This is a genomic window from Nocardia halotolerans, assembly GCF_042650145.1.
Lineage (GTDB): Bacteria > Actinomycetota > Actinomycetes > Mycobacteriales > Mycobacteriaceae > Nocardia > Nocardia halotolerans.
The window spans coordinates 168,242-225,329 of record NZ_JBHSDL010000030.1 but is presented as its reverse complement, the minus strand read 5'-3'; the positions used below and the strand labels follow the sequence as shown (position 1 = coordinate 225,329).

General features: G+C 69.2%; 49 protein-coding genes and 5 tRNA genes. 27 read left to right on the top strand and 27 right to left on the bottom strand.

Going from position 1 to position 57,088, the window contains the following annotated elements; all coding sequences use genetic code 11:
• Positions 1-241: 241 nt before the first annotated feature.
• Entirely contained in the window at positions 242-1,879 is a 1,638-nt protein-coding gene (locus ACFO5K_RS24455) for an MFS transporter (RefSeq protein WP_378567566.1), read from the top strand.
• Positions 1,876-2,394: a DUF2771 family protein gene (locus tag ACFO5K_RS24450; RefSeq protein WP_378567563.1), complete on the top strand. Its 519-nt coding sequence runs from the start codon at positions 1,876-1,878 to the stop codon at positions 2,392-2,394. Before ACFO5K_RS24455 ends, ACFO5K_RS24450 begins: the two co-directional genes overlap by 4 nt.
• A 70-nt stretch (positions 2,395-2,464) precedes the next feature.
• Here the strand turns inward: ACFO5K_RS24450 and ACFO5K_RS24445 are convergent, their stop codons facing one another.
• Positions 2,465-2,887, bottom strand: coding sequence for a cold-shock protein (locus ACFO5K_RS24445; protein ID WP_378568311.1), 423 nt, complete (start codon positions 2,885-2,887; stop codon positions 2,465-2,467).
• 162 nt (positions 2,888-3,049) lie between these two features.
• On the opposite strand from ACFO5K_RS24445, the gene ACFO5K_RS24440 reads away from it, so the two are divergent.
• Both ACFO5K_RS24440 and ACFO5K_RS24435 read left to right on the top strand, forming a co-directional pair.
• A complete protein-coding gene (locus tag ACFO5K_RS24440) occupies positions 3,050-3,286 on the top strand; it encodes a hypothetical protein (protein WP_378567560.1) in 237 nt (78 codons plus the stop codon).
• A gap of 375 nt (positions 3,287-3,661) precedes the next feature.
• Positions 3,662-4,267 carry a transglycosylase family protein gene (locus tag ACFO5K_RS24435; RefSeq protein WP_378567558.1) on the top strand — a complete coding sequence of 202 codons (606 nt, stop codon included), beginning with the start codon at positions 3,662-3,664 and terminating at the stop codon, positions 4,265-4,267.
• Between the two features lie 68 nt (positions 4,268-4,335).
• Here the strand turns inward: ACFO5K_RS24435 and ACFO5K_RS24430 are convergent, their stop codons facing one another.
• A complete protein-coding gene (locus ACFO5K_RS24430) occupies positions 4,336-4,527 on the bottom strand; it encodes a hypothetical protein (protein ID WP_378567555.1) in 192 nt (63 codons plus the stop codon).
• A gap of 105 nt (positions 4,528-4,632) precedes the next feature.
• Here ACFO5K_RS24430 and ACFO5K_RS24425 point away from each other — a divergent pair, with 105 nt between their 5' ends.
• Complete coding sequence (locus ACFO5K_RS24425; protein WP_378567552.1) at positions 4,633-6,933, top strand: helicase-associated domain-containing protein; 2,301 nt, start codon at positions 4,633-4,635, stop codon at positions 6,931-6,933.
• Between the two features lie 79 nt (positions 6,934-7,012).
• Here the strand turns inward: ACFO5K_RS24425 and ACFO5K_RS24420 are convergent, their stop codons facing one another.
• Positions 7,013-7,471: an LppU/SCO3897 family protein gene (locus ACFO5K_RS24420; RefSeq protein WP_378567549.1), complete on the bottom strand. Its 459-nt coding sequence runs from the start codon at positions 7,469-7,471 to the stop codon at positions 7,013-7,015.
• Positions 7,472-7,627: 156 nt separating this feature from the next.
• On the opposite strand from ACFO5K_RS24420, the gene ACFO5K_RS24415 reads away from it, so the two are divergent.
• Positions 7,628-8,488: a hypothetical protein gene (locus ACFO5K_RS24415; RefSeq protein WP_378567546.1), complete on the top strand. Its 861-nt coding sequence runs from the start codon at positions 7,628-7,630 to the stop codon at positions 8,486-8,488.
• Positions 8,489-8,580: 92 nt separating this feature from the next.
• Here ACFO5K_RS24415 and ACFO5K_RS24410 read toward each other — a convergent pair whose 3' ends face one another.
• Both ACFO5K_RS24410 and ACFO5K_RS24405 read right to left on the bottom strand, forming a co-directional pair.
• Positions 8,581-9,246 carry a DUF3239 domain-containing protein gene (locus ACFO5K_RS24410; protein ID WP_378567543.1) on the bottom strand — a complete coding sequence of 222 codons (666 nt, stop codon included), beginning with the start codon at positions 9,244-9,246 and terminating at the stop codon, positions 8,581-8,583.
• A 111-nt stretch (positions 9,247-9,357) separates the two neighbouring features.
• Positions 9,358-11,025 carry a DNA repair helicase XPB gene (locus ACFO5K_RS24405; protein WP_378567540.1) on the bottom strand — a complete coding sequence of 556 codons (1,668 nt, stop codon included), beginning with the start codon at positions 11,023-11,025 and terminating at the stop codon, positions 9,358-9,360.
• Between the two features lie 354 nt (positions 11,026-11,379).
• Between ACFO5K_RS24405 and ACFO5K_RS24400 the strand changes: the two genes are divergently transcribed.
• Both ACFO5K_RS24400 and ACFO5K_RS24395 read left to right on the top strand, forming a co-directional pair.
• Complete coding sequence (locus ACFO5K_RS24400; RefSeq protein ID WP_378567537.1) at positions 11,380-12,024, top strand: LysE family translocator; 645 nt, start codon at positions 11,380-11,382, stop codon at positions 12,022-12,024.
• A 111-nt stretch (positions 12,025-12,135) separates the two neighbouring features.
• Positions 12,136-12,783 (top strand): trimeric intracellular cation channel family protein, encoded by a 648-nt coding sequence (locus tag ACFO5K_RS24395; protein WP_378568309.1) that lies wholly within the window; start codon positions 12,136-12,138, stop codon positions 12,781-12,783.
• A 168-nt stretch (positions 12,784-12,951) separates the two neighbouring features.
• Here ACFO5K_RS24395 and ACFO5K_RS24390 read toward each other — a convergent pair whose 3' ends face one another.
• Positions 12,952-14,130, bottom strand: coding sequence for a pyridoxal phosphate-dependent aminotransferase (locus tag ACFO5K_RS24390; protein ID WP_378567534.1), 1,179 nt, complete (start codon positions 14,128-14,130; stop codon positions 12,952-12,954).
• A 174-nt stretch (positions 14,131-14,304) separates the two neighbouring features.
• Between ACFO5K_RS24390 and ACFO5K_RS24385 the strand changes: the two genes are divergently transcribed.
• A complete protein-coding gene (locus tag ACFO5K_RS24385; protein WP_378567531.1) occupies positions 14,305-14,520 on the top strand; it encodes a hypothetical protein in 216 nt (71 codons plus the stop codon).
• Between the two features lie 46 nt (positions 14,521-14,566).
• Here ACFO5K_RS24385 and sigJ read toward each other — a convergent pair whose 3' ends face one another.
• The gene (gene sigJ / locus ACFO5K_RS24380; RefSeq protein ID WP_378567528.1) at positions 14,567-15,466 is read right to left on the bottom strand and encodes an RNA polymerase sigma factor SigJ; all 900 of its coding nucleotides are present in this window, start codon (positions 15,464-15,466) and stop codon (positions 14,567-14,569) included.
• Between the two features lie 117 nt (positions 15,467-15,583).
• On the opposite strand from sigJ, the gene ACFO5K_RS24375 reads away from it, so the two are divergent.
• A complete protein-coding gene (locus ACFO5K_RS24375) occupies positions 15,584-16,153 on the top strand; it encodes a GNAT family N-acetyltransferase (protein ID WP_378567525.1) in 570 nt (189 codons plus the stop codon).
• A 61-nt stretch (positions 16,154-16,214) separates the two neighbouring features.
• Here ACFO5K_RS24375 and hrpB read toward each other — a convergent pair whose 3' ends face one another.
• Both hrpB and ACFO5K_RS24365 read right to left on the bottom strand, forming a co-directional pair.
• A complete protein-coding gene (hrpB, locus tag ACFO5K_RS24370) occupies positions 16,215-18,758 on the bottom strand; it encodes an ATP-dependent helicase HrpB (protein WP_378568307.1) in 2,544 nt (847 codons plus the stop codon).
• Positions 18,759-19,005: 247 nt separating this feature from the next.
• Complete coding sequence (locus ACFO5K_RS24365) at positions 19,006-20,094, bottom strand: 3-deoxy-7-phosphoheptulonate synthase (RefSeq protein ID WP_378567522.1); 1,089 nt, start codon at positions 20,092-20,094, stop codon at positions 19,006-19,008.
• A gap of 309 nt (positions 20,095-20,403) precedes the next feature.
• Between ACFO5K_RS24365 and ACFO5K_RS24360 the strand changes: the two genes are divergently transcribed.
• A complete protein-coding gene (locus tag ACFO5K_RS24360) occupies positions 20,404-21,213 on the top strand; it encodes an NmrA family NAD(P)-binding protein (protein ID WP_378567519.1) in 810 nt (269 codons plus the stop codon).
• Between the two features lie 71 nt (positions 21,214-21,284).
• On the opposite strand, the gene ACFO5K_RS24355 is transcribed toward ACFO5K_RS24360, so the two are convergent.
• From ACFO5K_RS24355 to ACFO5K_RS24345, 3 genes are all read right to left on the bottom strand, one after another.
• Positions 21,285-21,755, bottom strand: coding sequence for a carboxymuconolactone decarboxylase family protein (locus ACFO5K_RS24355; RefSeq protein ID WP_378567516.1), 471 nt, complete (start codon positions 21,753-21,755; stop codon positions 21,285-21,287).
• A 69-nt stretch (positions 21,756-21,824) separates the two neighbouring features.
• Positions 21,825-22,688 (bottom strand): oxidoreductase, encoded by an 864-nt coding sequence (locus tag ACFO5K_RS24350; protein WP_378567513.1) that lies wholly within the window; start codon positions 22,686-22,688, stop codon positions 21,825-21,827.
• A gap of 68 nt (positions 22,689-22,756) precedes the next feature.
• A complete protein-coding gene (locus ACFO5K_RS24345) occupies positions 22,757-26,476 on the bottom strand; it encodes a non-ribosomal peptide synthetase (RefSeq protein ID WP_378567510.1) in 3,720 nt (1,239 codons plus the stop codon).
• 254 nt (positions 26,477-26,730) lie between these two features.
• Between ACFO5K_RS24345 and ACFO5K_RS24340 the strand changes: the two genes are divergently transcribed.
• Positions 26,731-28,347 carry a (2,3-dihydroxybenzoyl)adenylate synthase gene (locus ACFO5K_RS24340; protein WP_378567507.1) on the top strand — a complete coding sequence of 539 codons (1,617 nt, stop codon included), beginning with the start codon at positions 26,731-26,733 and terminating at the stop codon, positions 28,345-28,347.
• A gap of 53 nt (positions 28,348-28,400) precedes the next feature.
• Here ACFO5K_RS24340 and ACFO5K_RS24335 read toward each other — a convergent pair whose 3' ends face one another.
• Positions 28,401-29,687: a salicylate synthase gene (locus ACFO5K_RS24335; protein WP_378567504.1), complete on the bottom strand. Its 1,287-nt coding sequence runs from the start codon at positions 29,685-29,687 to the stop codon at positions 28,401-28,403.
• 237 nt (positions 29,688-29,924) lie between these two features.
• Here ACFO5K_RS24335 and ACFO5K_RS24330 point away from each other — a divergent pair, with 237 nt between their 5' ends.
• The 3 genes from ACFO5K_RS24330 to ACFO5K_RS24320 are packed head-to-tail and all read left to right on the top strand — an operon-like array spanning position 29,925 to position 34,282.
• Positions 29,925-32,354, top strand: coding sequence for a glycerol-3-phosphate 1-O-acyltransferase (locus ACFO5K_RS24330; RefSeq protein ID WP_378567501.1), 2,430 nt, complete (start codon positions 29,925-29,927; stop codon positions 32,352-32,354).
• Positions 32,351-33,787, top strand: a complete 1,437-nt coding sequence (locus ACFO5K_RS24325) for a 1-acylglycerol-3-phosphate O-acyltransferase (RefSeq protein WP_378567498.1) — start codon at positions 32,351-32,353, stop codon at positions 33,785-33,787. The genes ACFO5K_RS24330 and ACFO5K_RS24325 overlap by 4 nt, the downstream gene beginning before the upstream one ends.
• 51 nt (positions 33,788-33,838) lie before the next feature.
• Positions 33,839-34,282, top strand: a complete 444-nt coding sequence (locus tag ACFO5K_RS24320; RefSeq protein WP_378567495.1) for a DUF6069 family protein — start codon at positions 33,839-33,841, stop codon at positions 34,280-34,282.
• Positions 34,283-34,334: 52 nt separating this feature from the next.
• On the opposite strand, the gene ACFO5K_RS24315 is transcribed toward ACFO5K_RS24320, so the two are convergent.
• Complete coding sequence (locus ACFO5K_RS24315; protein WP_378568305.1) at positions 34,335-35,096, bottom strand: polyprenol monophosphomannose synthase; 762 nt, start codon at positions 35,094-35,096, stop codon at positions 34,335-34,337.
• A gap of 84 nt (positions 35,097-35,180) precedes the next feature.
• A complete protein-coding gene (locus ACFO5K_RS24310; RefSeq protein WP_378567492.1) occupies positions 35,181-35,864 on the bottom strand; it encodes a GAP family protein in 684 nt (227 codons plus the stop codon).
• Between the two features lie 160 nt (positions 35,865-36,024).
• On the opposite strand from ACFO5K_RS24310, the gene ACFO5K_RS24305 reads away from it, so the two are divergent.
• Genes ACFO5K_RS24305 through ACFO5K_RS24295 form a run of 3 tightly spaced genes read left to right on the top strand, consistent with a single transcriptional unit; the run spans position 36,025 to position 38,830 of the window.
• Positions 36,025-36,342: a hypothetical protein gene (locus ACFO5K_RS24305; RefSeq protein ID WP_378567489.1), complete on the top strand. Its 318-nt coding sequence runs from the start codon at positions 36,025-36,027 to the stop codon at positions 36,340-36,342.
• Positions 36,342-37,796 (top strand): hypothetical protein, encoded by a 1,455-nt coding sequence (locus ACFO5K_RS24300; protein ID WP_378567486.1) that lies wholly within the window; start codon positions 36,342-36,344, stop codon positions 37,794-37,796. The genes ACFO5K_RS24305 and ACFO5K_RS24300 overlap by 1 nt, the downstream gene beginning before the upstream one ends.
• Positions 37,797-37,804: 8 nt before the next feature.
• Entirely contained in the window at positions 37,805-38,830 is a 1,026-nt protein-coding gene (locus ACFO5K_RS24295; RefSeq protein WP_378567483.1) for a hypothetical protein, read from the top strand.
• Positions 38,831-38,893: 63 nt separating this feature from the next.
• Here ACFO5K_RS24295 and ACFO5K_RS24290 read toward each other — a convergent pair.
• Positions 38,894-38,967 (bottom strand) — tRNA-Asp (locus tag ACFO5K_RS24290).
• Positions 38,968-39,164: 197 nt separating this feature from the next.
• On the opposite strand from ACFO5K_RS24290, the gene ACFO5K_RS24285 reads away from it, so the two are divergent.
• Positions 39,165-40,370 (top strand): acyl-CoA dehydrogenase family protein, encoded by a 1,206-nt coding sequence (locus ACFO5K_RS24285; protein WP_378567480.1) that lies wholly within the window; start codon positions 39,165-39,167, stop codon positions 40,368-40,370.
• Between the two features lie 25 nt (positions 40,371-40,395).
• Positions 40,396-41,076 (top strand): TetR/AcrR family transcriptional regulator, encoded by a 681-nt coding sequence (locus ACFO5K_RS24280; protein WP_378567477.1) that lies wholly within the window; start codon positions 40,396-40,398, stop codon positions 41,074-41,076.
• A gap of 54 nt (positions 41,077-41,130) precedes the next feature.
• Here the strand turns inward: ACFO5K_RS24280 and ACFO5K_RS24275 are convergent.
• The 4 genes from ACFO5K_RS24275 to ACFO5K_RS24260 all read right to left on the bottom strand — a co-directional run bounded on the left by ACFO5K_RS24275 (position 41,131) and on the right by ACFO5K_RS24260 (position 42,212).
• Positions 41,131-41,204, bottom strand: a tRNA-Phe gene (locus ACFO5K_RS24275).
• A 59-nt stretch (positions 41,205-41,263) separates the two neighbouring features.
• Positions 41,264-41,337 (bottom strand) — tRNA-Asp (locus ACFO5K_RS24270).
• A 39-nt stretch (positions 41,338-41,376) separates the two neighbouring features.
• A tRNA-Glu gene (locus ACFO5K_RS24265) sits at positions 41,377-41,449 on the bottom strand.
• 91 nt (positions 41,450-41,540) lie between these two features.
• Entirely contained in the window at positions 41,541-42,212 is a 672-nt protein-coding gene (locus tag ACFO5K_RS24260) for a TetR family transcriptional regulator (protein ID WP_378567474.1), read from the bottom strand.
• Between the two features lie 798 nt (positions 42,213-43,010).
• Here ACFO5K_RS24260 and ACFO5K_RS24255 point away from each other — a divergent pair.
• Both ACFO5K_RS24255 and ACFO5K_RS24250 read left to right on the top strand, forming a co-directional pair.
• Positions 43,011-43,086 (top strand) — tRNA-Lys (locus ACFO5K_RS24255).
• Between the two features lie 361 nt (positions 43,087-43,447).
• Entirely contained in the window at positions 43,448-44,404 is a 957-nt protein-coding gene (locus tag ACFO5K_RS24250) for an acyl-ACP desaturase (protein WP_378567471.1), read from the top strand.
• A 56-nt stretch (positions 44,405-44,460) separates the two neighbouring features.
• On the opposite strand, the gene ACFO5K_RS24245 is transcribed toward ACFO5K_RS24250, so the two are convergent.
• Complete coding sequence (locus ACFO5K_RS24245) at positions 44,461-45,033, bottom strand: hypothetical protein (protein WP_378567468.1); 573 nt, start codon at positions 45,031-45,033, stop codon at positions 44,461-44,463.
• Positions 45,034-45,261: 228 nt separating this feature from the next.
• On the opposite strand from ACFO5K_RS24245, the gene dusB reads away from it, so the two are divergent.
• The 3 genes from dusB (at position 45,262) to phoU (ending at position 49,428) form a co-directional block, all read left to right on the top strand.
• Positions 45,262-46,383: a tRNA dihydrouridine synthase DusB gene (dusB, locus tag ACFO5K_RS24240; protein ID WP_378568303.1), complete on the top strand. Its 1,122-nt coding sequence runs from the start codon at positions 45,262-45,264 to the stop codon at positions 46,381-46,383.
• Positions 46,384-46,577: 194 nt separating this feature from the next.
• A complete protein-coding gene (locus ACFO5K_RS24235) occupies positions 46,578-48,665 on the top strand; it encodes an LCP family glycopolymer transferase (protein WP_378567466.1) in 2,088 nt (695 codons plus the stop codon).
• Positions 48,666-48,765: 100 nt separating this feature from the next.
• Positions 48,766-49,428, top strand: a complete 663-nt coding sequence (gene phoU, locus ACFO5K_RS24230) for a phosphate signaling complex protein PhoU (protein ID WP_378567463.1) — start codon at positions 48,766-48,768, stop codon at positions 49,426-49,428.
• 55 nt (positions 49,429-49,483) lie between these two features.
• Here the strand turns inward: phoU and pstB are convergent, their stop codons facing one another.
• From pstB to ACFO5K_RS24200, 6 genes are all read right to left on the bottom strand, one after another.
• Positions 49,484-50,260 (bottom strand): phosphate ABC transporter ATP-binding protein PstB, encoded by a 777-nt coding sequence (gene pstB, locus ACFO5K_RS24225; protein ID WP_378567460.1) that lies wholly within the window; start codon positions 50,258-50,260, stop codon positions 49,484-49,486.
• Between the two features lie 19 nt (positions 50,261-50,279).
• Entirely contained in the window at positions 50,280-51,185 is a 906-nt protein-coding gene (gene pstA / locus ACFO5K_RS24220) for a phosphate ABC transporter permease PstA (protein WP_378567457.1), read from the bottom strand.
• Complete coding sequence (pstC, locus tag ACFO5K_RS24215) at positions 51,185-52,156, bottom strand: phosphate ABC transporter permease subunit PstC (protein WP_378567454.1); 972 nt, start codon at positions 52,154-52,156, stop codon at positions 51,185-51,187. Before pstC ends, pstA begins: the two co-directional genes overlap by 1 nt.
• Before the next feature lie 92 nt (positions 52,157-52,248).
• Positions 52,249-53,361: a phosphate ABC transporter substrate-binding protein PstS gene (gene pstS / locus ACFO5K_RS24210; RefSeq protein ID WP_378567451.1), complete on the bottom strand. Its 1,113-nt coding sequence runs from the start codon at positions 53,359-53,361 to the stop codon at positions 52,249-52,251.
• Between the two features lie 248 nt (positions 53,362-53,609).
• Positions 53,610-54,554 carry a mycothiol synthase gene (mshD, locus tag ACFO5K_RS24205; RefSeq protein ID WP_378567448.1) on the bottom strand — a complete coding sequence of 315 codons (945 nt, stop codon included), beginning with the start codon at positions 54,552-54,554 and terminating at the stop codon, positions 53,610-53,612.
• Positions 54,555-54,716: 162 nt separating this feature from the next.
• Positions 54,717-55,472 (bottom strand): winged helix-turn-helix transcriptional regulator, encoded by a 756-nt coding sequence (locus ACFO5K_RS24200; RefSeq protein WP_378567445.1) that lies wholly within the window; start codon positions 55,470-55,472, stop codon positions 54,717-54,719.
• A 185-nt stretch (positions 55,473-55,657) separates the two neighbouring features.
• On the opposite strand from ACFO5K_RS24200, the gene ACFO5K_RS24195 reads away from it, so the two are divergent.
• Together ACFO5K_RS24195 and ACFO5K_RS24190 are read left to right on the top strand one after the other, a co-directional pair.
• Positions 55,658-56,506, top strand: a complete 849-nt coding sequence (locus ACFO5K_RS24195) for an LmeA family phospholipid-binding protein (RefSeq protein ID WP_378567442.1) — start codon at positions 55,658-55,660, stop codon at positions 56,504-56,506.
• The gene (locus ACFO5K_RS24190) at positions 56,503-56,937 is read left to right on the top strand and encodes a thioredoxin family protein (RefSeq protein ID WP_378567439.1); all 435 of its coding nucleotides are present in this window, start codon (positions 56,503-56,505) and stop codon (positions 56,935-56,937) included. Before ACFO5K_RS24195 ends, ACFO5K_RS24190 begins: the two co-directional genes overlap by 4 nt.
• The last annotated feature ends 151 nt before the right edge of the window (positions 56,938-57,088 follow it).

The window sequence follows — 57,088 nt, the reverse complement described above, 5'->3', positions numbered from 1 at the left end:
CAACGGCCACCCGAACCGTGCCGAGCCGCGCTCGTCGCGGAATCCGCCCCAGCAAGGCAGCTCGGGCCGGCCGGACGGCTCGGTCCCGCGGCGCCGCCGATCTCCGACGGATGACCCGACCCAGCAGCACAACACCTCGCGTCGGCAAGGCAGCTCACCTCGGCAGGGCGGCTCACCCCAGCAAGGCAGCTCACCCTGGCAGGGCGGCGCCGCCTCGCAGCCGCGTGACCGCGCTCGGACCGTGCCGCACGGTCCGGGTCCGGGGGCGGCACAGGCGAAACGAGCGCGCCCGGACGACGAATTCGACCCCGGTGCGTGGCAGGCGAAACGACCGCACCCGGACGACGAGCTCGACCCCGGCCCCACGCCCACCCGCGAGCTCCCCCGCGCCGACGAGCCCGGTGACGAGCCCGGCGCGCAGCGGGTGCCGCGCAAGCTCACCGTCACCCGAGTCGCCGCGATGCGCAGTCGCGAACTCACCGAACGTGGTTTCGCCACCTTCCAGCGCGCGGCCAAGGCCGACGGCGCCGATCAGTCCGGCCTGACCGCGCTCACCTACGCCACGATGGCCAACTTCGCGCTCGACGCCGCGATCGCCGTCGCCCTCGCCAACACCCTGTTCTTCGCCAGCGCCACCGCCGAGTCCAAGACCAAGGTGGCGCTGTACCTGCTGATCACCATCGCCCCGTTCGCGGTGATCGCGCCGCTGATCGGGCCGCTGCTCGACCGGTTGCAGCGCGGGCGCAGGCTGGCGCTGGCCACCACGTTCGGGCTGCGCGCCGGTTTCGCGGTGCTGCTGATCTTCAACATCGACACCTGGGGCCTGTATCCGCTGGCCCTGTGCATGATGGTGGGCTCGAAATCGTTCGCGGTGCTCAAGAGCGCCGTCACGCCTCGGGTACTGCCACCGGAGATCGACCTGGTCCGCACCAACTCGCGGTTGACCGTGTTCGGCCTGGTCGGTGGCACGATCGGGGCCGGTGCGCTGGCCGCGTTGGCCGCGTTGATCGCCGGGTCCACCGGGGCGCTGGTGTTCGCCGTCGGCATCGCGATCACGGGCGCCTATCTGAGCTGGCGCATTCCGTCGTGGGTGGAGGTCACCGAGGGCGAGGTGCCCGCGACACTGACCTATCACGGCCCCGACGCGCACACCGAGGTGCTCGAACCAGGCCAGGAGTCCACGGTGCCGGCCCGTAAACGACGGCAGCCGCTGGGCCGAGCCGTGGTGACGGGGTTGTGGGGCAACGGGTCCATTCGCGTGCTCACCGGGTTCCTGACCTTCTACATCGCCTTCGTCGCCAAGGGTTCGGGTGGCAGTCCCACCGAGCAGGCGGCCATGCTCGGGTTGGTCGGCGCGGCGGCCGCGTTCGGCAACTTCGGTGGCAACGCGACCGGGGCACGGCTGCGGTTGGGCCGGCCGTCGCTGGTGGTGGTCGGGTGTACCGCCGCGTGCGCGGTGGTGGCGCTGTTCGCGTTGTTCACCGGGAACCTGTTCGGTGCCGCGTTCGCCGCACTGGTGGCCTCGGCGGCCAGCGCGCTGGCGAAGGTGTCGCTGGACGCCGCGATCCAGGACGACCTGCCCCCGGAGTCGATCGCTTCGGGTTTCGGCAGGTCGGAGACGGTGCTGCAGCTGAGCTGGGTGATCGGTGGGGCGGCCGGTGTGTTGCTGCCGATCGAGTACTGGAAGGGTTTCGCGGTGATCAGCGTGATCCTGGTGGCGGGGCTCGTACAGACCTTCGTCAGCTACACCGGGCACTCGCTGCTGCCGGGGCTGGGCGGTAACCGTCCCCAGCACGCCGAGCAGGAAGTGCCCAATGTTCATCCGGATCGGGTCGGCCCCGGTCCGGTTCCGCGCGGGACAGGAGACCCCCACTGGTGAGCAAGCTCAACGTTCGCACGATCCTCGCGCTGGTCGCGGTAGGCCTGTTCGCCGTCGTCGCGGTGACAGCCGGAGTGGTGGCCTACGCGGTGTCCAAGGCGCCCGAGCGCTACCCCGAGCTCACCGTGTACGCCTGGGGCAACACCGTCACCGTCGAGCCGTACGGGTACTGCGAGCTGTCCACCGGCGAGTGCGTCAACGACGAGTCGACCTACTACCTGCCGGTGCCGTCGGGCCTGCCGGTCCAGGTGGCGTTCCCGAAGTCGGTGGCCGAGGCGCCGTGGATCGTGGTGCAGGTCTTCGAGCGGCCCAACGGTGAGCAGATCGAGCGGATCCTGAGCTTCATCGACTACCCCGAGGACGTGCCGTCGCTGAGCCTGCAGACCCAGCCCGAGCCCGACCTGCGGCTCGCGGGGTTCGAGGTGCGGTTGCCGATCGTGTACACCGATCCGAGCACCGGCGAAGAGGTCTTCGATGTGCACGGCCTGTGGCGGGTCGGCACACCGCGCCCCTGACGCCCGGTCCGGAGACGACACCGGCCCCGAACGCCATCGCGTTCGGGGCCGGTGTGCGCTGCGGAGTGGGTCAGTGATCCAGTTCGCGGGCCACTGCGCGCACGACCTCGGAGATGCGCTGCGACATCTTGCGATCCGGGTACTTGCCCCGGCGCAGGTCGGGCTGCACCTTCGTCTCGAGCAGCGTGATCATGTCCTCGACGAGCCCGTGCAGCTCATCGGGCGACTTGCGTGGCCCGGCGTCCTTGCGCGCGGGCTGCAGGCCCCGTTCACCGCGGGCGACGCTCGGCGGCGCCTCGAGCAGCTTGAGGCTCAGCGCCTGCGGACCGCGGCGGCCGGCGGCCATCCCGAACTCGACCCGCTGGCCGGGTTTGAGACCCTCGACACCCTCGGGCAGCGCGGAAGATCGGACATAGACGTCCTCGCCCTCGTCTTGGGAAAGGAAGCCGAAGCCCTTTTCGACGTCGTACCACTTCACCCGGCCGGTCGGCACTGCGCTCACCCGTTCATCATTCGACACCCGAACCCTTGTGGCCCGGGTTACTCATTGCTGCTTGTCGCGAAAAGAACGCGCCCCACAGCTAGGTAGGACGCGATGTGCTCAGAGTCTACCCCGGTGGTTATAACCCGAGCACATCAGTTTTACGGTGCACCGGTGACCAATTCACCTCAGCCGCCCGCGCGCGGCCCGCGTCGTACCGGTGATCGTCTGCTGCCGGTGGCCGGCGTGCTGTTCGGGATCGGGATTCTGGCGGTGATCGCCATTTTCGTGACGTCGGTCGTGTCCGACGAAGCGCCCGGGCTGTGGCTGTACCTGCTGGCGATGCTCGCACCAGTGGGTTTCCTGCTCGCGATCGTGTTCGCGCTGTGGTCGGGGCGGCGCGCGCGTTGACGCGTCAACCGGTTACCCCGCCGGTTCGATACCCAGACTTCTATGTGACCTTCATCACATAACGGCATGATCACGAAGTGAGCTTGCAACCGTCGCGCACACCTGACGCGGCAACTACCTGCGCGGACGCCTCCGGGACAACCCCGAGACCACCCCGAGACCCACCCGTACACGCCGGTTACCAAATAGTGACTTTCCCCGCTGAGCGTCGTACCGTTTCTCTCAGCCGGGGCAAGCCCCCGGAACCACCGGCCCGCCGCACCGAACCTCACCCCGCGGGTACCGGACCCCGATTGGAAACGAGGGGTGAGGGCGGACCGGGAGACCTCTCAGTCCGGACCACATGCAGGTGCGAACGAGAGGAAGAAACCCGATATGAGTGGACGCCACCGCAAGCCGACTTCCACCGGGCGCGCAGCTGCCAAGGTCGCCGTCACCGGCGCGATCTTCGGCACCGCAGCCGCAGCCCTCGCCGGAAACGCCAGCGCGGCCCCCGACTCCGACTGGGATCGCCTCGCACAGTGTGAAGCCGGCGGCAACTGGGGCATCAACACCGGCAACGGTTACCAGGGTGGGCTGCAGTTCTCGCCCTCCACCTGGAACGCACACGGCGGCGGTCAGTACGCCGCCTCCGCCCACCAGGCCAGCCGCGAAGAGCAGATCGCGGTCGCCGAAAAAGTTCTCGCCTCCCAGGGCTGGGGCGCCTGGCCCTCTTGCTCGGCCCAGCTGGGCCTGAGCAGCGGTCCCACCGAGCGCACCGTGCCCTCGACCCCGAGCTGGGTCCCCGAGGTCCCGCAGGTGCAGGCCGACCCGAGCCAGGAAGTCTTCCAGGCCGTCGACCGTGCGCTGGCCGTCGTGCAGGAGCAGGGCGTCGCCGTGCCGCAGCAGGCGCTCGACTTCCTCAACAGCTCCAAGGGTTCGCAGCTCGACCCCGCCGTGATCGACTTCTTCGAGGCGAACAAGGGCCTGCTGCCCTCCTGATCGCCTCCGCAGACAACAAGAGCCCGCATCCTCTTCGAGGATGCGGGCTCTTGTCTTTCCCGTCCGTGTTACACCCGGTTGATGGTGGTCTGGGGATGCACGTACGGCAGCGTCGCTGCCGGGACGGGAAACTCGGTGTCCTCACCGTAGGGTGAGAGGTTACCGGCGCGCGTAGCCGACAACTCGGTGACGGCGTGCTCGCCTTCGGCCACCTGGGGCCAGCCGTTGTCGACATAGGGTTTCTTCGATTTGTTCACCACGGGCTCATTCTGGCATACCGAGTGGTCCCCGACAGCGGCTGGCGCCGCGGGTTCATGCCCTTGACCGGTCCGGACAGGGGCCGCCGGAACGGTAGGCTGGATCGGATGATCGCGACGGACTCCCTCACCGATTGGCTCGGTGCGCGCACCGATGCCCAACTGGTGAAACTGCTGCGGTTGCGGCCCGATCTGGCGGTGCCGCTGCCCGCCTCGATGTCGGTGCTCGCGGTGCGCGCCCAGCAGCGCGCCTCGGTGCTGCGTACCGCCGACGATCTGGACACCCTGGAATTCGCGATCATCGAGGCGCTGGCGGCCGATGACGACGCGCGCACCATCGGCGCCGAACTCACCCCACTGACCCGCACCACCCTGCACGCGCAGTTGAAGGACCGCGTCACCAAGACCGCGTTCACCGCCGCGCTGACCCGGCTGCTCGACCGCGCCCTGGTCTGGCAGGCCGGTGACGGCCTGCACCTGGCACCCAGCGCCGTCGAAGCCCTGCCCTGGCCGCTGGGTGCCACCACGACGCTGCCCGACGCGCTCACCGAACCGGAGGTGCGCACCGCACTGGCCCGGCTCGGTCCGGCCGAACAGGGCCTGCTCGACAAACTGGCCGCCACGGGTCCTCGTGGCCGCACCAGGGACGCCGCACCCGGCGCGGCCGCCGACCGTCCGGTGCCGAAGCTGCTGGCGGCGCGGCTGCTGCAGCGCATCGATGACGAGACCGTCGAACTGCCGGTGACCGTGGGGCAGGTGCTGCGCGGCGAACCCGTCACCGACCCGCACGCGCTCGCCCCGCCGAAGCCCGCGCTGACCAAGCAGGCACCGACCGAGGTGAACGCGGTCGGTGCGGGCGAGGTCGGTGAGCTGCTGCGCGATTGCGCCGACCTGCTCGACGCGCTCGGCAAACTTCCCGCACCCGCCTTGCGCGCGGGCGGACTGGGGGTGCGCGAGCTACGCAGGCTCGCCAAGCAGACCGGAATCGAAGAACAGCGCACCGGGTTGCTGCTCGAACTGCTGGCCGCGGCGAAACTGGTCGAGAAGGGTTTGCCCGAACCCGCCCCGGACCTCGAGTCCACCGACGACTTCTGGGCGCCCACCCCCGCCGCCGACGCCTGGCTCGACACCCCACCGGCCGCGCGCTGGGTCCTGCTCGCCCAGACCTGGCTCGAGCTGGACCGGATGCCGTGGATGATCGGCCTGCGCGACGCGGCCGACAAACCGATCGCGGCGCTGTCGGCCGAACTGCGCGTCCCACACGCGGTGCGCGACCGGCAGGCCATCCTCGGGTTGCTCGCCGAATATCCCAGCGGGACCGCCCTGAGCGCCGGCGACATCGGGAAGCTGCTGGCCTGGCGGATGCCGCGCCGGCGCCGGCATTTCCGTCTCGACGCCGTCACCGCCACACTCGCCGAAGCCGCGACGCTCGGGCTGCTCGGGCGCGGGGCCCTGGACTCCGCGGCGCGCGCACTGCTGCACGCCACCCCGAGCAGCGTCGCCGACGCCGAATCCGAAATGGCCACGGCGCTGCCGAAACCCGTCGACCACGTGCTGGTGCAGGCCGACCTCACGGTGATCGCGCCCGGCCCCCTGGTGCCCGAACTGGGCAGCCGGATCGCCCTGGTGGCCGATGTGGAGTCCGCCGGTGCGGCCACGGTCTACCGGGTGAGCGACGCGTCGGTGCGCCGCGCGCTCGACGCCGGGCTCACCGCCGCCGAACTGCACGCGCTGTTCACCAACCACTCCCGTACGCCCGTGCCGCAGTCGTTGACCTATCTCATCGACGATGTCGCACGGCGGCACGGTCAACTGCGAGCCGGTATGGCCCAGTCGTTCCTGCGCAGCGACGATCCCGCGCTGCTCGCCCAGGTGCTGGCCGCCCCCGTCGCCGAAACCCTGGCCCTGCGCGCCATCGCGCCCACGGTGGCGATCGCCCTCGCCCCGCTCGGCGAAATGCTCGAACGACTCCGCGCCGCCGGTTTCGCGCCCGCGGGCGAGGACTCCGGTGGCGCCATCGTGGACCTACGTCCCCGTGGCGCGCGCATCGCCGTGCGCCCACTGGCGCGCAAGCCGTACCGCCCGAGTCCGCCCAGCGACGAGCAACTGGCCCAGCTGGTCACCGAACTGCGCGCGGGCGAACGGGCGGCGGGCGCACGGACCGGGCAGTCCGTGCGCTCCGACGGCACCCGCACCGGCACGGCGGCGACACTGGCGCTGCTGCAGCTGGCCGCCCGGGTGGGCAGGCCGGTGAACATCGGCTATGTGGATGCCCAAGGCGTGGCGAGCCAGCGCGTGGTGGAACCGCTGCGGGTGGGCAACGGCCAGCTCGACGCCGTCGACTCGGTCACCGGCGCCACCCGGCACTTCACCCTGCATCGCATCGCGTCGGTCGCCCTGCTCGACTGAGGCGACGGGCTGCGGCCGGAGCACAGCCGACCGGCATGTCGCATCGAGTCGACTGCCGTGCCGGAAAGCCGGGACCGACCTAGGGCTTGGCCAGGCAGAACGTGGTCTTCGGGTCGGGCACGGTGCGGAACGTGGAGGCGTCGGCGTCGCACAGCAGTTCGTCGGTTTCGCCGTCGATCCGCTTCACGACCTTGAACGTGGCCTCGGTGGCGCCGCAATCCACCGCTTCGGCCGGCCGCGTGCCCGCGTCGGCGTAGCAGTTGCCCTCGGCGAAATTGGGAACCAGGCACAGCCCGGTCTCGGTGCCGTCGACCGTGCCGGCGAAGGCCGCGTTCGCCGGTTCGCATTCCAGCGGCGCCGTCCCGACCTGCGCGATCCGGTAACCGGCCTGGGCAGATGAGCAGTCGCCGACCGCGGCCTGCATCGCGTCGGCCGAATTGTCGGTGACCTCGACGCACGAGCCCACCGCGACGGCGTCGGACGATTCACTCGCACCGGAGCAGGCTGCGACCGCCCCGACCAGCGCGACTGTCGCCATTGGCGCGAACACGAGCCGTACCAGCAGCCGCTTTCCTGGGAAAAACACTGAAAACCTCACTCACCGAACGCTTCAGCCGAACATGACCGCCGGTGACGATACCCAGCGGCGGCCGACCGCGCTCGGCCACCTCGGCGGCTGGCTACCATCGGCGAGATGAGCATCGACGAGGTGGCGGGCGAGCTGTACGGGCTCGACCCCGGCGAATTCGTGTCGACGCGCACCGAACGGGCCGCCCAGGCCCGCGCCGACGGTGACCGTGCCCTGGCCAAGGCCATCACCGCCCTGCGTAAACCGACGATCGCGGCGTGGACGGTGAACCTGCTGGCCCGCCACGCGCCGAAGGAGATGGCCGCGCTGCTCGACCTCGGCGATGCCTTGCGATCGGCGCAGCGTCAGCTCTCCGGCGACAAGCTGCGGGCGCTGGGAACGCAACGTCAGCAGGTGGTGAACGCGATGACCAAGCGGGCGGGCGAACTGGCCGCCGAACACGACCGCCCGGCGAGTGAACAGGTGCTGCGCGAAGTGGGCCAGACTCTCACCGCCGCCCTCGCCGATCCGGACGTCGCCGATCAGGTGCGCGCTGGGATCCTGCCCGCCACCGTCACCTACGACGGTTTCGGTCCGGCCGGTCTCGTCGCGATCACCGGCGGAAAGACCAGCGCGCCGACCGAAAGGGCGAGTACCCGTCGGCCGAAACCCTCCGCCGAGGACACCGAGGCCGCGCGTCGCGCCGAAGCACAGCAGGAACTCGACGACGCCGAATCCGGTCTACAGGCCGCTCGCACCGACCGCGAGGAAGCCGAAACCGCCGCGGCGCAGGCCAAGTCCGACCTCGAGCAGACCGAAGCACGCATCGCCGAACTGCGCGCCGAACTCGAACACGCCGAGCAGCAACGACACTTCGCCCGAACCGCCGAGCATCGAGCGCGTGGTGAGTTGGCCTCCGCGCGCAGCCAATTCGACCGCATGCAGCGTTGGGTGGACCGAGCACGAGCACGCCTGGACGAAAAGTGAGCGCTCGGCCGCAGGACGGGCACGTCGACTGATAACGGCTCCTCGACGGGAGCGTGCGGCGGAGGGCGTGGATCGGGCGGACCGGTCGGCGGTCAACGCAGGTCGGGTGGGAGATGCTGCGGGTCCAGCATGAGTCGCTTCGTTGCCGTGCGCACCACCCGGGGCGCCAGCGCCAAATTGTCGGCGAGTAGCCGCCATTCGGTTTCGGTGATGGTGCCGCGGGCCTGGTCGATCACCTCGCTGTCGCGGGTTCCCCAGGCGATCGGCATGGCGGTGACCAGCTGCCAGCGTTCCCCGACCTGGCGTGGTGCGCGGTCGGTGCGCACCGCGACGGCGGGCACGCGTTCGCCGGGCATCGGGTCGTGGCCGGGCAGGGCGCGCACCTTTCGGGTGATCAGTGCCCAGCTGCGTTCGGCCGCAGCGGGTTCGGCGATGTCGACCAGCGCCAGCAGGACGATGCCCGACGGTTCGGCCGCGCAGATCACGGCCGGCACCAAAGCTCCGTCGTTGTAGAGCTTTTCGATACTGGAACGGTGCGGGGTCCACAGCGCGACCCACAGCGCGATGGCCGCGGCGAGCACACAGACGATCGCGAGGAGATACCCCCACGCCTGCCCGCTCCACAGCAGGGCGGCCGTGGCCGCGACCGCGAGCCCGGCGGCCAGCAGCGCGACCACGCGCATCCTGCGTAACCCGGTGAACGTTTCGTTGACCGCGTGAGCGTGCTCACGGTCGACCACGAATTCGAAGTGGCGCACGCTTTCCTTCCTAGCACAAGTTGCGGAGGAGTTGCCTCCACTTATCGGCCGAGAGGCTCGCTCATTCGCACGGTACCCGCTCGCGACCGGCCGAACAGCGCTACACGCCGCTCAAGCGTCCTCCCCGATCGCCGGGCCGAGCAGATCGTCGGCATCGGTGATGCGGTACGCGTACCCCTGTTCGGCCAGGAAACGCTGCCGATGCGCCGCGTATTCGGCATCGAGCGTGTCGCGAGCCACCACCGAGTAGAAATGCGCCTGTCCCCCATCCTGTTTCGGCCGCAGCAACCGCCCGAGCCGCTGCGCCTCCTCCTGACGGGAACCGAAAGTGCCCGAAACCTGCACCGCCACCGACGCTTCCGGCAGGTCGATGGAAAAGTTGGCCACCTTGCTCACCACCAGCACCGGGATCTCACCGGAACGGAACGCGTCGAACAGGGCCTCACGCTCGCGGTTCTTGGTGGCCCCGGTGATCACCGGGGCGTTCAGGTCGATGCCCAGTTCCTCGAGCTGATCCAGATACGCGCCGATCACCAGGGTCGGGGCGCCCTTGTGCCTGGCCAGAATGGACTCCACCACCGGGATCTTGGTACGCGCGGTGGAGCACAGCTTGTAGCGCTCCTCCGGTTCGGCGGTGGCGTAGGCCATGCGCTCGGCGTCGGTGAGCGTCACCCGCACCTCCACACAATCCGCCGGCGCGATCCAGCCCTGCGCCTCGATGTCCTTCCACGGCGCGTCGTAGCGCTTCGGGCCGATCAGCGAGAACACATCGCCCTCACGCCCGTCCTCACGCACCAGCGTGGCGGTGAGACCCAGCCGGCGGCGCGACTGCAGATCGGCGGTCATCCGGAACACCGGTGCGGGCAGCAGGTGCACCTCGTCGTAGATCACCAGGCCCCAGTCGCGGCTGTCGAACAGCTCGAGATGCTTGTACTCGCCCTTGGATTTGCGGGTGATCACCTGATAGGTGGCGATGGTCACCGGACGCACCTCCTTGCGCTCACCGGAGTACTCGCCGATCTCCTCCTCGGTGAGCGTGGTGCGCGCCAGCAGCTCACGCCGCCACTGCCTGCCCGCCACGGTATTGGTGACCAGGATCAACGTGGTGGCCTTGGCCTTGGCCATCGCCGCCGCACCGACCATCGTCTTGCCCGCACCACACGGCAGCACCACCACGCCCGAACCGCCCGCCCAGAACGAGTCGGCGGCCATCTCCTGGTAGTCGCGCAGGTGCCACTTGCCCTCGGAATAGTCCAGGCCGATGTCGTGCGCCTCACCGTCGACGTAACCGGCCAGGTCCTCGGCGGGCCAGCCGATCTTCAACAGCATCTGCTTGATGTGTCCGCGCTCGGACGGGTGCACGATCACCGTGTCGTCATCGAGGCGGGCGCCGAGCATGGGCGCGATCTTCTTGTGCCGCAGCACCTCTTCGAGCACCGCGCGGTCCAGGCTCACCAGGCACAGCCCGTGCGCGGGATCCTTGACCAGCTGCAACCTGCCGTAGCGGCCCATGGTGTCGACGATGTCGACCAGCAGCGGCTGCGGCACGGCGTAGCGGGAGAAGTTCACCAGCGCGTCGACGACCTGCTCGGCGTCGTGGCCTGCCGCGCGCGCGTTCCACAGCGCCAGCGGAGTGATCCGGTAGGTGTGCACATGCTCGGGCGCGCGCTCGAGCTCCGCGAACGGCGCGATGGCCTGGCGGGCGTTGCCTGCCAACTCGTGGTCGATCTCGAGTAGCAGGGTCTTGTCGCTCTGCACGATCAACGGACCGTCGGTCACTGTGCTCCGTATCTTTGCGGCCGAAGCCACGGGTTCAGGGGCCGGTAACCCCTCGATTCAGCGCTCGAGCCGCACGCCTGCTGCGCGTGCGCGTCGAGCGGTCGGCCCCGTACGGGGCTCGTGGGACTCGCCCTGTGCGGGGTTGCGGTCGGCCGGGATGGTTATGACTTGCGGACTGCCACTGAACATTGTTTTTGTGACCCGCTCAATTGTACGGACCCGGGGCGACAGGGTCCGATGACGCAGTCCGGCAGCCAGGCGTCCGGGCCCGGCGCACGGCCTGGTCGCCGAGGGCAGTCCAGCAGAGGGCAACTGGACCGCGACATCGACCGTTGACCAGGTCAGACTCGTTGCATGCTGCAGACGACGGCGGTTCTCGGGGTGGCGGCGGCCGCGCTCGGCATGGTGCTCACACCCGGACCGAACATGATGTACCTGGTTTCGCGGACGGTCGCGCAGGGCCGGCGAGCAGGCATGATCTCGCTCACGGGCGTCGCCGCGGGATTCGCGGTGTACCTGCTGGCCGCGACGGCCGGGATCACCGCACTGTTCGCCGTGGTCCCCGGCCTCTACCTGGCGATCAAGTTGCTCGGCGCGGCATATCTGCTCTGGTTGGCATGGCAGGCGATCCGCCCCGGCGGCGTCTCGGTGTTCACGCCCGCCGAACTCCCGACCGACCCCGCTCGCCGCCTGTTCACCATGGGCTTGGTCACCAACCTGCTCAATCCGAAGATCGCCATCATGTACATGGCGCTGATCCCACAGTTCGTCGACCCGGCCCTGGGCTCGCTGTGGTTGCAGAGCTTGTCGCTGGGCGCGGTACAGATCACCGTCGCCCTCACCGGCAACGCGCTGATCATCCTCGGCGCCGCCGGACTGGCCGGCTTCCTCGCCACCCGTCCCCGCTGGCTACGCACCCAGCGCTACCTGATGGGCACCGCCCTGGGCACCATCGCGGTGCTCCTGGCCACCGACCGCGCGCGACCGGTCGCCGTGTGAGCGGTCGACGCTCAGCCCCGGAGCTGGGTGTTCGTAGCGGGCGTGTCACGCTCTTGCTGCGTCGGTGAGAAGGAGTGCGTGGTGGGCGTTGAGGTGCTGGTCGCGGCGACGATGGCGGCCGAGTGGGATTCGGCCGTGAACATGGTGCATCGCGGTGGTGAGATGCTCGGCGTGATCTCGTTCGCCGCGTCAGGCGCACTGGTCGCGGCGCGCAAACGGCTCGACCTGTTCGGTATGGCGGTGCTCGGATGCGCGACGGCGCTGGGTGGTGGCATCGTGCGTGACCTGCTGATCGGGCGCACCCCACCGGCCGCGTTCACCAATCTCACCTACTTGACCGCTTCGCTGATCACCGCCCTGATCCTGTTCTTCATCGCGCCCTCACCCCGGCTCACCAAGGGCCCGCTCGAGGTCGCCGACGCCATCGGACTCGGCCTGTTCTGTGTGACCGGCACGGTGATCGCCGACGCGGCCGGTCTGGGCGCCCCCACTGCCGCCCTGCTCGGCATGACCACCGCGATCGGCGGCGGTGTGCTGCGCGACGTGCTCAGCGGCGAGGTCCCCCTCGTCCTGCGTCCCGACCAGGACCTCTACGCCATCCCGGCCCTGTTCGGCGCGACCACGACCGCCGTCCTGCTCCATCTCGACCTCTACCAGGCGTGGACGGGGCTGCTCGCCGCCGCCGGCGCCGTCGGTTTCCGCCTGCTGTCGCGCCGCTACCGCTGGCACGCTCCCCTGGCCCGCCACGCCCGGGAATGACCGCACCCGTGTCGATGCGCACACGAGTGCCCGTGATCGAGCGCATCGGAAACGGGGTCGAGACCTGGGTGCTCGCATCGTTGTTCGCGCTCGGCGCGATGGGCGGGCTCTGGTACGTCCGGCAGGTGCCGAGCCGTGCGGCGGTCAGCGCATCGAAGGCAGCGACGATCAGTGCGTCTCGGCGCCGGCGCGCAGTCTCCGCACGCCCTCGTCGATGGTCTCGTCGCGTTTGCTGAAGGTGAAGCGGACCAGGTGTTTCCAGTCGTCGGCGTGGTCGGCGAAAGCGCTGACGGGTACTGCGGCGACGCCGAGGCGGGCGGGTAGGTCGAGGCAGAATTGCAGCCCGTCCGCGGCGCCGAAGCCGCGTACGTCCGCGCACACGAAGTAGCCGCCGTGGCTGGCCGAGACGGCGCAGCCGGTGTCGCGCAGGGCGGCTGACAGTCGTAGTCGTTTGTCGGCGAGGCTGTCGCGCATCGCGTGCACCCAGTCGAGTTCGTCGCTGATCGCGTGGGCGACGGCGGGTTGGAAGGGTCCGCCACCGACGAAGGTCAGGTACTGCTTGGCGGTGAGGACGCCGTCGAGCAGTGGGGCGGGCGCGCAGGCCCAGCCGATCTTCCAGCCGGTGACATTGAAAGTCTTCGCGGCGCTGGACACCACTATGGTGCGTTCGCGCATGCCGGGCAGTGTGGAGATGCTGATGTGCGTCACGCCGTCGTAGACCAGGTGCTCGTACACCTCGTCGGTCAGCACCAGCAGATCGTGTTCGCGGGCCAGTTCGGCGATCGCGGTGAGCTCGGTCCGATCGAGTACGGCGCCGGTGGGATTGTGTGGTGAATTGAGCACCAGCATGCGGGTTTTCGGGGTGATGGCGGCGCGCAGGCTGTCCAGGTCCAGCACGAAGTGGTCGCCGTCGGGGACCAACCGGGCGGTGCGCCGCCGCGCCCCCGCGAGCGCGACCGCGGCGGCGTAGGAGTCGTAGTACGGCTCGATGAGCACCACTTCTTCGCCGGGCTCCACCAGTCCGAGCACGGCGGCACTGATCGCCTCGGTGGCGCCGACGGTGACCAGTACCTCGGTGGCCGGGTCGTAGGTGGTGCCGTAGCGGCGGGCGCGGTCGGTGGCGATCGCCTGGCGCAGCACCGGCATTCCGCGCCCCGGTGGGTACTGGTTGAGTCCGTCGGCGATGGCGGCGCGTGCCACCTCGAGCATGCCCGCCGGTCCGTCGGTGTCGGGGAATCCCTGGCCCAGATTCACCGCGTCGTGGCGCACGGCGAGCTCGGTCATCGCGGCGAAGATGGTCGAGGCGAACGGGCGCAATCGGGCGACGGTGGGTGGGTCGGACGGCATCTGCGCAGCGTATCGCACTGATCCGCCACGTTGCCGAACGATAGCGAACACCTATGTTTCACAAACGTTTTTCCGGTTTGACCTGCGCCATTGTGCGTTGGCCCAACCTCAGCTAGCCTCGCCGTGTTCTACCTCACACACCACATCGTGGTGGTATATCGAAAGGGGCACGCAATGGCCTCACCTCTGCTCGAGTTCATACTGCAACCGGCCGCGTCGGAGGTCGCCGGTTCAGCACTGCAGTTCATCCAGGACCAGCTGTCGGCACTGCCGATCGTCGATTACTTCACCGGTTCGGCCACCCCGGACAACAACATGGGTTCTTCCACCGGTGACCACAACCTCGGTTCCTCGACCGGCGACCACAATTGGGGGTCCACCTACCCCTAGACCCGTGACATCGGACCGGATCGCGCGGGTCCGGTCCGATTACGGGTCAGCGCGCACGCGCTCCCGAAAGCTTCGTGGCATTGGCGAAATCGTAAGCCGCCCAGACTTTTCCATCGAGCACCGCGAATCCGAGCACCCGCACCGGATGGCCGAACGGCGAATTCGGGTCGGTGAGTACCAATCCCGACTGCCCGTTCACCGCGGCGAAGCTCATCTCCAGCAACTGCTCTTCGACGTGCCGACGCCACAGCCCGATCGCCAGACGCGCGAACTTCTCCGCACCGGCGACAACATTGAGTGCCGTCTTGGTCGTTCCACCCGCATCGGCGACGAAGGTCGCGTCCGGGTGCAGGGTGGCCGCCACCGCCGCGACATCCCCGGTGGCCAGGGCCGCCAGGAAACGCCGCACCGCCGCGTCGTGAACGTCATCGGCGACCGGCACGGGAGTGCGGGCCACCGCTTTCCGCGCCCGCACCGCCAGTTGCCGGGCGGCCTCGGCCGAGACGCCCAGAATTTCGGCGATCTCGTCGAACGGCACCGCCAGCGAGTCGTGCAGCACCAGCGCCACCCGTTGCTGCGGGGTCAGCGCCTCGAGCACCACCATCGCCGCCAGACGGCTGTCCTGGTTGCGCACCACCACCTCCAGCGGGTCCGCGGTACGCGAGGGTGCTGCGGCGGTGACGATCGGCTCCGGAAGCCATTGCCCCACATAGGTTTCCCGCCGCACCGCAGCGCTGCGCAGGTGATCCAGGCAGATCCGGCCGACCACCGTGGTGAGCCACGCGCGCAGGTCGTCGATCTCGGACTGGTGCACTCCCGCCATCCGCAGCCAGCTCTCCTGCACCGCGTCCTCGGCGTCGCCGACGCTTCCGGTGAGCCGGTAGGCGACCGAAAGCAGGTGTGTTCGATGCGATTCGAACAGATCGGCGAGAAACGGGGAAACCATCGCCGCTGATCCTACGTAGTGCGCTTATACGCTCGCTCGCACGGGTAGGCAATGGCCCCGCGCCGTGCCCTGGGAAAATGCCGGGAGAAACCTGGCTCGGCCTGTCAGGATGGCCCGATGTACGAGCACACGCTCACCGACGGCACGGCCTGGCTCACCCGCCCGACCGGCACCGACATCGATCGGATCGTCGAGTGCTGCCAAGACCCCGAGCTGGCCCGCTGGACGACCATCCCATCCCCCTACCACCGCGGCGATGCCGAGGACTTCCTCGACCGGGCCGTGGCGCCCGGCTGGGCGAGCAATGTGCCGACCTGGGCGGTCCGCACCGCCGCGCACGGGCAGGTCGAAGGCATGGTCGGGCTGCACGCGCGCGGACACCGCACCTGTGAGATCGGCTTCTGGCTGGCCCCCGCCCACCGCGGACGCGGCCTGATGTCGCGCGCGGTCACCCTGGTCTGCGACTTCGCCTTCGCCTCCGACGGCCTCGACCTGGCCCGCATCACCTGGCGCGCCGTAGTGGGCAACCACCCCTCAGCCGCCGTAGCCCGCCGCAACGGCTTCCACTACGAAGGCTCAACCCGCTCCAGCGGCATCCAACGCGGCAGCCGAGTCGACGAATGGCACGCCGCCCGCCTCGCCACCGACCCGCCCACCCCAGCCCCCAACTGGCCCGACCTCGGGTAACACCCGCAGCAGATCAAGATCATCAGGCTCTGGTGGTGCCTGGTGGTCGCCCGTCCAGCGGCTAGGCCGGGCGGGCGCGGCGGGCGGTGCCGCGGTGGGCGGGGACGGCGGTGGGGTCTTCGGGCCAGGCGTGTTTGGGGTAGCGGCCGCGTAGGTCGGCGCGGACTTGGGGCCAGCCGGTTTTCCAGAACGACGGTAGGTCGGCGGTGACGGCGACGGGGCGTTGGGCTGGGGAGAGCAGGTGCAGCAGGATCGGGGCGCGGCCGTCGGCGAGGGTGGGCGGGTCGGTCCAGCCGAAGATTTCCTGCACCTTGACCGCCAGGACCGGCTGGTCGGCGGTGTAGTCGAGGCGGATGCGGCTGCCGGAGGGAACCTCGAGGCGTTCGGGGGCGAGTTCGTCGAGGCGGGCAGCTTCGGGCCAGGGCAGCAGGCGGCGCAGGGCGGTACCAGCGTCGATGCGGGCGAGGTCGGCGCGGCGGCGGGCGGTGGCCAGTTCGGGGCCCAGCCAGCTGTCGAGGTCGGATACCAGGCCGGCGTCGTCGACGGCCGGCCAGGGCGCGCCGAGGGTGCGGTGCAGGAAGTCGAGGCGTTGGCGCAGATTTCGGGCGTCGTCGGACCAGCGGAGCAGGTCGAGACCTTCGGTCCGCAGACCTTGCCGCACCGCTCGGCGCACCAGGTCCGGGTCCGGTGTGCGCAGCGGCTTCTCCGCGACGACGATCGCACCCAGGCGTTCGACTCGGCGGGCCACCACATCACCGCCGTCCCACCGCACTTCGTCACCGCCGGTGAGCAAGCCGGGCGCCGCCTCGCGCGCCAGATCCTCATCGGCGATGGCGGCCAACCGGATTCGGCCCTCCGCACGGCCCGGGTCACGGTCGGCCACCGCCACCGCCAGCCACTCCGCGGCCGCGAGCCCGGAACCGGGTGGCAATGTCACCGCGGTACCGCCGGCCATGAGGTACGACGCCGATCCGCTCCCCCGGCGCCGCGCCAACCGCTCCGGCTGGGCCAACGCGATCATCAGCGCCGCTGCATCGCCTGACCTGGCGCCCGGTGAAGAGTCCGTGTCCGGCCCGGCGACAGGGCTCGTACCGGTCGCCGGAGCAGGATCGGTGGCCGAGCCGCCACCGAGGTGACCCGCGGCGCGATGTTCGACGACCAGGCGGGTCAGGCGTTGCACTTCGCGGGTCCAGCGGGGTGGGCGTTCGGTGCGCAGCGCACGGAGGGCGGCGGTGGCGTCGACGCCGGCGGCCAGGGTGTCGTCGTCCATCAGGACCACCATCTCGGCGGCTGCTTTCGCACCCACCCGGGCCGCGCCGTCGAGGAGAGCGCGAGCGAGGCGGGGGTGCAGGCCGAGGGCGGCCATGGCGCGGCCGCGTGGGGTGACGCGGTCGGTGTCGTCGAGGGCGCCGAGGGTGTGCAGGACGGTGCGGGCGACGGTGAGTGCACCTTCGGGCGGTGCGTCCCACCAGGACAGGGCCGAACCATCCGGTGTGCCCCAGCACGCCAATTCCAGGGCGAGACGGGTCAATTCAGCGGTGCGGATCTCGGGTTCGGGGTAGGCCGGCAGGGTCTGGTGCTCGTATTCGGGCCAGCAGCGCCAGGCGTGTCCGGGGGCTTCCCGGCCCGCGCGGCCCGCGCGCTGTTCGGCGACAGCGGCCGAAACCCGCACTGTCGCAAGGCCCGACAAGCCCCGGCGGTGATCCACGCGCGACACCCGTGACAGCCCGGAGTCGACCACCGCTCGCACGCCGGGCACGGTGAGGCTGGATTCGGCTACCGCCGTGGACAATACGATCCGGCGGCGGGCACCGGGTCGCAGCGCGCTGTCCTGGGCGGCGCTGCCCAACCGCCCGTGCAGCGGCAGCACATCGACATCGTCGAGATCGAGTAGCAGCGCGGCGGTCCGGTTGATCTCGCCGACGCCGGGCAGGAAGACGAGGATGTCACCGTCGGACTCGGTCAGCGCGGTGCGCGTGGCGCGGGCCACCTGCGCTTCGATGCGTTCGCGGGATCGCGGCGGCACGTACCCGATCTGCACCGGAAAAGTGCGACCGCGCACCTCGACGACCGGCGCGGGTTCGGCGTCCTGCCCGCCGAGCAATTCGGCGAGCCGGTCGGCGGCCACTGTCGCCGAGGTGGCCAGGACCCGCAGGTCCGGCCGCAGCCCCGAGCGGGCGTCGAGCAACAGCGCCAACAGCAGGTCCGCGTCGAGGTGCCGCTCGTGGCACTCGTCGAGGATCACGGTCCCCACCCCGCCGAGTTCGGGATCCTGCTGCAATCGCCGCACCAACAGCCCGGAGGTCACCACTTCGATTCGGGTGCGCGCCCCCACCTTCCGGTCCCCGCGCACCGCGTACCCGACGGTCTCCCCCACTCGTTCCCCGAGCAGTCCAGCCATCCGCGCGGCCGCCGCCCGCGCCGCCAACCGCCGCGGCTCCGCCACCACGACCCGCCCCGCCGAACCGGCCGCCAGCGCCAACGGCACCAGCGTCGTCTTCCCGGTCCCCGGCGGCGCGACGAGCACAGCGACACCACGCCCAGCCAAGGTGCCGCTGATCTCATCCAGCGCAGGCCGCACCGGCAACTCGGGCAGCTCAGGCATCTTCACCCCCACCAGTCTGCCGCCCTACCCCACGCCCCACGCCCCCGACTCCGCACTGGACGGTTGATCACCAGGCTCTGGTGGATTTCCGCTCTCGGCCGATACTTACCTGAGCGCCTGGTGGTCGCTGGTCCAGCAAGGGGGGCACCCCATGGACGACTGGCTGGGATGGCGGCTCGGGGCGGAGGCGGTGCGGACAGCAGTGCGGGCCCCGGAGAATCCGGGGCCCGCACTGTGGGAGAGATGGCTAGCCGCGGCGGGTGGCGACGGCTTCGGCCAAGCGGTCGAGCTGGGTGGCGGTGGTGTTCCAGTCGATGCAGGCGTCGGTTATCGACTGGCCGTAGGCCAGGTCGGCGGACCGGCCGAGGGTGAGGTCCTGGCGGCCCGCGACGAGGAAGGACTCCAGCATCACGCCGACCACGCCCCGCTCGCCGGCGGCGATACGGTCGGCGATATCGGTGACGACGTCGACCTGACGGTTGTGGTCCTTGTTGCTGTTGCCGTGGCTGGCGTCGACGACCAGGCGCTGAGCGAGCGAGGCCTTCTCCAGGCGCAGCTTCGCCTCGGCGCAGGACGCGGCGTCGTAGTTGGTCCCGTTGCTGCCGCCGCGCAGAATGACGTGGCAGTCGGGGTTGCCCGAGGTGCGGATCAGCGCGGAGCGGCCGTCGAGGTCGGTACCGGGGAAAACGTGGCTGGCGGCGGCGGCGCGCACACCGTCGACCGCGACCTGCACGTCACCGTCGGTGCCGTTCTTGATGCCGACCGGCATCGACAGCGCCGAAGACAGCTGGCGGTGCACCTGGCTGGCGGCGGTGCGGGCACCGATCGCGCCGTAGGAGACCAGGTCGGCGATGTACTGCGGGGTGATCGGGTCGAGGAATTCGCACGCCACCGGCAGGCCGAGGGCGGTGATGTCGACGAGCACCTGGCGGCCGATGCCGAGGCCGGTGTTCACGTCGAAGGTGCCGTCGAGGTGCGGATCGTTGATCAGACCCTTCCAGCCCAGCGTGGTGCGCGGCTTCTCGAAGTACACGCGCATCACGATGTGGAGCCGGTCGTCGAGCTCGGCGGCCTTGGCGGCCAGCTTGCGGGCGTAGTCCAGCGCGGCGGCGGGGTCGTGCACCGAGCACGGGCCGACGATCACCATGAGGCGGTCGTCGTCGCCGTTGAGGACCTCGACGGTGGCCTTGCGCCCGGCGCGCACGGTGTCGGCGAGTTCGTCGGTGATCTGGTGGACCATGCGAACCTCGGCCGGCGAGCGCAGCGGGCTCACGCTGAGGGTGCGCTGGTCGTCGAGGTCGGAGTGCCGCGCGTCTACGTCAACTGCGGTGGTCATGAGAATGTGGGTCCTTTTCGGTTGAAGGCCGACCCACGGAATTTCGCTACCCCGTCGAGCCGGTCAGATATCCGGCTCGGGGTGGAGGAAGTCAGCGCGCAGGGTCGCAGACCGGCCCACCCAGGGGCCGGCTCGCTAAACCAGAAATATGCGCGCTGCATGCCGTGGACTGTACCACCGGTGAAACGCCGGGGGCCCGCGCACGGTTGCCGGAAGTGCGCACGATCACATCGCCGATGTCCGCGAAACCGCCTTGACCTCTAGTTGACTCGAGGTTCTAGCGTCGGTCGTGACGAAAGGAAATCGACTGTGACAACACTGGTTACGGGCGCGACCGGCAACACCGGGCGCCAAGTGGTCCGGGAACTCGTCGAGCGCGGCGAGAAGGTGAAGGCGCTGACCCGCGACGCCGAGGCGGCGCGTGCACTGCTCGGCCCGGACGTGGAGCTGGTCACCGGCACACACACCGACCCCGCATCGCTGGCCAGGGCATGGCACGGGGTCGACCGTCTGCATGTGACGGTGACCGCGGGTCTCGCCGAGGTCGGCCAGGAGCTCATCGACAAAGCCATAGCCGCGGGCGTGCGCCGGATCACCGTGGTCTGGGGTGGCGGGGTCGGCCCGGTGGAGCAGGCTGTCGCGGCCTCCGGGGTGGAGTGGACGCGACTCGAGCCACAAGAGTTCATGTCGAACACGCTCACCTGGCTCGACTCGATCCGGAGCGAAGGCGCCGTGCGCGAGCCGTACGCGCATCCGAGCGCGGTGGTGCACGAGGCCGACATCGGGGCGGTGGCGGCCGTCGCGCTACTCGAGGACGGGCACGCGGGGCGCGCCTACAACCTCACCGGACCGCAGGCGCTCACCCCGCAGCAGCGGCTGGCGATCCTGGGCGCGGCCGCCGGGCGCGAGATCACCTTCACCACGATCACCCATGAACAGGCGGTCGAACGGCTGGTGGCGACCGGGGTGTCCCGGGCCGACGCCGACTACGTGATCGGCTGGTACGCCGAGTCGAGCCCGGAGTCCTACACAGTCGACCCCACGGTCGAACACGTGCTCGGCCGTCCGGCGCGGACCTTCGCGCAGTGGGCGGCCGAGCACGGGCACCGTTTCGCCTGAACGGTCAGCCCAGCCCTCTGGCTCGGCGGCACAGTCGCCCCGCCGAGCACAGAGGCCGCCGACTCGAACGGTCAGGCCCACTGGCCGGGCACGTAGTCGCCGGCGGGCGTGCGGGCGATGGCGTTGAGCCGGTTCCAGGCGTTGATCATCGCGATCGCGGCGAGCAGGGCGCCGATCTGGTCGTCGTCGTAGTGCTTGCGGATCTGCTCCCAGGTGCTCTCGCTCACGTGGCCGCCGTCGGCGAGGCGGGTCGCTTCCTCGGTGAGGGCGAGGGCGGCCCGCTCCGGTTCGGTGAAGACGGTGGCCTCACGCCAGGCCGCGACCAGGTTGATGCGCACCGTGGACTCACCGGCGTGGGCGGCGTCCTTGGTGTGCATGTCGGTGCAGTAACCGCAGCCGTTGATCTGCGAGGCACGGATCTTGACCAGCTCGTAGGTGGCCTCGGGCAGCGTGGACTCGTCGACGACCTTGCTCGCCATCGTCAGCCGCTTCACGAAGCTGGTGGCGACGGTGTTGCCGAAGAGTTTGAAACGGGCTTCCATGCTGGGCTCCTTCATCGTTCCCGGTGGGTTCACAGAGAAGACGACGAAGCCGCGCGAAGTGTGACACCGCTAGATCAGGCCACAGAGTTTCTCGGAAAGTTCCCACAGCTCACCGGCGACGGCGAGATCCTTCGACGCCGCGGTACTGGAGCCGCGCGCCGGGTGACCGCGCAGGCCGAACAGGCCGTCAGGACCGTAGAACGCGCCCGGCTCGACAGCAGTGGTGGCGGCGAACAGGCTCGGCAGGGCACCCTGTTCGGCGCTCTGGGCCAGCGTGCGGTTACCCAGCCACATGAACCGGTCCTGGATGGATTCGGTGTGCGACATCAGTTCGGTGGCGGCGTACCCGGGATGCGCGGCCACCGAGATCACCGCCGAACCCTCACCGGCGAGGCGGCGTTGCAGTTCGTAGGCGAACATCAGGTTGGCCAGCTTGGACTGGCCGTAGGCGAGCCAGCGGTCGTAGCGGCGCTGTTCCCAGTTGGGGTCGGCCAGGTCGATCCGGCCGATGCGGTGCGCGGCGCTCGACACCGTCACCACCCGATCGGTGATGCGGTCCAGCAGCAGGTTGGTGAGCGCGAAATGGCCGAGATGGTTGGTGCCGAACTGCATTTCGAAGCCGTCGGTGGTGCGGCGCAACGGCAGCGCCATCACCCCGGCGTTGTTGATCAGCACATCGGCGCGGTCGATCGACTCGGCGAATTCGCGCACCGAGTTCAGATCGGCCAGGTCGAGGGGACGCACCTGTGTCGCGCCGGGCAGGTCGGCGGCGACCCGTTCGGCCTTGGCGACGTTTCGGCAGGCCAGGATCACCCGCGCCCCCGCCTGGCTCAGCGCACGCGCGGTGGCAGCGCCCAGACCGCTGTTGGCACCGGTGACGATGATCGTGCGTCCGGTCTGGTCGGGCAGGTCGGCGGTAGTCCACTTGCTCACCCGCGGCAGTCTAGCCACCCGCGCTGCCGGCACGAATCGACAAGCGCGGGTGCGAGCTTCGAGCGGTGTCAGGACTGCGCGAGGATCTCCTCGTCGCTCATCGCGGCCACCTCGAGGTACATCGCGGCCACGGCGTCGAGCCGGCCGGCGGCCCCGGAATCGGCTTCGCGCTCCAGCATCCGCTGCGCCAGCCCGGCGACGCTGCGGGCGGTGAACAGGTCGGCGACCACGGTGTCGGGTGCGTCGAGCCATTCGCGGATCCGGGCGACGGCGGTGGTGGCGAGCACCGAGTCGCCGCCGAGGGCGAAGAAGTCATCGGTGACGCCGAGCCGTCCGGTCGCGAGTACTTCGGCGATCACCGAGGTCAGCGCACGTTCGAGATCGGTGCGAGGCGCGACGAACTCCGCTGCGGCGTCGTCGCTTTCGAGCACGGCGCGGATGGCCTTGCGGTCCGGCTTGGCGTTGGCGGTGAGCGGGAGTTCGGGTAGCAGTTCCAGCCGGGTCGGCACCATGTAGGACGGGACCAGATCGGCGGTCGCGGCGAGCACCGTGGTGGGGTCGAGGGTGGTGTCCGGGGTCGGCACCACCAGGGCCACCAGCTTCGGCGCCGCCTTGCCCACCACCGCGGCGACCGCGTGCCGGACGCCCGCAACCGCGCGCAGGGCGCTCTCGACCTCACCCAGTTCCACCCGGTAGCCGCGGATCTTCACCTGGTGGTCGGCGCGCCCCAGGAATTCCAGGCCACCGTCGGGCAGGTAGCGGGCCAGGTCGCCGGTGCGGTACCAGCGCAGACCCTCGTGGGTGACGAAGCGGTCGGCGGTGCGCTGCGGGTCGTTGCGGTAGCCGGCGGCCACCCCGTCGCCGCCGATCCACAGTTCCCCGCTGACCCAGTCCGGGCAGTCGTTGCCCGCCGGTCCGACGACGCGGCACCGCACATTGCGCAGCGGGGTGCCGTAGGGCACGGCGGTCCACTCCGCGGGTACCCGGGCGTCGACGACTTCGCAGATGGTGGAGTGGATCGCGGTTTCGGTGGCGCCGCCCAGGCCCGCGAAGCGGCAGTCGGGTGCCACCTCGGCCAGGCGGCCGGGGAGGGCGACGTCGACCCAGTCGCCGCCCAGGATCACCGTGCGCAGCGACGGCAGCGGCGCGCCCGAGGCGGCGGTGAGCAGCATGTCGAGCAGGCTCGGGACGCAGTTGAGCAGCGAAACCTCGTGCCGGTGAATCAGTTCCACCCAGCGGGCGGGGTCGCCGCGTTGTGTGTCGTCGACGGCGACCACCGCGCCACCGGCGGCGAGCAGGCCGAACACGTCGAAGACCGACAGGTCGAATTCCAGGGCCGACAGGGCCAGGGCGCGGTCGTTCGCGCCGAGTCCGAAGCGCTCGTTGAGGTCGTCGATGGTGTTCATGGCGGCCCGGTGCGGCACCTCGACACCCTTGGGTTTGCCGGTGGAGCCGGAGGTGAACAGCACGTAGGCGATGTTCTCCGGATCGCCGAACACCGGGCGGGCCAACGGCTCCGGATGCAGACGGGCTTCGGCCAGGTCGATCGCGCGCACGTCGGGGATCTGCGCGCCACCGACGGTGAGTACCGCGACCGCGTCCGCGGTGGCGAGGATTTCGGCGCGGCGCGCGGCAGGCTGATCGAATCCGATCGGCACATACACCGCACCCGCCGCGAGCACACCGAGCACCGCGACCACCTGATCCGGACCCTTCGGCAACTGCACCGCCACCGAATCACCCGGCGCCACACCGGCTCCGCGCAGCGCACCGGCCACGGCCAGCGCGTCCGCGGCCAGCTCGCCGTAGGTCAGGCGGCCGGCAGGCTCCCAGAGCACCGCGGGCGCAGACGGATTCGTCGCCGCGTGCGCGAAAAAGCCGGTGTGCAACAGCCCGCCACTCACCGGCCCTGACGTGGCATTCACGCGAGCCCGAACAGCGGCCTGCTCCACGGGAATCCGCACACCCGCCTCGGCCTGCCACCCTGCGTCCCCGACCACATTGCGGGCCCGGGCAGCCGAGTCGGCACGTTCGGCGAGCGCGTGCACCGAAGACGCGCTCACTGTGTCGGTGCTCACCACCGCGGGCACATCCGCTCCGTCGGCATCAACCGCCGCGGGCACATCCGCTCCGGTGGGATCGAGGGACTCGGAGCTGTGGCCGCCGAGGCGTTCGATGGCTTCGATGTAGCGGGCGAACATCGACTCGACCATGCCTGCGGGGAAGGCTGATTCGCGGATGTCCCAGTTCAGCAGCAGACCGCCACGGACCTCGGTGATCTGCGCGTCGAGCAGGACCTGCGGGCCCTGGGAGATGATCCAGACCGGGTCACCGAAGGTGTCGGTGACGGTGTCGGCGAACAGTTCACCCAGATTGAGGGCACTGGTGTAGACGATGGGGGCCAGCACCGGTTCGCCGCGGTGGCGGCCGAGGTCGCGCAGCACCTCGAGACCGGAGTAGGACGAATGCGCGCCCGCCTGGTGCAGGCGTTGCTGGAGGGCGCGGGCCCGATCGGCGACGGTGGCCGGTTCGGTGACGTCGACCTCGAGCAGGACCGAGGAGGTGAAGTCGCCGACCACGCCGTCGACCTGCGGGTGCACCGGTTCCCGGTGGAACAGCGGCAGATTCAGCAGGAAACGGCGCTGCGCCGACCAGCCACCGATGGTCTCGGCGAACACCGAGGCCAACGCCATCGCCGGGGTGATGCCGCGGGTGTGCGCGGCGTCGAACACCTGGGCCTTGGCCTGCGGGGAGAGCCAGCGGTGCAGTCGGACGGTGCGGCTGTTGTCGGCGATGTGCTGGGCCTGCGGCAGTTCCGGTGCGCCGGGGAGTTCGGGCAGGCGGGCCTGCCACCAGTCGCGATCGCGGGCGCGTTCCTCGTCGAAGGCGCCGGGCCGGTGGTCGGACAGGTACTGGCGGAATGTGTAGTCCTGCGCCGGGAGTTGTTCACCGTGGTAGAGCTCGGCCAGGTCGGTGATCAGGATGCGGTAGCTCATCGCGTCGGCGGCGAGCATGTCGACGTCGAGGTGCAGGCGGGTGCGTCCGTCGGCCAGGCGGGTGAGGGCGATGTCGAGCACCTGCCCGTCCTGCACCGCCATCCGCTGGTGGGTGCGTTCGGTGCGCGACTGCTCGAGCCGCCGCTCGGCCTCCTCGGCCGGCACCGCTCGCAGATCCTCCACCCCGAACACCGCGCGCCCCGGCCGATCCAGGGTCTGCTGGGTGCCGTCGGGCAGGAACCGGGTGCGCAACATGGGGTGCCGATCGAGCAACTGCTCCACCGCCCGCTCGAGCCGCTCGGGGTCAACTCCCGCGCCGTCGAACTCGACATACAGGTGCGCCGCGACCCCGCCCAGCTCCTGCGCGTCCGAACGCCCGATCCAGTACGCATGCTGCATCGGTGCGAGCGCGAACGGTGTGCCGTCGTCCGCGACGAGGCCGGATGCACCGGCCGGGGAGGACTCGCCCGAAGCGGCAGGCGCCGTGACGCCCGAGCCCGCAGCGGTGGCCGCGGCGGCGGTGGGTGTTGTCAGTTCGTCGGGGTCGGCACCGTTGAGGAGGGCGTGCCAGGCGTCGACGGTGGGGTGGGCGGCGAGGAGGGCGAAGTTCACGGCGATGCCGCGTTTGCGCCAGGCGCCCGCGAGCTTCATCGTGCGAATCGAGTCGAGACCTAGTTGAATGAGGTCGGTGGCTTCGGCTACGGCCTCTGGAGTGATGTCGAGGTGACGAGCGATCGCGGCGCGGATCTCGGCGCGGTCGATCCCGGCGCCGCCTGCGGGTGCTGTCTCCATCTGCCGATCACTCCTTGCTCGCCGCCCGTGCCCGGACGGATTCGGTACTGCCGGGCGGCAGCCTACTCCATTGAGATAGGGTTGCCTAACCTATCCCTGCCCATAACGGCTGGGCGCCCCGACACCCCGGTTCTCGACCGCCAGGATCTGGCCTGACCAGAGGGTGCGACGAAGGAGTGCCTACCGGGAGGGAAGATCAAGGGAAGGCCGGGAACCACGCGGCGCCAGCCGCCAAAGACACAGTGAGGCAGCACGTGACGTCCACATCGGCAACAGGTCACCGCGAGGGCTACGTCCCGTTCCCCAATGACGCGGCCGAGCAGTATCGCAGCGCCGGGTATTGGTCCGGGCGCGCACTCGGTGATCTGCTCCGCGACTCGGCTCGCAGTCAACCGCAGCGTCCGGCCGTGCTCAGCGATGCGGCGGTGCAGTCCTACGCCGATCTCGATGCCGCCGCCGACCGGCTCGCGCGTGGCCTGCTCGCGCTGGGGATCAGCCCCGGCGATCGGGTGATCGTGCAGTTGCCGAACATCCCCGAGTTCGCGACGGCCCTGTTCGCGCTGTTGCGCGCCGGCATCATCCCGGTGCTCACGCTGCCCGCGCATCGCCGCGCCGAGATCGAGCATCTGGCCGCGCTCTCGGAAGCCGTGGCCTATCTCATCCCGGATCGGCTGGGTGATTTCGACTATCGCGAACTCGCCGCGACGGTTCAGGCGGCCGTGCCGAGCCTGCGCCATGTGCTCGTCGCGGGTGAGCCCGGCGCGTTCACCGCACTGGACTCGGTCGCGGCGGACGAGGGTTCGCTGCCCGAGGTGGACCCGTCCGATATCGCGCTGATGCTGGTGTCCGGTGGCACCACCGGGCTGCCCAAGCTGATCGCGCGCACCCACGACGACTACGCCTACAACGCGACGGCCAGCGCCGAGGTCTGCGGCCTCACCCCCGACGACGTCTATCTCGCGGCCCTGCCCGCCGCCCACAATTTCCCGCTGGCCTGCCCGGGCATCCTGGGTACCGTGGCCACCGGCGGTGCGATCGCGTTCACCTTGGATCCGAGTCCGGAGGCCGCCTTCGCCGCGATCGAGAAGCACGCGGTGAGCGTAACCGCGCTGGTGCCGCCGCTGGCCCAGTTGTGGAGTGCCGCAGTGGATTGGGAGGACGCCGATCTGAGTTCGTTGCGTCTGCTGCAGGTGGGTGGCGCGCGCCTGGCCGAGGTCAACGCCCGTGATGTGGAGCCGGCGTTGCAGTGCAAGCTGCAGCAGGTTTTCGGGATGGCGGAAGGGCTGCTCAACTTCACCCGCCTCGATGACCCCGACGAACTCGTGCACACCACGCAGGGCCGTCCGCTCTCGCCCGCCGATGAGATCCGCGTGGTCGACGCCGAGGGCGATGATGTCGCGCCCGGCGAGGAGGGCGAGTTGCTCACCCGCGGGCCGTACACGCTGCGCGGGTATTACCGTGCGCCCGAACACAATGCGCGCGCCTTCACCCCGGACGGCTACTACCGCAGTGGGGATCTGGTGCGGCAGTTGCCCAGCGGGCATCTGATGGTGAGCGGTCGGATCAAGGACGTGATCAACCGCGGCGGGGAGAACATCTCCTGCGACGAGCTCGAGGAGCACCTGCTCGCGCACCCGGCGGTCCGGCACGCGGCCGCGGTGGGCCTGCCCGACGCTTCGCTGGGTGAGAAGGCTTGTGTCGTCCTGGTCGTCACCGGCGAGCTGCCCACTGTCGGTGAGCTGAAGACCTTCCTCACCGAGCGCGGCCTGGCCACCTACAAGCTGCCCGATCTGGTGCGGCAGGCGGATTCGCTGCCGCTCACCGCGGTCGGCAAGATCGACAAGAAGGCCCTACGGGCCCTGCACGGCTGAACGGACAGCGGCGGCTCCCCGTAGCCCGGGGAGCCGCCGCTGTTTGCGCCGAATCAGGCTTTGACCACGTAAGGCGCGACGCTGCCCAGCTTTTCGCAGGTCTCCTCGAACTCCCGCTCGGGACGCGACTGTCCGACGATGCCCGCGCCGGCCCGCAACCAGGCGCCTTCGCCGGTCTGATAGATCGCCCGCAGCACCAGTGTGGCCTCGAGCGCGCCGGTCGCCGAAACACACACCACCGCGCCGGAATACAGGCCACGCGGATCGCGATCGTTGCGGAAGACCGAATCCACGCCCTCGCGCTTGGGGATGCCGGAGGCGGTCACCGACGGGAACAGCATCTCGAGCGCGTCCCAGGCGGTGCGGTCGGCGGCGAGGGTGCCGCGCACGGTGGAGGCCAGGTGCTGCACGCTGCCACGTTCGCGCACCGCCATGAAATCCGAGACCGCGGGCGTGCCGGGGACGGCCACCGCGGTGATCTCGGCGAAGGAGGTCTGCACCGAGATCGCGTGCTCCACGATCTCTTTCGGGTCGGCGAGCAGTTCGGCGCGGGCGGCTTCGTCGGCCGCGGCGCCGAGACCGAAGGCGCGCGTGCCCGCCAGCGGTTCGGTGGTGACGACGCGGTCGTCGTCGACCGAGGCCACCAGCTCAGGACTGAACCCGGCGGCTTCGAGCCCGCCAAGGCGCAGCAGGAACGACCGGGCGGGGGTGTTGTTGGCGCGGCCCAGGCGGTAGGTGGCGGGCACGTCGACGGCGAAGGGCAACTGCACCTTCCGCGACAGGATCACCTTCTGGTAGTCGCCGGCACGGATTTCGGCGACCGCGGCGGCGACCCGGTCGGGGTAGCCGGTGGGATCGGTGCGCACGTCCACGGGGTGCGCGACGGGGAGCTCGGTGTGCTGTGAGTCGGCGATCAGGTCGTGGATGTCGCAGGCCTCGCCCGGAGTCGCGCCGCTGATCCGCACGCCGGTGGCGTCGATGCGCACTTCGATGCGCGGGATCATCAGGTGCGCCAGCGGGGTGAGTGGGTTGAGGTACCGGGTCGCAGACAGTGAGTAGGCGCAGAATTCGAACCCGAGCCAGCCGTAGGCGTTGCGCCCGTCGAGCGGCAGGCCGGCCAGTGCGGCGTCGACGGCGGTGGCGGGGCTGCCGGTCCAGGCGCGCGTGGTGGTCTGCCCGTTCCAGACGGTGCGCAGCTCACCGGCGTCGAGTTCCACGCTGCCGAGGGGGTCGGCGGCGAACACCCAGGAGCCGGGTTGTTCGTACATCACGTACTCGCCGAATCGATCGGCCGCCGCCAGCCGGGACATCGCTGCCGCCGGATCGGTCACATACTCCACCCGTATGGGTTGTTCCGTCGACGACAACGATCCTCCAAGGTAAAGCTGACCTAACTTAGCGTGGTTAGGTTAGCATTACCTCCCAGTTTGGCCATCTCCGTGCTGGGTATTCTGCGCCACTGTCCCTCGCCCTGCGCATGACTCTGCCACGTCGGGTGCCACCATGACGGGCCGGTGTGCAACGCGCGTGCGGCGAAGTTCGGTGCGCCGAGGCCGAACTGCGGCTTCAATGGAGAGATGATCGACAACGACGGGCGCGGCGACCGGCACCCCGGACCGCAGGCGGATTCGGTGGTCGCCCTGGTCGACACGGCCTCCGGCGTCGAACGCGAAGTGATCGGCACCTGGCTCGCCGAGGGCGGGCTCGACCGCGAAATCGGCACCGACGCCCCGGTGACCCAGCTCGACCTCGACGCCAAGGCCATCACCAAACGCCTGGTGAACCGCAACGACGACCCACTCGTGGTACCCGTCCGGGTGCTGTGGCTGCCACCGGAACGCGACGGAGTGCGCCGGGTGACCTTCGCCGACCTGGCGATGCTCACCAACCCACGCAAACCCAACCGGCTCGTGCAGCGCCGGTTGCTGCGAACCGACCCCGACCGGCATCAGGTACTGGTCGGCGCGCCCGCCCGGCTCAGCGAGCTGCGCATGAACTACCCGGAGGCCGCCGCCCTGCTGCGGGCCGGGTCGGGCGACGCGTTCGCCCGCTCGGTGGTGCGTGCGGCGGTGGTCGCGCTGGAACGCGCCGAACGCACCGTCATCGGGGATCGGTACAAGGTGCCGCAGCTGGTGGCCGAGGAAATCCTCGACGCCCCCGAATTCCAGCGCAAACTCGACTACATCGCCGACGAGTTCGGCTCGGACCCCGACCAGGTGTATCGCAGCGCGGAAAAGGCGCTGCACGAATTGGTCGCCGCGCAGAGCCGGCTGGTCTCGGACCTGTTCACCCAGGCCATGCGCCCGGTGCACGCCTCCACCTGGAAGGTCGACCCCGATCTGCACGGCCTCGACGCCCTGCGCACCCTCAACCGCAAGTATCCGCTGGTGTTCCTGCCCTCCCACCGCTCCTATGTCGACGCCTTCGTCCTCGGTGATGTGCTGGCCCGCAACGATTTCCCGCCCAATCATGTGATCGGCGGCGCGAACCTGAACTTCTGGCCGATGGGACCGGTCGCCCGGCGCACCGGCACGGTGTTCATCCGGCGCAGTTTCGGCGACGACGAGGTGTACAAAGCGGTCGTCGAGGAGTACTTCGCGTTCCTGCTGGCCAAGCGCTTCAATATGGAGTGGTATTTCGAGGGCGGCCGGACCCGGACCGGAAAACTGCGGCCACCACGCTACGGGCTGCTCAATTACCTTGCCGCCGCGGTACGTTCACGGCGGGTCGAGGACGTGATGCTGGTACCGGTGTCGATCACCTATGAGCGGCTCAACGAACTCGGCGCCATCGCCAGCGAGCAGTCCGGCGGCAAGAAGAAGCCCGAGGGCATCGCCTGGCTGGCCAGATATGTGCGAAGTCAACAGCATTCGGCCGGGCGCGTGTACGTGCGTTTCGGCGAGGCGATTTCGGCACGCGAGCGGCTCGCCTCGCACGGCGACCCGCTCGGTGCGCGACCGCTGACCATTCCGCTGCACGACACCGCGACCGGCGCGGCCGTGGTGCCCGATGAGACCGCGCTGGCCGAAGTGGAACGCAAAGCCGTGCAGCGGCTGGCGTTCGACGTGGCCGTCGGCATCAACGACGTCACCCCGGTCACGGTGAACGCCCTGGTCACCCTGGCCCTGCTCGGTGTGCACGAGCGGGCGCTGACGCTGGGTCAGGTGCGCACCGTGCTCGACCCGGTGCTCGGATACATCAACCTGCGCGGCCTGCCCGCGGGCGAACTGTCCAAGCTGCGCGACGAACAGGGCCTGCGGGTGGTTCTCGAACAGCTCGCCCTCGCCGGAGTGGTCACCGTGTATCGCGGCGGGCTGGAACCGGTCTACGCCATCGAACCGGGCGCGCATCTGGAAGCCGCGTTCTACCGCAACAGCGCGGTGCACTGGTTCGTCAACCGCGCCATTCTCGAACTCTCCGCCCTCACCGCCGTCGAAGCGCCCGGTGATGATCCGCTGCGGTCGGCGTGGAAAGCGGCCTTCGCGCTGCGCGACCTGCTCAAGTTCGAATTCTTCTTCCCCGACCGCCAGGAATTCGCCGACCAGATCATCAACGAGGTGCGGCTGATCGTGCCGGAATGGGACGAACACACCCCCGACGACCGGCTCGACCGCCAATTCCTCAGCGCCCTCACCGATTCCGGGTTCGTCATGGCCCACCGGGTGTTGCGTTCGTTCTTCGACGCGCAACTGGTGGTGGCCGAGCGGCTCGCCGACCGCCCCGCCGACGCGGTGATCGACCGCAAGGAATTCATCGATGAATGTGTGGCCGTGGGCAAGCAGATGTTGCTGCAACATCGGTTGCACAGCCCCGAATCGGTGTCGTCGGAACTGTTCACCAGCGCATGGAAACTGGCCGACAACTACGGCCTGATCGCACCGGCCGAGGCGGGCCGGGCAGCCGACCTCGACACTCGCCGCCGCGAATTCGCCACCCAACTGCGCGACCTCGGTGAGCGGATCGCGCGGGCCGCCGCGCTCGACCCGTCGAACCGGAACACGCTGTGAGCGCACTCGCCGACGCGGTGGCCGCGATTCGGTCCGGGCCGCACGGCGCCGAAGTCGCCGCCGTGTTCGATTTCGGCGGCACCGTGGTCGACGAACTGCCGCGTCGAGGACTGGTGCGCCGGGTTTTCCGGCGCGGCGATCGGCGTCGCGCGACCCTGCTCGGCGGCATCCGGCGCGGCGGCGACGGCGACTACGGGCGCTTCCTGCAGGCCGTCGAGCGAACCTGGGCCGGGGTGCCCGGTACCGAACTCGACGACCTCGGTCGCAGCGCGTTTCGCCGTGAGCTCGCCGGGCGGTTGTTTCCTGAGGCGTGGCAGCTGGTCCGCGAACACCAGTTGGCCGGGCACACGGTGCTCCTCGCCAGCGAACTGCCCGGATACGCGGTGCGGCCGGTCGCCGAACTGCTCGGCATCGAGCACGTGCTGTGTACCGAGCCGGCCACCGAGGACGGCGTGCTGACCGGTCACCTCGACGGCCCACCGCTGTGGCGGGCCGGAAAGGCCGAGGCCGTCCGGGCCTTCGCGGCCTCGGCCGGGCTCGAGATCGGCTACGTCTACACCGACAGCGCCACCGACCTGCCCCTGCTCGAACTCGCCGCCGCCCCGGTCACCGTCGGCCCGGATCCGGCACTGGCCACCGTGGCCGCCGACCGCGGCTGGCCCACCCTGGAATTCCGGGCCCGCCGCGACCCGTCCCCGCTCGACTGTCTGCGTACCGTCGCCGGGTTCACCGCGCTGATCGCCGGTGCGCTGGTCGGCGTGCTGCGCAAGTCCTACGCCGGTGAGCGGCAGGCCATGGCCGACGCGCTCATGCACGACGCCACCACGGCCACGTTGCGCGCCATCGGCGTACGTCTGCGGGTGGTCGGCGCCGAGCACACCCGCGCGCCCCGGCCCGCGGTGTTCCTGTTCAACCATCAGAGCCAGTTCGACGTGATCATCGTCCCGAAGGTGGTCGGCGGCCCGGTGACCGGCATCGGCAAGAAGGAACTGCGCAACCATCCGCTCTTCGGCCCGCTGATGCGCTTCGTCGGTGTGACCTTCCTCGACCGCACCGACACCGCGCGCGCGAAAGCCGCACTGGCACCGGTGGTTTCCACGCTGCGCGAAGGACTGTCCATTGCGGTCGCCCCCGAGGGCACGCGCTCGTACACGCGTGGACTCGGACCGTTCAAGAAGGGCGCGTTCCACATCGCCATCCAGGCCGGGGTGCCGGTGATCCCGGTGGTGATCCGCAATGCCGGCGAAATCGCCTGGCGTGACTCCCCGATCGCCCGTCCGGGCATCGTCGATGTGGCGGTGCTGCCCCCGATAGATGTCTCCGGTTGGGATCCCGACGATATGGACGAGCAGGTCGAACAGGTACGCCGCAGCTACGAACACACCCTGCTGAACTGGCCGGGAGAAAAAGATTCGGCGGAGCGCTTGACCTGAACCATTGTTTGGGTTTGATGATGGTCTCACCACCGAATGAGGGAGAACATCATGACCACCACCGCAGTCACCACCACCACCGGCAACCGCACCCTGCCCGCCCTGAACCGGCCCGTCGCCGTGCTGGGTGGCGTCCTCGCCGCCCTGGTGGCGAACCTGCTCATCTGGGGTATCGGGGAGCTGGCCGGCGGCACGTTCACCACCACCGACGGCGACCAGGTTCTCGACGTCGCCCCCGGCGGAGTGATCCTGATGTCGACGGTGCCGCTGCTGATCGGGATGACGGTCGCGGTGCTGGTGTCGTACCTGTGGACCGGAGTGCTGCGGGTCGCCGCGGTCATCGGATCGCTGCTGTCGCTCGCGACCATCTGGATGACACTGACCTCCGGCTTCGACACCGTGTCCACCGTGGCGCTGTCGCTGATGCACGTGGTGCTGGTACCGGTACTGGTGATCGCGCTGGAAGGGGTGCGCCGCGGCATCACCGCGAAGTGACCCCCGAACGCGACGAAGGCCCCGCCGAAACCGGCGGGGCCTTCACGCTGCTCTACACCGAGCGGCCGAACAGCAGCTTCCACGGCATGAGCGCCGACTCCAGCTGCACCTTCAAACTCATCTTCGACGCGCCCACAGTGCGCTCCTCGAAACGGATCGGCACCTCGGCGATCGTGTAGCCGCGCTTGATCGCCCGGTAGTTCATCTCCACCTGGAACGAGTAGCCGTTGCTACGGATCGAGGCCACGTCGATGGCACGCAGCGTGTCGGCCTTCCATGCCTTGAAACCGGCGGTGGCGTCCTTGACGCCCAACCGCAGGATCAGGTTCACGTAGAAGTTGGCCCAGGCCGAGAGGACCTTGCGGTACCACTTCCACTCCGCGGCGGTGGAACCACCGGGCACATAGCGCGAGCCGAGCACCACACCGACATCGTCGGAGCCGAGCTGCTCCAGCATCGACGGGATCACCTCGGCGGGGTGCGAGAGGTCGGCATCCATCTGGATCACCACATCGGCACCCTCGGCGAGCGCCTGGGTGATACCCGCGATATAGGCGCGGCCCAGGCCGTCCTTCTCGGTGCGGTGCAGCACGCTCACCACGTTCGGCAGCTCGGCCGCCAGCTTGTCGGCGACCTCACCCGTGCCGTCGGGTGAGTTGTCGTCCACCACCAGCACATGCAGATCGGGCACCGGCAGCGCCGTCAGCCGCTCCACCGCCACCGGCAGATTTTCCCGCTCGTTGTAGGTCGGCACAACAACGGTAACCCTCAAGGGTCGCCCTCCCTGCTCACCTGGTAACGCCCGGCGGCCCAAGTTCCAGGCGCCGAAGCACGTCATCGATTCGTGATGACGGTACTCGATGCACCTGACGCGTTCCTGAGCGGCCGTGCGGGCTCCTCACCACAGGTCACCACCGTGGACCAGCGCGTCGATCACCAACCCGATGCCGAACAGCACGAACAGCACCCGCACCACCGGCGGCCCGAAGCGGGTGATCCAGCGCACGAGCAGGCGGTACACCCGGCGCGAGCGGGGAGTTCGGCGCATCGCCAGCGCCAGCACCACCAGCGGCACCACCAGGGCGACCAGGCAGTAGACCGCGACGATCAGCGGCCAGCCCGCCGGCAGCGGACGCTGCGCGGAGATCAGGGCCAGCGCCGCGAGGTAGGGCACCGAGGTGGGCACCTTCGCCAGGCCGAGTACGAAACCGAGCACGCCCATCAGCCACGGGTACCGGCGCACCGGCTGCACCCAGCGCCCGCCGGTGGACACGGTGGTGTCGACCGGGAGGGCGGCCACCGCGATCAGGACCAGGCCCAGCAGCAGCTCACCCCAGTAACGCAGCAGGGGCGTGAGCTCGAAGTCCAGCAACCGGACCAGGAAGTCGATGCCGAGCACGGTGGCGATGCCGAAGGTGAACGACACGGCGAAGACACCGGCCAGAAAACTGAGCACTCCCACCATCGGCGAACGCCGGGTGAGCCTGCTGTCGGCGACCACGGCCGTGGTGATCGCCACCAGCAGCACATCGAGCGCGTCGAGGGCGGCGAACCCGAGCAGGGTGAGTAGCAGGACAGCCATGACCCCGCCGACCCTACTCGCAGGTCACAACGAGGCGACCTGCGAGTTCTCGAGAGCGCGACGATCAATGACCGCGGGACTCCCCCACGATCGGCGTGCGGTGGCTACGCTTTTCAGTGCCGGCAGCGCCGGGTTCCGCGATCGTGAAGGGGCAGACATCGTGGCAGAAATGTCATTCGACCCGTCAGCACTCGACGCTTATCAGCGTGCGGCGGCTCGAATTTCCGAACTACTCGGCACCGCGGCCGGTGACACCACGACCGCCGCCGGTGTCGACCTGTCGGGCCTGGGCGTGCTGGGGCGAGAATTCGCCACCGCCTGGACCGAGGCCGCCGGCGAGCACGCCGCCACCCTGCGTACCGCGGGCGAACTCGTCACCACCTACCAGGACATCCTGAATCGCTACGGCGAGAACGTGACCGGGGTCGACACCGATGTGGCCGCCGCGCTCGGCGCGATCACCGACGAGGTGGCGTGATGCGCACGAAATCCCTGGCCACCGAGAACACCCTGAGCACGATCACCCCCGCCGAGGCCGAAGCCAAGATCGCGCCGGTGATCGCCCTGCTCGAGGTGCCCCTGCTGGAACTGCGGAACGCGCTGGGCACCAACACCTCCGCCGAACCCGATCCCGGGGTGGTCGCCGCGCTCACCGCGGCGACCGCGGCGACCACCGCGACCGAAGATCCGCACCGGCTCGGCCTGCACGCACTGGAGTCCACCGACACCGCCGCACCCGCCACCCCCGCCTTACGCCGGACCGCGACCGAGGTGTCGGCGGCGGCCGATCGCGGGCAGCGTCTCAGTGGCTTACTCGGGCGGGCACATTCGACCCAGGCGCTGGCCGCGACGAAGGTGGACGCGATCATCGCCGACTTCCGGGCCAAGGCGAAAGCCGCCGCACCCGCGGTGAACGGCAACAACCTCGACGCCATCGTCGAACTCGCCGAAGAGGCCATTCAGGAAGCCGTGGGAGTGGTCGGCAACGCGAGCACCGAAATGGACCAGCACACCCGCGAAACCAGAGGACTCAACAGCGATCTGGGTGGCACCAACGGCGTCACCGTGCCCGGCGGCGCGACGGAGGTGGCGCCCGGGGTGTACGTGCTGGGCACGGGCGGCACCGACCGGTCCGGCTGGAACGGCACCACCACCACGACCGATCCGGCGACGGCAGCGCAGATCGCGCTGCAGGAGGCGCTGATCGACGGTGGCGTGGCATTGGGCACCGCGGCGATCGACGCCGGCGTCACCTTCGGCACCCATCTGATCGACAAGATCGCCGAGGTGGCGATGCACGGGATCGACCAGGGCGCGGAGCTGGCGACCGCGGGCATCGACACACTCGCCGCGAACGCCACCGGGCAGTCCGCGACGGCACCGGCCACCACCGGACCGGCGCCGGGCGCCGGCGGCGGGAACTCGGGCGCCTTGTTCGGCGGATTGGGCGGTACCCCGGCCGACGGCGGCGCGAGTCCCGGAACCGGCGTGAACGCGGGTGCCCGGCCCAACGGTGGCGGCGACGGGAACCCGGGCGCGAGCGCGCACGGTGGGGGCGGTGCGAGCCCCGGTGGCGGCCCGAACGGCGGCGGCCTGATTCCCCGAGGCGGTGCGAACGGAGCCGGACCGGGCACCGGCGACGGCGCGAACAGCGGAGGCGGACCCAGCGGTGCCGGGAACGCTGACGACGGCAGCGGCCCGAATCCCGGGGCCGGCCCCTTCGTCACGCCGAAAGCAGAGGCGCCTGTCGTCCCGGCGCCGGTCATCCCCGCACCGAAAACCGAACAACAACCGGAACCGAGCCCGCAGGATGCCGAACCCGAGCAGCCGATGCAGGGCGGGGTGATTCCTCCCGGCGCGCGTCCACAACAGGATGAAGAGAGTGAACGGCCCCAGCGCGGGCAGCCGGGGGTCGTCCCGGCGACCGTTTAGGACCCGGCATGGACAACCCGTTCGGTGCCTACTTCTCGTCGTCGCCGGAGGCCGCGCCGTCCGGTCGCCGCCCGCAGGGCAAACGGCGGCGCAGGCGACGGCGTGAGGCGGAACCACAGACCATCGGCACCAACCCGGAGATCTGGCCGCCACCGGACCCCGAGCCCTTCACCGAGGCGTCGCCCGCACCGGTCCAGCCCCAGCCGGTGTACCGCGATCCCGAGACCGACGACGGCTTCACCGGCGACTGGAACGACTGGAACGACAACACCGCGGTCGAGCCGCGGCGCACCGACGATGTCGACTGGAACGACTGGGCCACCACCACCGCCACCGAGCAGAGCGGCGACCATGTCGAGATGCCGGTGTTACCGCGGCTCAAGGACTTCGGTGGCGGCGGGCAGATCGCACGCAGACCACGTAAGAACTATTACGACGAACGCTACGACGACAGCGACAGCCGGGCGAAGGCCGCGGCGGCCATCAAGGGTGTGGTGGGGGCGCTGGTCTTCGTGGTGGTGCTGGGTCTGGCCGCCACCATCTTCCTGGGCCCCGGCGACGACGCGGGCGCCGAGCAGGCCGCCGTCTCCGGTGCTGTGACCACGGTTCCCACGTCGTCGGTCACCCCACCGCTGCCCGCGCACGGGCTGCCGGGCTGTGAGGAATTCCGCACCGCGTCCATCACCATCAGCGCCGAGCACGGCGACACGGCCACCCCGCAGGGCGCCATCCTGGGCTTCGAGCACAGCTATTTCGTGGACCGGGACGCCACCAAGGCCCGCACCTTCGTCACCGACGACGCGCACGTGGGCTCCGAATCCGCCCTCGCCACGGGCATCGCCACCCTCCCACCGGAGGTGAAGTACTGCGTGCACATCACCCGGGGCGACTCCACCGATCCCAGCGTCTGGCATGTCACCATCCATCAGCAGTGGCCCGGTGACACCGGTATCGAGAAGATCCACCAGACCATGCGCACCGCCGAGGTCGCCGACGGCCGCTATCGCATCACCAGCATCGATCACCGGCGCTGAACTCGGGGGCTACCAGCGAAAAGTCCCCCGCACCGAAGTGGTGTGGGGGACTTTCGCCTACTGCGACCCTGACGGGACTCGAACCCGCGACCTCCGCCGTGACAGGGCGGCGCGCTAACCAACTGCGCCACAGGGCCATGCTGTGCTGTCAGTTCGGAGACTGTACAGGCCACGCCGGGTACTGGCCAATCGCGTGCGCGCCGCGGCGACCGTTGACATTGCCCGGCGGGTGGCTCAAGCTGAGCACAATCACCAACTTGAAGTTGACGTCAACATTCAGTCAGCGCGTCACGCGCCGACACCGAGCCCCCGCCGGCCCACCGAAGGACGCACCGTGTCACTGTTCGAACTCACCGACCGCGCCGCGAAATACCGCACTGACCTGCTCGATTTCATGGACGCCCACGTGTATCCCGCCGAAGCCGTCTACGACGAGCAGATGCGCGCTTCCGGCGACCCGCACTGCCAGCCGCCGATCCTCGACGAACTCAAAGCCGAAGCCAAGCGCCGTGGCCTGTGGAATCTGTTCCATCCCCACCCCGGTCGCGGCCCCGGCCTGACCAACCTCGAATACGCCCCGCTCGCCGAGATCATGGGCCGCAGCCACCTCGCCCCCGAAGCCTGCAACTGCAACGCTCCCGACACCGGCAACATGGAAGTGCTCGAGCTGTTCGGCACCGCCGAGCACAAGGAGAAGTATCTGGAGCCGCTGCTCGCGGGCACCATGGCGTCGGCGTTCGCGATGACCGAGCCCGCCGTGGCCAGCTCCGATGCCACCAATATCGAACTGTCGATGGTGCGCGAGGGCGACCACTACCGGCTCAACGGCCGCAAGTGGTTCGCCACCAACGCGCTGCACAAGAACTGCCGGGTGCTGATCGTGATGGGCAAGACCGATCCGAGCGCGGCACCGCACCGGCAGCAGTCGATGATGGTGGTCCCGATCGACGCGCCCGGCATCACCATCGTGCGGGGGCTGCCGGTCTTCGGTTACCAGGAACGTGAAGGTCACGCCGAGATCGACTTCGCCGACGTGCGGGTGCCCGTCACCGATGTCCTCAAAGGTGAGGGTGAGGGTTTCGCGATCAGTCAGGCCAGGCTCGGACCCGGGCGCATCCACCACTGCATGCGCACCATCGGGATGGCCGAACGCGCACTGGAGCTGATGTGCAAGCGCGCGCAGTCGCGGGTCACCTTCGGCAAGCCGGTGGCCGACAACGCCAACATTCAGGACTGGATCGCCGAATCCCGCATCGACATCGAGATGGTCCGGCTGCTCACCCTGAAAGCCGCCTACATGATGGACACCGTCGGTAACAAGGCCGCGCGCACCGAGATCGCCGCGATCAAGGTGGCCGCACCCAATATCGCGTTGCGGATCCTCGACCGGGCCATCCAGGTACACGGCGCCGGTGGTGTCACGGGAGACTTCCCACTCGCCCAAGCCTGGGCCAACCTGCGCACTCTGCGCCTGGCCGACGGCCCCGACGAAGTGCACAAGCGTGCCATCGCCCGCCAGGAACTCAACAAGTACCGCTGACCGGCCTGCGGTATATAACTACAGCATGGACCGTCGCGCGCAGAACGACAGCGAGGGTGCGCCGCCGTCGATGGCGCGCACCTCGCTGTTGCGCGACCTGCCCACCACCGCGCGCGGGCGGCGCACCCGGGCGGCGCTGATCGAGGCGGGTCGCCGGGTGTTCGAGCGGCTGGGCTATCTCGACGCCCGGCTCATCGACATCACCCGCGAAGCCAACTGTTCGGCCGGCACCTTCTACACCTATTTCGCCGGCAAGGAGGAGATCCTCGCCGCGATCCTCGAGCACGCCCAGGAAGACATGATGCATCCCGGGATGCCGCATGTGACCGGCACCGATGACCCCGCTTCGATCATCGAGGCGGCCAACCTCGCCTACTTCCGGGCCTATGCGCGCAATGCGAAGCTGATGGCGCTGCTCGAGCAGGTCGCCCAGATCGACCCCGAGTTCGCCACGTTGCGCCAGGACCGCGCCGACGCCTTCATCCGCCGCAATGCCCGCGGCATCGCCGAGCTGCAACAGCGCGGCCTGGCCGATCCCGAGCTCGACCCGATGCTCACTTCACGCGCCCTGTCGGGCATGGTGAGCCGATTGGCTTACAACTATTTCGTCACCGGCGACGGCCGGCTCGACGGCGTCGCGATGTCGATGACGGAGGTGGTCCGCACCGTCTCCCGCCTCTGGGCCAACGCGCTGCGCCTGGCCTGACCGCCCCTGAACGCGAAAATCCCCCGCACCATTGCTGGTGAAGGGGATTTTTTGTGGCCAGGGCCGGGATCGAACCGGCGACCTTCCGCTTTTCAGGCGGACGCTCGTACCAACTGAGCTACCTGGCCGCAGGCACCCATACTGAATGCCAAACGCGAAGCGCCGGATTTCTCCGGCGCCTGACTTGCGACCCTGACGGGACTCGAACCCGCGACCTCCGCCGTGACAGGGCGGCGCGCTAACCAACTGCGCCACAGGGCCTTGCTTCCTGCGATACTGCTTGACACAGTCCGAAGACTGTACCCCCTACGGGATTCGAACCCGCGCTACCGCCTTGAAAGGGCGGCGTCCTAGGCCGCTAGACGAAGGGGGCTCGTTCCGAATCTCTCCGGGGCGGCTTCAACGTTTCCGTTGGGAGCTCGCATAGCTTATGACACCTTCGCGCAGACTTCCAAATCGCCTGTTCAGGCACCCAAACCGAGGTCGTCCAGGCGGGCTTGCGCGCGCCAGCCGTCGGTGCGGAAGTGCTGGATCCACAGCGGGGTCGCCATCGCTTCCACGATCACCTCCAGTACCTCGGCGAAACGGGCACGCAGATCGGCGGCCGCGCCGTTGGTGATCGGGCCGACGAGGTAGCGCTGACCGGCCAGCGCCGCGGCCAGGGTGCGGGTGAAGCGGTCGGGGTCGGCGTCGGGGCGCAGCTGTCCGTCGTCGATCGCGCGCACAGCGAGCACCCGGGTGGTGCGGCCGAGAATCCGCCCGCCGCCGTTGCCCGCGTCGCGATGGAAGTCGGGCTCGATCACCAGGCGGTGCTCGGCCTGCACGATGGTGTCGTGTTCGAGCCGCAGGGCGATCTCGTCGACCATGCCGTGCAGCACGTCGAGTGGACTCAGGTCGGTACGCGCCAGCCAGCGCTCGGCGCAGTGCCGGTAGCGCTCCACCGCGGTCTCGAGTACCGCGCGCGCCAGGTCCTCCTTCGAGTCGAAGTGGAAGTACATCGCCCCCTTGGTGGCGCGCGAACCATCCAGAATGCGGTTGAGCGATGCGGCTGCATATCCGCTCTTCCCGAACTCGACGGCGGCGGAGGAGATTATCGCCGCGCGTGTCCGGCGCGCCCGCTCTTGTTGCCGTGCCATGCTCGAAACGCCTCCGAACCTTCTCGTCGCCGGCGTCCATTTACGGACCGTCGGCGCGAATTGTGGTCTTATTTCAAACTTTCGGTATGAAATCTCGCAGAAAAGCCGGTACCCCTCCGGCTGGTATAGTTCGCTCGCCCGGGTGCGCCGCAGGGGGTGCACACTCGGGCCCAACTACCTGTGAGAACCGCCTCCTCCTGCGGCGCCGACTACCCCTTTTGCCGCGAGTTCGCGCGCACCCTTCGCGTTCGCCCCGGCACTTCGAACTCTCGATGAATAACGCGACACCACACTCGGCACCGGAGCGCCGGAAAACACGGCACCGGTGATTGTTTCGAAATTCACCAGGCGATCACCGTACCCGGATTCGCGCGGCGGCACGCAGCGAATGGACACCCAACCGAACATCCGGTTCGGTTATCCAGTGCGGCGAACAGGACGCGAACCGCATTGCCGGACCGGCTCCGAATTGCACAGGCGCACAGCCCGGTTGCCCCGCCCCCGGCTGCCGTGCGAACCCACTGCGATTCGCCCGACGGTCGCGAGCGGCGACACCCACACCGGACCCGTTCATCGCCCACATAACCCTGTCTATCGAAAACCGTTGTACTACAACAGTATTCAATACCATGACGCGAAGTGAAGTGTGAACGATCCTGAGCACCAGACGTTTACCGGACCATCGCGGCACGATCGAGCGCCGTTACCACCGATCACCAGCGACGAAGGGCGCCGCGCACGCAAACGGGAGACCACGGTTCGGCCCCACGGCCCAGTGTCCGCTAGACTCCGCTGCGCGCCCCTTTAGCTCAGTTGGTAGAGCTGGTGACTTTTAATCACTAGGTCGTAGGTTCGAGTCCTACAGGGGGCACCACACTTCACCGGCCCCACCTGCGCCGATCGCCGGACCGGACCCCGAGTAGAGCTCGACGTGGGAACACGACCGGCAACAAGGCCCAACTCACCCGATAGACCCCTTGACCAGGCCCGCCCGTCTCGCGCGCGAGAGTTCACCCACTTCGGGTTAACACTGCGAGCCCCACAGCGATAGTCCCTACGCTGCGGGCCGAACACCTAGACTCGTCAGCACGTCCACCCGGCAACCACCGGCGTTGTGGCGTAGCTCAACTTCGACGGGATTCCGCTCAGTTGCGTTTCGCATCACACCTACGGTGCCGTAAGGTATGGCCGAATCGCGACGTTCGACCGCAAGCACGACAGCGAAGGGTTTTTACATGGCAAGGGATCTGACTCAACTCGAACTGCTCACGGAGTTGGAGCCGGTTGCCGAGGAAAACGTCAACCGGCACCTGTCGCTGGCCAAAGAATGGCACCCCCACGACTACGTGCCGTGGGACGAGGGCCGCAACTTCGCCGCGATGGGCGGCATCGATTGGGATCCGGAGCAGTCCAAGCTCAACGAGGTCGCCAAGGCGGCCATGATCACTAATCTGCTCACCGAGGACAACCTGCCCTCTTATCACCGCGAGATCGCCGAGAACTTCTCCCAGGACGGCGCCTGGGGCACCTGGGTCGGCCGCTGGACCGCCGAGGAGAACCGCCACGGCATCGTCATGCGCGACTACCTCGTGGTGACCCGTGGCGTGGACCCGGTGGCCCTCGAAGAGGCCCGGATGATCCACATGACCAACGGGTTCGCCTCCCCCACCGAGGTCGACGCGGGCTTCCTGCACTCGGTCGCGTACGTGACCTTCCAGGAGCTGGCCACCCGCGTGAGCCACCGCAACACCGGCCGGGTGTGCGACGACCCGATCGCCGACCGCATGCTCCAGCGTGTGGCCGCCGACGAGAACCTGCACATGATCTTCTACCGCAACCTGTGCGGTGCCGCGCTGGACCTGAGCCCCGACCAGGCGATCGAGGCCATCGCGCTGATCGTGGAGAACTTCCAGATGCCCGGCGCCGGGATGCCGAACTTCCGGCGCAACGGCGTGCTCATGGCCAAGCACGGCATCTACGACCTGCGCCAGCACCTCGAAGAGGTCGTGCAGCCGGTGCTCAAGAAGTGGAACATCTTCGAGCGCACCGACTTCACCGCCCGTGGCGAGGCCACCCGCGAACGCCTGTCCGGCTTCCTGGAGAAGCTGAGCCAGGACGTGGTCAAGTTCGAGGAGCAGCGCGACCGGATGCTCGCCCGCGAAGCCAAGAAGCGCGAGATGGCCAGCGTCTAGACAAACGACGAAACGCCGCCCACCGAGTCCGGTGGGCGGCGTTCTCGTGTGCGGGTCTACTTCATCGGCAGGGCACCGTCGGTGCTGCCGACATCGGTGATCTTCCAGTCCTGGCCGCCGTCCACGGTGATGTTGTAGGTGACCGTGTTGCGCAGGCCGTCCGGGTTCTGAGCGTTGGTGGTGCTCACGTCGACGAACGCGGCGACCTGGTAGACGTCGCCGTCGCGCGACATCACCTTGGCGGTGATCGGCGTGGCGTCCGAGGTCCACTTCAGCGGGACGATGATCTGCTCGAGCTTGTCGCCGGTGGCCTCGAACTTGGTGGCCAGCTCCGCGGAGGTGCCCTGTTTGAGGTTGGCGACCCAGGCGTCGACGTCCTGGTAGTTCAGCGTGGCCGAGCCGACCGAGTAGTCCAGGGCCACCTGCGCGGCCTTGGCGTCGTCCTCGGCCGTGGCCCGCATGTCCGACACCTCCGAACGCGCCGAGCCGTACAGCACGCCCAACACGATGGCGACCACGGCGAGCACGACGATCGCGGCGCCGCCGACCAGCGACGACACACTGATCGCCACGGTGGCCTTACCGGGCTCGGCGGGGGTTTTGGTCAGATCGGTGGCGTCTTCGGCCATGGGGGTCTTCTCCGATGATGTGGGGACAGCGCGCCGCGCGGGGGGCGGCATCGCCAGATTACTGAGCCACCGAGCTATCCCGAACGTCGAGTACCACATAAATGCTGTCAGGTGGGTCGCAGCACGGCCGTGACCCGGTCGAAAGCGCAGGTACGCGAGATCGATCACACCGGGGCGGATGCGAGAATGGCAGGCGTGACTACCACGATGCCCCAGGCGCCGACCGCGCTGCGGATCGGACCCTATCCGGTCGATCCGCCGGTGGTGCTCGCACCGATGGCGGGCATCACCAACCTCGCCTTCCGCAAGCTGTGCCGCGAGTTCGGCAGCTCCACCGCCATCTACGTGTGCGAGATGATCACCGCGCGCGCGGTGGTGGAACGCAACGAGAAGACGCTGCACATGATGGCCTTCGACGCCGACGAGCACCCGCGCTCGATGCAGCTCTACGGTGTGGACCCCAAGACGCTCGGTGAGGCCGTGCGCATCGTCGTCGGCGAGGGCTGGGCCGACCACATCGACCTCAACCTCGGTTGCCCGGTCCGCAAGGTGACCCGCCTCGGCGGCGGTTCCGCACTGCCCTACAAGCGCAGGCTGTTCGCCAATATCGTGCGCGAGATGGTCAAGGCCGCCGAACCGGCCGGAGTACCGGTGACCTTCAAGTTCCGCGTCGGCATCGACGACGAACACCACACCTACCTCGACACCGGCCGCATCGCCGAAGCCGAAGGCGCGGCCGCGGTCGCCCTGCACGCGCGCACCGCCGCCCAGCTGTACTCCGGCGCGGCCGACTGGTCGGCCATCGCCCGGCTCAAGGAAGCCGTCACCACCATCCCCGTGCTCGGCAACGGCGACATCTTCACCGCCGACGACGCCCTGCGGATGATGCGCGAGACCGGCTGCGACGGCGTGGTCGTCGGCCGTGGCTGCCTGGGCAGGCCGTGGCTGTTCGCCGAGCTCAGCGCCGCCCTGCGCGGCGAACAGGTCCCCGAGGGCCCCACACTGGGCCGCGTCGGTGAGATCCTGCTGCGCCACGCCACCCTGCTCACCGAGCACGACGGCGAGGACAAGGCGATGCGTGACATCCGCAAGCACATGGCCTGGTACCTGATGGGCTTCCCGGTCGGCTCCCAGCTACGCCGCAGCTTCGCCACCGTCTCGCGCCTCGACCAGATCGCGGACCTCGTCGGCCGGCTCGACCCCTCGATCCCCTTCCCCACCGAAGCGCTCGGCCCGCGCGGACGCCAGGGTTCCCCACAGACCAAGGTGGTCCTGCCCGAGGGCTGGCTCGACGACCCCGAGGACGACACCGTGCCCGCCGCCGCCGACGTGATGCACAGCGGCGGCTAGACACGCCCACCCCGAACTCGGTACTCGAAGCGCCGGTCAGCGCGTCGCAACGAGATTGTCAGCGAATCTGTTGTGCACTGGAGTGGCCACTCGTGGCGGAATCGTTATCATTGCGGACATCGTTCGGCTCCGAATCGATGTCGAGCCGAGTGATGACGCGCATGGTGCGGCAGATAGAGAAGTGAGGTTCGCTGGTGGGTGACGATCGGCGCGGGCGTACGCCCAGGTCCGGAGGTCGCGCCCCGTGGGAGCGCTACCCGGCTTCCGAGCCCGGCGAGCAACCGCCGACCGGCTCTCGACGCTCCCGGCACGCAGACGCCACGCAGAACCCCGACGCGGCACCGCTGACGGTGCAGGACCTCGTCGACCGGGTCGACAGCGAACGGACCAAGCGCGGCAGACGCGCCGCCCCCGAAGCCGAACCGCCGCCGAGCTCGCGCGCGGGCCGCCGCGCCCGCGAACAAGCCCCACGCCCCACTCCTCGTCCCGAAGTGGCGCCCCGCACCGACGGTTCGCCCGTGGTCGACGACATCGCGGGCGCCGCACCCCATCGCGCCGAATCCCCCGCCGACCGCACCGCCACCACCGCGCTGCCCGCCCAGCCGAAAGAGTCGGCGCGTCCCCCCGCCCCCGCGCGCCGCGCCGACTACGGCGAACCGGTCACCGACATCCTGCCCGCGGTCACCGACCCCGCGACCCCGCCCAAGCGCGCCCGGCCGGTCAAGACCGCACCGGCCGCCCCGCCGCGCCGACCGGACGGCCGCGGCAACGCCGAGGGCCGCCGCGGCAGGCAGGCGCGGATGGCGGGGCGGGTCGCGGTCACCTTCGTCGCGGTGCTGACCCTGGTGATCACCGGTGGCGCCTGGAGCTATCTGCGGGCCACCAACAACGGCTTCACCCAGGTCTCGGCGCTCGACGGCGCCACCGAGGACGTCCTCGACGGCGACATGCAGCTCGGCGACGAGAACTATCTGATCGTCGGTACCGACACCAGGGCCGGTCTCAACGCCGACATCGGCGCCGGCACCACCGACGACGCCGAGGGCGCGCGCGCCGACACGGTGATGCTGGTGCACATCCCCAAGAACCGGTCCCGGGTGGTGGTCGTGTCGTTCCCCCGCGACCTCGACGTCACCCGCCCGCAGTGCGCGGGCTTCGACAACAACAAGAACGCCTACACCGATGAGACCATCCCCTCGGCCTCCAGCGACAAGCTCAACGCCGTCTACGCCCGTGGCGGCCCGCGCTGCCTGGTCGACGTGGTGCGCAAGATGTCGGGCCTGAGCATCGGCCACTTCGTCGGCATCGACTTCGCCGGCTTCGAGGCGATGGTCGACGAGATCGACGGCGTGGAAGTGTGCTCGACCAAGCCGATCATCGACGGCGTGCTCGGCACCGTCCTCGAGACCTCGGGCAAGCAGCGGGTCAACGGCCAGACGGCGCTCAACTACGTGCGCGCCAGGCATGTGGTCGGCGAGGAGCGCAGCGACTACGACCGCATCCACCGTCAGCAGCAGTTCCTGGCCGGGCTGTTGCGCGGCGCGCTGTCGAGCCACGTGCTGCTCGACCCGGCGAAACTGCAGGGCTTCGTCACCGCGTTCCGGGAGCACACGTTCGTCGACGGTGTCGGCACCCAGGATCTGATCCTGCTCGGCCGGTCGCTGCAGAAGGTGAACGCCGGTGCGGTCACCTTCATCACCGCACCGACCGCAGGCACCACCGCCTACGGCAACGAGATCCCGCGTACTTCCGATATCAAGGCCATCTTCCGCGCGATCATCGACGATCAGCCGCTGCCGGGCGAGGACACCGCCCCGCCGATCACCAGCTCAGCGGAGGCCCCGCCGACCAAGGCGCCGCCGCTGCACGCGGTGAATCCCGGCTCGGTGTCGCTGCGCGTCACCAACGGCAGCAGCCAGTCCGGTGCGGCGCAGCAGGCCGCCAACCGGCTCAGCGCGATGGGTTTCGGGATCTATCTGGTCGGTAACTACCCGGCGGGCAGCGAGTCCACGCTGGTCCGCTACTCGGAGGGACACGAGGCCGCGGCCGCGACCGTCGCCAGCGCGATTCCCGGCGCGATCACCGAACGCAACGACGAACTCGAGGGCATGGGGATCATCGAGGTCATCCTCGGCGCCGACCATTCGGGCCAGATCCGCCAGCCGGTGTCGGTGGGCTCCGAGATCCCGAGCACCGCGAGCGGCGAACCGATCACGGCCGCCCCCGTCGCCCTGCCCGCCGATCTCGAACACATGAACGCCGCCGACACGAGCTGTTCCTGAGCGCGGGCGCGCGCCCGCGCTGAACTGGCACGACAGTGCCATGTGGCATTCACCCGGTGTTGGGTGACAGCCGTTGCGGTACCCACTAGTGTCAGCAATTATGCGTGTCATCTACAACGAGCAAATGGCCGATCTCGCCAATCTCCTGGGCGAGATGGCCGGTCTCGCCGGTCAAGCCATGGAGCAGGCCACCCAGTCGCTGCTGCAGGCCGACCTCACGCTCGCCGAGCAGGTCATCGGTGAGCAGGATCGAATCTCGGTGATGATCGCCGAAGCCGAGGAGAAGGCTTTCGCGCTGCTGGCGCTACAGGCCCCCGTGGCCGGCGATCTGCGCCAGGTGGTCAGTGCCATCCAGATCGTCGCCGACGTGAACCGGATGGGCGCGCTGGCCCTGCACGTCGCCAAGGTGACGCGTCGCCGCCACCCCAACCACGCACTGCCGGAATCGGTGAACGGCTACTTCGCCGAGATGGGCCGCATCGCGGTCAACATGGGTGCCGGCGCCAAAGAGGTGCTCGAGACCCGCGACCCCGAGCGCGCCGCCCAGCTCAACCAGGACGACGAGGCGATGGACGACCTCCACCGCCACCTGTTCACCCTCCTGATGGACCGCGAGTGGAAGTACGGCGTAGCCGCCGCCGTCGACGCCACCCTGCTGGGCCGCTACTACGAGCGCTTCGCCGACCACGCCGTCGAAATCGGCCGCCGCGTGATCTTCCTGGTCACCGGCATCCTGCCCGGCGAGGGCGAACTGGAAGGCTGACACACAGCAAGAAAGGCCCGTGCGTACGCACGGGCCTTTCTTGTGGGTTGTTCGCTTACCCGAAGCGGCCGGAGATGTAGTCCTCGGTGGCGCGCTGGGTGGGGTTGGAGAAGATCTTCTCCGTGTCGTCGATCTCGATCAGGCGACCGGGCTTGCCCTGGGACTCCAGATTGAAGAAACCGGTCTGGTCGCTCACCCGCGCGGCCTGCTGCATGTTGTGGGTGACGATGACGATCGTGAACTCCTTCTTGAGTTCGGTGATCAGGTCCTCGATCGCCAGGGTGGAGATCGGGTCCAGGGCCGAACACGGCTCGTCCATCAGCAGCACGTCGGGCGAGACCGCGATGGCGCGAGCAATACACAGACGCTGCTGCTGACCGCCGGAGAGGCTGCCGCCGGGCTTGTCGAGGCGGTCCTTGACCTCGTTCCAGAGGTTGGCGCCGCGCAGCGAGCGCTCGGCGACCTCTTCGAGCTCCTTCTTGTTGCGCACACCCTGCAACTTCAGCCCGGCCACCACGTTGTCGCGAATCGACATGGTGGGGAACGGGTTCGGCCGCTGGAACACCATGCCGATGGTGCGGCGCACCCCGACGGGGTCGATCGAGGAGCTGTAGATGTCCTCGCCGTCGAGCAGCACCGCGCCTTCGACGCGCGCGTTCGGCGTCACCTCGTGCATGCGGTTGAGCGAGCGCAGCACGGTGGACTTGCCGCAACCGGAGGGACCGATGAAGGCGGTGACGCTGCGCGGCAGGACGGTCAGGTCCACGTCCGACACGGCGTGGAAACTGCCGTAGTAGATGTTGAGATCTTTGACGTCGATCCGCTTGGCCATGGGAGTTTTCCGTTCGCTTCTATCGGTTCCGGGTGAGCATCTTGTTGACCCCGGCGGCGGCCAGGTACAGCAGCGCGATGAGCAGGATCAGCGTGAGCGCCGCACCCCACACACGGGCGCGACCGGCGGGCTCGGGGTTGGCCAGCTCCTGGTAGATCATCAGTGGCAGCGAGGCCATGTTGCCGTCGAAGATGTCCTGGTTGATCGACTTGGAGTAACCGACCAGCACCAGCACGGGCGCGGTCTCACCCATCACACGGGCCAGCGCCAGCAGCGTGCCGCTGATCATGCCGGGTGCGGCGGTGGGGATGACGATGCGCAGGATGGTCTTCCACTTGGGCACACCCAGCGCGTAGGAGGCCTCACGCAGCTCGTCGGGCACCAGCTTCAGCATTTCCTCGGTACTGCGCACCACCACGGGCAGCATCAGCAGCACCAGCGACAGCGACACCGCGAAGGAGCTCTGCGGCATGCCGAAGGTGGCGATCCACAGCGCGAAGATGAACAGCGCGGCGACGATCGAGGGCACACCGGCGAGGATGTCGACCATGAAGGTGGTGACCTTGGCCAACCGGCCGCGACCGTATTCCACCAGGTACACCGCGGCCATGATGCCCAGCGGTACCGCGATGATCGAGGCCACCGCCGCCTGCACGATGGTGCCGTAGATGGCGTGGTACACACCGCCACCGGACTGGTCGGGCAGGATGCCCTGCTGGGAGTAGAACCACCAGTCGGCGCTGAGGATCGAGCCGATGCCCTTGGTGATCACCAACCCCAGCACCCACACCAGCGGGATCAGCGCGATCACGAAGCAGGCGGTGACCACACCGGTGGCGATGTTGTTCTTGATCCGGCGGCCGGTGCTGACGTGCCGGAAGGTCGGAGCCTTGAGCGGCTTCTCGAGTGTCGTGGTGGTGGTCATCAGCCGTTCACCTTTCCGCCGGAGGTCAGGCGGGCCAGCGCGTTGACGAGGAAGGTCAGCGCGAAGAGGACGAAACCGGCGGCGATGTAGGCGCCGGTCGGCAACGGTGCGCTGAATTCGTGGGCCGCCGAGGCGATCTTGGAGGCGAAGGTGTAGCCGCCGTCGAACAGCGACCAGTCACCGCCCGTGGTCGCGGTGCGCAACACCACCAGCACGGCGATCGTCTCACCGAGCGCGCGGCCGAGACCGAGCATGGAACCGGCGATCACACCGCTGCGCCCGTAGGGCAGCACGGTCATGCGCACCACTTCCCACTTGGTGGCGCCCAGCGCCTGCGCCGCCTCGATGTGGGCGCGCGGGGTCAGCGCGAACACCTCGCGCGAGACCGAGGTGATGATCGGCAGGATCATCACCGCGAGCACGATGCCCGCGGTGAAGATCGTGCCGCCACCGCCGATCGAGACGTTGCCGTCGGCGAACAGGAAGAACCAGCCCAGATTGTCGTTGAGGAACTGCTGGACCGGCGAGATCTGCGGCGCCAGCACCAGAAAGCCCCACAGACCGAACACGATCGAGGGCACCGCGGCGAGCAGGTCGATCAGCATCGTGAACGGCTTGCCGAGCCGGGTGGGCGCGTAATGCGTGAGGAACAACGCGATGCCGACGCCGATCGGCACCGCGATGATCAGGGCGAACACCGAGCTGAGCACCGTGACCATGAACAGGTCGCGGATACCGAAGCGCAGATGGTCGGCATTACCGGTGGAGAACTCGGTACTGGTGAAGAAGTTGACCTCGTCAGCCCTGAGCGAGGGAACCGCGCGAATCAGCAGGAACAGTGCGATCAACGCGATGGCCGCGACAATGGTCGCGCCCGCTGCGGTGGCCGTCCACCGAAAGATCGTCTCGGCGTTCAGGCGGCTGACGCGACCCGCGTCAGGGGCCTTGTCGATTTTCGGTTCGGTCGGCATATTCGCAGTATCTCCGGCCGCCGGCGGGCTCGTCGAATCAGACGAGCCCGCCGCGGTCACCTCAGGGTGCATGGTCATGGCCTAGTGGGCGATCAGGAGATGGCGTCGATCGCGGCGGTCAGCTTGGTCTTGAACTTCTCCGGAATGGCGATGTAGCCGGCCTCTTCCAGACCCTCCTGGCCGTTGGTGACGGCCGAGGTCAGGAACGCCTTGACGGCCTTGGCGGTCTCGTCGTCGGCGTAGTCCGAGCACACGATCTCGTAGGTCGGCAGGATGATCGGGTACGCGCCGGCCTCGGTGGGCTTGTAGAACGAGCTCACGTCGAGGACGAGGTCGTTGCCCTCACCCTTGATCTTGGCCGAGTCGATCGCCTTGCCCGCGGTCTCGGAGGTCAGCGCCACCGGCTCGTCGGAGGCCGAGGTGACGATCTGGGCGATCGAGAGGTTCTGCGCCTTGGCGAAGGACCACTCGTTGTAGGTGATCGCGTTCGGGGTGTTCTTCACCGCGGCCGAGGTGCCCTCGTTGCCCTTGGCGCCTTCACCGACGCCACCGTTGAAGGTCTTGCCGCCGCCCTTGCCCCACGCGCCGTCGGAGGCGGCGTCGAGGTAGAGCTGGAAGTTGTCGGTGGTGCCCGACTGGTCGGAGCGGTAGATCACGGCGATCGGCTCGGCGGGCAGGTTCGCGTCCGGGTTGAGCGCCTTGATCTCGGGGGCGTCCCAGGTGGCGACTTCACCGCTGAAGACCTTGGCGGCGGTCGGGCCGTCGAGGACCAGGTCGGTCACGCCGTCGATGTTGTAGGTGATCGCGATGGGGCCGAAGACGGTGGGCAGGTTCCACGCCGGGCTGGCGCAACGCTCCTGAGCCTTGGCCGGCTCGTCCTTCTTGGCGCTGAGCGGGGAGTCCGAGCCACCCAGGTCGGTCTGGCCACCGATGAACTCGCTGACACCTGCGCCCGAGCCGCTCGAGGTGTAGTTCAGGGTGAAGCCTTCGCAGTTGGTCTGGTACGCGGCGACGAAACGGTCCATGGCGTTCTTCTGCGCCGACGACCCGCTGGCCTTGAGGGCGTCCTTGCCGCCGCACTGCACGTCACTGTTGGCGGTGAAGCCGGCGCCACTGGTGGCATTGTTGTCGCTGCCGCAGGCGGCCAGGGACATCGCACCCGCGGCGAAGACGCCGACCAAGGCACTGGTGCGCTTGAAGTTCACTTTTCCTCCGACATTGCTGGCGAAACTCGCTCGGTCCCTCACCGGCCCGGGCGAGTTGGGCGGTGCCGATCGCGCAGGACGCGAAGCACCAGGCGACTTGGTGTGCCGCCCACAAGTAACGTAGGGATACCCGGTTGACAGTTGGCCCGACGTTGGTAAACGGAGAATGAACAGCCCGGCGCGATTACGCCGGTGGTGTGATGTTCGCCGCAGTTCCACTCGCAGGTCGCCGGTCAGCAGTGCTTTGTTCAGCCACGACCGGTGACTGTGAGTTCGCTCGCAGCAGCGGCGCGAGCGTAGGCGACATCGATGTGGGCGGGGGCGAAACCCAGCTTCGTGTAGGTGCGCACGGCCGCGTGATTGTCGGCCTCGGTGTAGAGCAGCACCTCCGACAAGCCCGTGGACCGCAGGTGATGCAGCCCGGCCAGCGTGAGCAACCGGCCCAGGCCGCGCCCCTGCGCGGCCGGGTCGATGCCCACCACGTACACCTCACCGGCCGGGGCGGCGTCCGGATGCGCCTTGGTCCAGTGGAAGCCCAGCAAGCGGGTCGGATCGGTGACGTCGAAGGCGAGGAACAGACCATCGGGATCGAACCAGGACTCCGCCCGGCGAGCCGCGATATCGCGTTCGGTCCAGCCGCCCTGTTCGGGGTGCCAGGCGAAGGCGGCGTTGTTCACCCGCAGCAGCTCGGCATCGTCGCCGGGGCCCGCGTAGGTCCGCAGAACCACGTCGGCGGGCACCTCGACGGCGGGCAGCTCGGGCGTCATCAACGACCGGCGCATCTGCCACAGCTCCCGCGCTGTGCCCAGTCCCAGGCTCGCGGCGAGCGCCTTGGCGGCGGGCAGATCGCCGTGCGCCCAGACCCGCGCGTCCGGGCCGCCCTCGGCCAGTGCGGTGCGGACGAGATCGGCACCGATGCCGGCGCCGCGCGCGGACGGATCGACAGCGACCTCGGCCATCGCGGGGTGATCGTCATGCGCGGCAACCAGATTCGCGTACCCGACGAGTTCACCCGCGCGCTCGGCCAGTAGATGCTTCGCCCCGGGATCGGCCTCGCCGAGCGAGAGCACCGCCTGCTCGGAAACCGGCGCCACACCGTCGGCGGCCCGCACCCGGTCCAGCAGGGCGCCGACCCGTTCGGCGGTGGCGGGGTCGACCCGATCGCACCAGGTCAGGGTTGCGGTGTCCGACATCGGCCGGTCCTCCTCGATCCGCGCGGCGATCCGCGCCGTGGGTTGCTGCGTACGCCGTCACCGGTGTGGCGCTGTCGGACCAGTGTGGCACCGTCGGCCGGTGCGGGTGCCGGGCAGTCGACTGCTCCGGCGCGGCCGAGCAGCGCCCAGCGCGGCGGGGAACTACTGCGTCGCCCCGTTGGCCGAGGTCACCGGGGAGTCGTCGTCCTCGTCGGGGACCGGTGCGGGCTCACCTTTGGGGGCGGACGCCCGCGCCGGGCGCACCGCCTTGTAGCCGACATTGCGCACGGTGCCGATCAGCGACTCGTACTCGCTGCCCAGCTTGGCGCGCAACCGCCGCACGTGCACGTCGACGGTGCGGGTGCCACCGAAGAAGTCGTAGCCCCACACCTCCTGCAACAGCTGGGCGCGGGTGAACACCCGGCCCGCGTGCTGGGCGAGGTACTTCAGCAGCTCGAATTCCTTGTAGGTGAGGTCGAGCGGGCGACCACGCAGCCGGGCGGTGTAGGTGCCCTCGTCGATCACCAGCTCACCGAGGGTGACCTTGCCGGAGTTCTCCGGGCTCACCACTCCCCCGTTGCGGCCCACCAGCAGCCGCAGCCGGGCGTCGAGTTCGGCGGGACCGGTACCGGGCAGCAGGATGTCGTCCACACCCCAGTCCGCGTTCACCGCGACCAGGCCACCCTCGGTGAGCACCGCGACCACGGGCACCGACGAACCGGTGCTGCCCAGCAGGCGGCACAGCCCGCGCGCGGCGGCCAGGTCGGTGCGGGCGTCGACCAGCGCGACATCGGCGCTGCCCGCTTCCAGCAGTGACGACACTTCCGTCGGTGCGGGCCGCACATTGTGCGCCAGCAGCGTCAGCGAAGGCAGCACCGCATCGGGGTTCGGGTCGGAGGTCAGTAGGAGCAGCTCCATCGGGCTCTCCTCCTATCTCGTTGCTCCGCGGACGACCGCGGCCGCAGCGCCACGTCGTCGAAACACAGGTAAGTCGTGTGCAACATTAGCGCCTGAATGCCCATGACCTCGCAACACGGGCGCGCGGCGGTGTCCGCGGGGGCCCGCGACCCGCGCCGCACGCCGCCATTCAATACAGTTGGCCCATGCGCAAGCTGATCATCGGACTGCTCTGCCTGGCCGGTTCGGCGGTGGTCATCGATTTCGGCGCCGCCGCCTACTCGGAGTACCACGTGTCGCGGCAGTTGCGGGCCGGTGCCGAATTGTCGGCCGACCCCGAAGTGACCTTCCACGGATTCCCGTTCATCGCCCAGGCGCTGAGCGGGCGCTACGACAACGTGGCGATCCGGGCCCGCAGTATGCGCCCCGACATCCCGGGCGAGATCGGTATCGAGGCCACCCTCAACGGTCTGCACGCCTCGGCCGGTGAGCTGCTCGACGGCGCGGCCCGCAACGTGCAGGTCGACCGCGTCGATGCCCGCATGCGCATCGAGCCCACCGAACTGGGCCGGATCTTCGGTATCCCCGACCTGCAGGTCCACACCCGCCCGGCCGACAAATCCGACGGCACCGGCGGTTCGGGCGGGTCGGGTATGACCACCGCGGGCGCGCTGGTACTCACCGGCACCCTGCCGACCGCGCCGAACGGCCGGATCCTCGGTGCCGCCGTCACCCCCGCCGGCAGCGCGAGCAAGGGGGTGTCGGTGCAGATCCAGGCCGATCTGCTCCTGGACGGCGACCAGGTGCGCATCCAGGCCACCGGCTTCTACCACGACACCGACAACGGTCAGGCCGACTCCACCACCGCCACCGAATCCGAGATCCCCGAGGCCGATCGCGCCGCGGTGCTCGAACGGTTCAGCCGCACCATCGACACCAAAGAACTGCCGTTCGGTGTCGAACCCACCGAGGTGTCGGCGCTGGGCGGACAGATCGTCGTCGAGGGTGAGGGTCGCAGCGTGACCATCGATCTGGACCGGTTGCAGCAGCGATGATCGAAGCCGTCGTAGTCGTGCTCGTCGTGGTGGCCGCCGTCGCGGTCGCGCTGTATCTGCGTCGCAGCCGCGGCGGCGTCCGCCCGGTGACGCTCGATCCCGAGACCGCCGAGCGCGCCCGGCTGCTCGCCGCCGCCGGAGTGCCCGGCGCGGGGCCCACCGTGCTGCACTTCTCCGCCGCGGGCTGCGGTCCCTGCGACGCGGTCCGCCGGGTCGTCACGGGCGTCACCGCCGAGCTGTCGGAGTCCCCGAACGCCCCGCGTGACATCGAGATCGACATCGACGCCGAGCCCGCCCTGGCCCGCGAACTGAACGTGCTCTCGCTGCCCACCACCTTCGTCTTCGACGCCGCGGGCAAGGAAAGATTCCGCTTCTCCGGCGTGCCGAAAGCCGGGGACCTGCGCACCGCCCTCGAATCGTTGACAGTGTGACGTTGTCGACCGATCCCCGGGGCCCCTCCCCATTTCCCGCACAGACCGGGTAAACTACTTCTCGTGCAAACCGACCACGAGCTGATGCTCACCCGACGCCGCACAGTTGACCTGTGTCGCCTCGGTGGTTGTTGCTGCCTGTGCCGCTGAA

Coding starts and splice junctions, on each gene's coding strand:
- ACFO5K_RS24435 (WP_378567558.1), top strand. CDS start 3,662: ATGAGTGGACGCCACCGCAAGCCGACTTCCACCGGGCGCGCAGCTGCC.
- ACFO5K_RS24425 (WP_378567552.1), top strand. CDS start 4,633: ATGATCGCGACGGACTCCCTCACCGATTGGCTCGGTGCGCGCACCGAT.
- ACFO5K_RS24420 (WP_378567549.1), bottom strand. CDS start 7,471: ATGGCGACAGTCGCGCTGGTCGGGGCGGTCGCAGCCTGCTCCGGTGCG.
- ACFO5K_RS24415 (WP_378567546.1), top strand. CDS start 7,628: ATGAGCATCGACGAGGTGGCGGGCGAGCTGTACGGGCTCGACCCCGGC.
- ACFO5K_RS24400 (WP_378567537.1), top strand. CDS start 11,380: ATGCTGCAGACGACGGCGGTTCTCGGGGTGGCGGCGGCCGCGCTCGGC.
- ACFO5K_RS24395 (WP_378568309.1), top strand. CDS start 12,136: ATGGCGGCCGAGTGGGATTCGGCCGTGAACATGGTGCATCGCGGTGGT.
- ACFO5K_RS24390 (WP_378567534.1), bottom strand. CDS start 14,130: ATGCCGTCCGACCCACCCACCGTCGCCCGATTGCGCCCGTTCGCCTCG.
- ACFO5K_RS24385 (WP_378567531.1), top strand. CDS start 14,305: ATGGCCTCACCTCTGCTCGAGTTCATACTGCAACCGGCCGCGTCGGAG.
- sigJ (WP_378567528.1), bottom strand. CDS start 15,466: ATGGTTTCCCCGTTTCTCGCCGATCTGTTCGAATCGCATCGAACACAC.
- ACFO5K_RS24375 (WP_378567525.1), top strand. CDS start 15,584: ATGTACGAGCACACGCTCACCGACGGCACGGCCTGGCTCACCCGCCCG.
- hrpB (WP_378568307.1), bottom strand. CDS start 18,758: ATGCCTGAGCTGCCCGAGTTGCCGGTGCGGCCTGCGCTGGATGAGATC.
- ACFO5K_RS24365 (WP_378567522.1), bottom strand. CDS start 20,094: ATGACCACCGCAGTTGACGTAGACGCGCGGCACTCCGACCTCGACGAC.
- ACFO5K_RS24355 (WP_378567516.1), bottom strand. CDS start 21,755: ATGGAAGCCCGTTTCAAACTCTTCGGCAACACCGTCGCCACCAGCTTC.
- ACFO5K_RS24345 (WP_378567510.1), bottom strand. CDS start 26,476: ATGGAGACAGCACCCGCAGGCGGCGCCGGGATCGACCGCGCCGAGATC.
- ACFO5K_RS24330 (WP_378567501.1), top strand. CDS start 29,925: ATGATCGACAACGACGGGCGCGGCGACCGGCACCCCGGACCGCAGGCG.
- ACFO5K_RS24320 (WP_378567495.1), top strand. CDS start 33,839: ATGACCACCACCGCAGTCACCACCACCACCGGCAACCGCACCCTGCCC.
- ACFO5K_RS24310 (WP_378567492.1), bottom strand. CDS start 35,864: ATGGCTGTCCTGCTACTCACCCTGCTCGGGTTCGCCGCCCTCGACGCG.
- ACFO5K_RS24300 (WP_378567486.1), top strand. CDS start 36,342: ATGCGCACGAAATCCCTGGCCACCGAGAACACCCTGAGCACGATCACC.
- ACFO5K_RS24295 (WP_378567483.1), top strand. CDS start 37,805: ATGGACAACCCGTTCGGTGCCTACTTCTCGTCGTCGCCGGAGGCCGCG.
- ACFO5K_RS24280 (WP_378567477.1), top strand. CDS start 40,396: ATGGACCGTCGCGCGCAGAACGACAGCGAGGGTGCGCCGCCGTCGATG.
- ACFO5K_RS24260 (WP_378567474.1), bottom strand. CDS start 42,212: ATGGCACGGCAACAAGAGCGGGCGCGCCGGACACGCGCGGCGATAATC.
- ACFO5K_RS24250 (WP_378567471.1), top strand. CDS start 43,448: ATGGCAAGGGATCTGACTCAACTCGAACTGCTCACGGAGTTGGAGCCG.
- ACFO5K_RS24245 (WP_378567468.1), bottom strand. CDS start 45,033: ATGGCCGAAGACGCCACCGATCTGACCAAAACCCCCGCCGAGCCCGGT.
- phoU (WP_378567463.1), top strand. CDS start 48,766: ATGCGTGTCATCTACAACGAGCAAATGGCCGATCTCGCCAATCTCCTG.
- pstB (WP_378567460.1), bottom strand. CDS start 50,260: ATGGCCAAGCGGATCGACGTCAAAGATCTCAACATCTACTACGGCAGT.
- pstA (WP_378567457.1), bottom strand. CDS start 51,185: ATGACCACCACCACGACACTCGAGAAGCCGCTCAAGGCTCCGACCTTC.
- pstC (WP_378567454.1), bottom strand. CDS start 52,156: ATGCCGACCGAACCGAAAATCGACAAGGCCCCTGACGCGGGTCGCGTC.
- mshD (WP_378567448.1), bottom strand. CDS start 54,554: ATGTCGGACACCGCAACCCTGACCTGGTGCGATCGGGTCGACCCCGCC.
- ACFO5K_RS24200 (WP_378567445.1), bottom strand. CDS start 55,472: ATGGAGCTGCTCCTACTGACCTCCGACCCGAACCCCGATGCGGTGCTG.
- ACFO5K_RS24195 (WP_378567442.1), top strand. CDS start 55,658: ATGCGCAAGCTGATCATCGGACTGCTCTGCCTGGCCGGTTCGGCGGTG.
- ACFO5K_RS24190 (WP_378567439.1), top strand. CDS start 56,503: ATGATCGAAGCCGTCGTAGTCGTGCTCGTCGTGGTGGCCGCCGTCGCG.